The organism is Pseudomonas sp. rhizo25, assembly GCF_031931935.1.
Lineage (GTDB): Bacteria > Pseudomonadota > Gammaproteobacteria > Pseudomonadales > Pseudomonadaceae > Aquipseudomonas > Aquipseudomonas synxantha.
This window is the reverse complement of sequence record NZ_JAUJXA010000002.1, coordinates 56,354-112,439: the sequence shown is the minus strand read 5'-3', so window position 1 is coordinate 112,439 and position 56,086 is coordinate 56,354. Positions and strand designations below refer to the sequence as shown.

The 56,086-nt window shown below is 59.9% G+C and carries 55 protein-coding genes (2 of these 55 cut by a window edge); 32 read left to right on the top strand and 23 right to left on the bottom strand.

Annotation, left to right across the window (positions count from 1 at the left end; genetic code table 11):
- Positions 1-636, top strand: the 3' portion of a protein-coding gene (gene gyrB, locus QZR30_RS04155) for a DNA topoisomerase (ATP-hydrolyzing) subunit B (RefSeq protein ID WP_046070218.1). The gene continues 1,782 nt to the left of window position 1, outside the view; the window shows 636 of its 2,418 coding nt (coding positions 1,783-2,418); its start codon lies off the left edge, out of view; the stop codon is at positions 634-636.
- Positions 637-732: 96 nt separating this feature from the next.
- Here the strand turns inward: gyrB and QZR30_RS04150 are convergent, their stop codons facing one another.
- Positions 733-1,455 (bottom strand): response regulator transcription factor, encoded by a 723-nt coding sequence (locus QZR30_RS04150; RefSeq protein WP_311902960.1) that lies wholly within the window; start codon positions 1,453-1,455, stop codon positions 733-735.
- Between the two features lie 391 nt (positions 1,456-1,846).
- Between QZR30_RS04150 and QZR30_RS04145 the strand changes: the two genes are divergently transcribed.
- Positions 1,847-4,126, top strand: a complete 2,280-nt coding sequence (locus QZR30_RS04145) for a CHASE2 domain-containing protein (protein ID WP_311902959.1) — start codon at positions 1,847-1,849, stop codon at positions 4,124-4,126.
- Positions 4,127-4,306: 180 nt separating this feature from the next.
- On the opposite strand, the gene QZR30_RS04140 is transcribed toward QZR30_RS04145, so the two are convergent.
- The 4 genes from QZR30_RS04140 to glyQ form a co-directional block, all read right to left on the bottom strand.
- Positions 4,307-5,077, bottom strand: a complete 771-nt coding sequence (locus tag QZR30_RS04140; RefSeq protein ID WP_046070221.1) for a lysophospholipid acyltransferase family protein — start codon at positions 5,075-5,077, stop codon at positions 4,307-4,309.
- An 82-nt stretch (positions 5,078-5,159) separates the two neighbouring features.
- A complete protein-coding gene (gene gmhB, locus QZR30_RS04135) occupies positions 5,160-5,699 on the bottom strand; it encodes a D-glycero-beta-D-manno-heptose 1,7-bisphosphate 7-phosphatase (protein ID WP_162252760.1) in 540 nt (179 codons plus the stop codon).
- Positions 5,699-7,753 carry a glycine--tRNA ligase subunit beta gene (glyS, locus tag QZR30_RS04130; protein ID WP_046070222.1) on the bottom strand — a complete coding sequence of 685 codons (2,055 nt, stop codon included), beginning with the start codon at positions 7,751-7,753 and terminating at the stop codon, positions 5,699-5,701. The genes gmhB and glyS overlap by 1 nt, the downstream gene beginning before the upstream one ends.
- Complete coding sequence (gene glyQ / locus QZR30_RS04125) at positions 7,750-8,703, bottom strand: glycine--tRNA ligase subunit alpha (protein ID WP_003187265.1); 954 nt, start codon at positions 8,701-8,703, stop codon at positions 7,750-7,752. Before glyQ ends, glyS begins: the two co-directional genes overlap by 4 nt.
- An 81-nt stretch (positions 8,704-8,784) precedes the next feature.
- Here glyQ and QZR30_RS04120 point away from each other — a divergent pair, with 81 nt between their 5' ends.
- Together QZR30_RS04120 and QZR30_RS04115 are read left to right on the top strand one after the other, a co-directional pair.
- The gene (locus QZR30_RS04120; protein WP_043048256.1) at positions 8,785-9,342 is read left to right on the top strand and encodes a DNA-3-methyladenine glycosylase I; all 558 of its coding nucleotides are present in this window, start codon (positions 8,785-8,787) and stop codon (positions 9,340-9,342) included.
- A gap of 40 nt (positions 9,343-9,382) precedes the next feature.
- Positions 9,383-10,270 (top strand): lysophospholipid acyltransferase, encoded by an 888-nt coding sequence (locus QZR30_RS04115; protein WP_014716285.1) that lies wholly within the window; start codon positions 9,383-9,385, stop codon positions 10,268-10,270.
- Between the two features lie 134 nt (positions 10,271-10,404).
- Here QZR30_RS04115 and QZR30_RS04110 read toward each other — a convergent pair whose 3' ends face one another.
- The 5 genes from QZR30_RS04110 to def all read right to left on the bottom strand — a co-directional run bounded on the left by QZR30_RS04110 (position 10,405) and on the right by def (position 14,967).
- Positions 10,405-10,716, bottom strand: a complete 312-nt coding sequence (locus tag QZR30_RS04110) for a hypothetical protein (RefSeq protein WP_046070223.1) — start codon at positions 10,714-10,716, stop codon at positions 10,405-10,407.
- Between the two features lie 18 nt (positions 10,717-10,734).
- Complete coding sequence (trkA, locus tag QZR30_RS04105) at positions 10,735-12,108, bottom strand: Trk system potassium transporter TrkA (protein WP_005783380.1); 1,374 nt, start codon at positions 12,106-12,108, stop codon at positions 10,735-10,737.
- Between the two features lie 22 nt (positions 12,109-12,130).
- On the bottom strand, positions 12,131-13,441 hold the full coding sequence (rsmB, locus tag QZR30_RS04100; protein ID WP_311902957.1) for a 16S rRNA (cytosine(967)-C(5))-methyltransferase RsmB: 1,311 nt from the start codon (positions 13,439-13,441) through the stop codon (positions 12,131-12,133).
- On the bottom strand, positions 13,438-14,391 hold the full coding sequence (fmt, locus tag QZR30_RS04095; protein WP_046070225.1) for a methionyl-tRNA formyltransferase: 954 nt from the start codon (positions 14,389-14,391) through the stop codon (positions 13,438-13,440). The genes rsmB and fmt overlap by 4 nt, the downstream gene beginning before the upstream one ends.
- 69 nt (positions 14,392-14,460) lie before the next feature.
- A complete protein-coding gene (gene def / locus QZR30_RS04090; RefSeq protein WP_046070226.1) occupies positions 14,461-14,967 on the bottom strand; it encodes a peptide deformylase in 507 nt (168 codons plus the stop codon).
- Between the two features lie 135 nt (positions 14,968-15,102).
- Between def and QZR30_RS04085 the strand changes: the two genes are divergently transcribed.
- From QZR30_RS04085 to QZR30_RS04075, 3 genes are all read left to right on the top strand, one after another.
- Positions 15,103-15,879: a hypothetical protein gene (locus QZR30_RS04085; protein WP_046070227.1), complete on the top strand. Its 777-nt coding sequence runs from the start codon at positions 15,103-15,105 to the stop codon at positions 15,877-15,879.
- 63 nt (positions 15,880-15,942) lie between these two features.
- Entirely contained in the window at positions 15,943-17,046 is a 1,104-nt protein-coding gene (dprA, locus tag QZR30_RS04080; RefSeq protein WP_311902956.1) for a DNA-processing protein DprA, read from the top strand.
- A gap of 75 nt (positions 17,047-17,121) precedes the next feature.
- Positions 17,122-17,679: an L-threonylcarbamoyladenylate synthase gene (locus QZR30_RS04075; protein ID WP_043048265.1), complete on the top strand. Its 558-nt coding sequence runs from the start codon at positions 17,122-17,124 to the stop codon at positions 17,677-17,679.
- A gap of 105 nt (positions 17,680-17,784) precedes the next feature.
- Here QZR30_RS04075 and QZR30_RS04070 read toward each other — a convergent pair whose 3' ends face one another.
- Positions 17,785-18,762: an NADPH:quinone reductase gene (locus QZR30_RS04070; RefSeq protein ID WP_311902955.1), complete on the bottom strand. Its 978-nt coding sequence runs from the start codon at positions 18,760-18,762 to the stop codon at positions 17,785-17,787.
- Positions 18,763-18,922: 160 nt separating this feature from the next.
- Here QZR30_RS04070 and hemF point away from each other — a divergent pair, with 160 nt between their 5' ends.
- The gene (hemF, locus tag QZR30_RS04065; protein WP_056847525.1) at positions 18,923-19,855 is read left to right on the top strand and encodes an oxygen-dependent coproporphyrinogen oxidase; all 933 of its coding nucleotides are present in this window, start codon (positions 18,923-18,925) and stop codon (positions 19,853-19,855) included.
- Entirely contained in the window at positions 19,855-20,673 is an 819-nt protein-coding gene (gene aroE, locus QZR30_RS04060) for a shikimate dehydrogenase (protein WP_311902954.1), read from the top strand. Before hemF ends, aroE begins: the two co-directional genes overlap by 1 nt.
- 114 nt (positions 20,674-20,787) lie before the next feature.
- Here aroE and QZR30_RS04055 read toward each other — a convergent pair whose 3' ends face one another.
- The 3 genes from QZR30_RS04055 to betC form a co-directional block, all read right to left on the bottom strand.
- Entirely contained in the window at positions 20,788-22,356 is a 1,569-nt protein-coding gene (locus QZR30_RS04055) for a SulP family inorganic anion transporter (RefSeq protein WP_311902953.1), read from the bottom strand.
- Positions 22,357-22,514: 158 nt separating this feature from the next.
- Positions 22,515-23,429: a choline ABC transporter substrate-binding protein gene (gene choX / locus QZR30_RS04050; RefSeq protein WP_046070232.1), complete on the bottom strand. Its 915-nt coding sequence runs from the start codon at positions 23,427-23,429 to the stop codon at positions 22,515-22,517.
- An 18-nt stretch (positions 23,430-23,447) separates the two neighbouring features.
- Entirely contained in the window at positions 23,448-24,962 is a 1,515-nt protein-coding gene (gene betC, locus QZR30_RS04045; RefSeq protein ID WP_311902952.1) for a choline-sulfatase, read from the bottom strand.
- A 103-nt stretch (positions 24,963-25,065) separates the two neighbouring features.
- On the opposite strand from betC, the gene QZR30_RS04040 reads away from it, so the two are divergent.
- The 6 genes from QZR30_RS04040 to QZR30_RS04015 all read left to right on the top strand — a co-directional run bounded on the left by QZR30_RS04040 (position 25,066) and on the right by QZR30_RS04015 (position 30,830).
- Positions 25,066-26,016: a choline sulfate utilization transcriptional regulator gene (locus tag QZR30_RS04040; RefSeq protein ID WP_046070234.1), complete on the top strand. Its 951-nt coding sequence runs from the start codon at positions 25,066-25,068 to the stop codon at positions 26,014-26,016.
- A 30-nt stretch (positions 26,017-26,046) separates the two neighbouring features.
- Complete coding sequence (locus QZR30_RS04035) at positions 26,047-26,373, top strand: DOPA 4,5-dioxygenase family protein (RefSeq protein ID WP_043048273.1); 327 nt, start codon at positions 26,047-26,049, stop codon at positions 26,371-26,373.
- Positions 26,374-26,549: 176 nt separating this feature from the next.
- A complete protein-coding gene (locus QZR30_RS04030; RefSeq protein ID WP_056847529.1) occupies positions 26,550-27,509 on the top strand; it encodes a 2-dehydro-3-deoxygalactonokinase in 960 nt (319 codons plus the stop codon).
- 1 nt (position 27,510) lies between these two features.
- Positions 27,511-28,131, top strand: coding sequence for a 2-dehydro-3-deoxy-6-phosphogalactonate aldolase (locus tag QZR30_RS04025; RefSeq protein WP_056847530.1), 621 nt, complete (start codon positions 27,511-27,513; stop codon positions 28,129-28,131).
- Between the two features lie 48 nt (positions 28,132-28,179).
- Positions 28,180-29,328, top strand: coding sequence for a galactonate dehydratase (gene dgoD, locus QZR30_RS04020; RefSeq protein WP_046070237.1), 1,149 nt, complete (start codon positions 28,180-28,182; stop codon positions 29,326-29,328).
- 197 nt (positions 29,329-29,525) lie between these two features.
- A complete protein-coding gene (locus QZR30_RS04015) occupies positions 29,526-30,830 on the top strand; it encodes an MFS transporter (RefSeq protein ID WP_046070238.1) in 1,305 nt (434 codons plus the stop codon).
- A gap of 33 nt (positions 30,831-30,863) precedes the next feature.
- On the opposite strand, the gene QZR30_RS04010 is transcribed toward QZR30_RS04015, so the two are convergent.
- The 3 genes from QZR30_RS04010 to trpB all read right to left on the bottom strand — a co-directional run bounded on the left by QZR30_RS04010 (position 30,864) and on the right by trpB (position 34,751).
- Positions 30,864-32,522: an FAD-dependent oxidoreductase gene (locus QZR30_RS04010; protein WP_059396769.1), complete on the bottom strand. Its 1,659-nt coding sequence runs from the start codon at positions 32,520-32,522 to the stop codon at positions 30,864-30,866.
- Between the two features lie 192 nt (positions 32,523-32,714).
- Positions 32,715-33,524 (bottom strand): tryptophan synthase subunit alpha, encoded by an 810-nt coding sequence (gene trpA, locus QZR30_RS04005; RefSeq protein ID WP_046070240.1) that lies wholly within the window; start codon positions 33,522-33,524, stop codon positions 32,715-32,717.
- Positions 33,525-34,751: a tryptophan synthase subunit beta gene (gene trpB, locus QZR30_RS04000; protein ID WP_046070241.1), complete on the bottom strand. Its 1,227-nt coding sequence runs from the start codon at positions 34,749-34,751 to the stop codon at positions 33,525-33,527.
- 110 nt (positions 34,752-34,861) lie between these two features.
- Between trpB and QZR30_RS03995 the strand changes: the two genes are divergently transcribed.
- Positions 34,862-35,758 carry a LysR family transcriptional regulator gene (locus QZR30_RS03995; RefSeq protein WP_068965866.1) on the top strand — a complete coding sequence of 299 codons (897 nt, stop codon included), beginning with the start codon at positions 34,862-34,864 and terminating at the stop codon, positions 35,756-35,758.
- Between the two features lie 8 nt (positions 35,759-35,766).
- On the opposite strand, the gene QZR30_RS03990 is transcribed toward QZR30_RS03995, so the two are convergent.
- A complete protein-coding gene (locus QZR30_RS03990; RefSeq protein ID WP_003170746.1) occupies positions 35,767-36,093 on the bottom strand; it encodes a DUF883 family protein in 327 nt (108 codons plus the stop codon).
- A 157-nt stretch (positions 36,094-36,250) separates the two neighbouring features.
- Between QZR30_RS03990 and QZR30_RS03985 the strand changes: the two genes are divergently transcribed.
- Together QZR30_RS03985 and QZR30_RS03980 are read left to right on the top strand one after the other, a co-directional pair.
- Positions 36,251-36,466, top strand: coding sequence for a dodecin (locus tag QZR30_RS03985; protein ID WP_005783406.1), 216 nt, complete (start codon positions 36,251-36,253; stop codon positions 36,464-36,466).
- A 115-nt stretch (positions 36,467-36,581) separates the two neighbouring features.
- The gene (locus QZR30_RS03980) at positions 36,582-36,806 is read left to right on the top strand and encodes a DUF1161 domain-containing protein (protein WP_043048282.1); all 225 of its coding nucleotides are present in this window, start codon (positions 36,582-36,584) and stop codon (positions 36,804-36,806) included.
- A 58-nt stretch (positions 36,807-36,864) separates the two neighbouring features.
- Here QZR30_RS03980 and QZR30_RS03975 read toward each other — a convergent pair whose 3' ends face one another.
- The gene (locus QZR30_RS03975; RefSeq protein ID WP_046070243.1) at positions 36,865-37,866 is read right to left on the bottom strand and encodes an LLM class flavin-dependent oxidoreductase; all 1,002 of its coding nucleotides are present in this window, start codon (positions 37,864-37,866) and stop codon (positions 36,865-36,867) included.
- A 218-nt stretch (positions 37,867-38,084) separates the two neighbouring features.
- Between QZR30_RS03975 and QZR30_RS03970 the strand changes: the two genes are divergently transcribed.
- On the top strand, positions 38,085-38,516 hold the full coding sequence (locus QZR30_RS03970) for an OsmC family protein (protein ID WP_043048284.1): 432 nt from the start codon (positions 38,085-38,087) through the stop codon (positions 38,514-38,516).
- Between the two features lie 206 nt (positions 38,517-38,722).
- On the top strand, positions 38,723-38,962 hold the full coding sequence (locus QZR30_RS03965; protein ID WP_046070244.1) for a DUF1161 domain-containing protein: 240 nt from the start codon (positions 38,723-38,725) through the stop codon (positions 38,960-38,962).
- Here the strand turns inward: QZR30_RS03965 and QZR30_RS03960 are convergent, their stop codons facing one another.
- Positions 38,963-39,385, bottom strand: coding sequence for a PA0061/PA0062 family lipoprotein (locus QZR30_RS03960; protein WP_046070245.1), 423 nt, complete (start codon positions 39,383-39,385; stop codon positions 38,963-38,965).
- 110 nt (positions 39,386-39,495) lie between these two features.
- Between QZR30_RS03960 and QZR30_RS03955 the strand changes: the two genes are divergently transcribed.
- Positions 39,496-40,539 (top strand): aminopeptidase, encoded by a 1,044-nt coding sequence (locus tag QZR30_RS03955; protein ID WP_068965868.1) that lies wholly within the window; start codon positions 39,496-39,498, stop codon positions 40,537-40,539.
- A 33-nt stretch (positions 40,540-40,572) separates the two neighbouring features.
- Here QZR30_RS03955 and QZR30_RS03950 read toward each other — a convergent pair whose 3' ends face one another.
- On the bottom strand, positions 40,573-41,232 hold the full coding sequence (locus tag QZR30_RS03950) for an HAD family hydrolase (RefSeq protein ID WP_068965870.1): 660 nt from the start codon (positions 41,230-41,232) through the stop codon (positions 40,573-40,575).
- Positions 41,229-41,771 (bottom strand): gamma carbonic anhydrase family protein, encoded by a 543-nt coding sequence (locus QZR30_RS03945; protein WP_068965872.1) that lies wholly within the window; start codon positions 41,769-41,771, stop codon positions 41,229-41,231. Before QZR30_RS03945 ends, QZR30_RS03950 begins: the two co-directional genes overlap by 4 nt.
- 102 nt (positions 41,772-41,873) lie before the next feature.
- Here QZR30_RS03945 and prlC point away from each other — a divergent pair, with 102 nt between their 5' ends.
- From prlC to QZR30_RS03905, 8 genes are all read left to right on the top strand, one after another.
- Positions 41,874-43,925 (top strand): oligopeptidase A, encoded by a 2,052-nt coding sequence (gene prlC / locus QZR30_RS03940; RefSeq protein WP_068965874.1) that lies wholly within the window; start codon positions 41,874-41,876, stop codon positions 43,923-43,925.
- Positions 43,922-44,197 (top strand): YheV family putative zinc ribbon protein, encoded by a 276-nt coding sequence (locus tag QZR30_RS03935; RefSeq protein ID WP_017528719.1) that lies wholly within the window; start codon positions 43,922-43,924, stop codon positions 44,195-44,197. The genes prlC and QZR30_RS03935 overlap by 4 nt, the downstream gene beginning before the upstream one ends.
- 227 nt (positions 44,198-44,424) lie before the next feature.
- Positions 44,425-45,177: a gluconate 2-dehydrogenase subunit 3 family protein gene (locus QZR30_RS03930; RefSeq protein ID WP_046070251.1), complete on the top strand. Its 753-nt coding sequence runs from the start codon at positions 44,425-44,427 to the stop codon at positions 45,175-45,177.
- A gap of 2 nt (positions 45,178-45,179) precedes the next feature.
- Positions 45,180-46,964, top strand: coding sequence for a GMC family oxidoreductase (locus QZR30_RS03925; RefSeq protein WP_068965877.1), 1,785 nt, complete (start codon positions 45,180-45,182; stop codon positions 46,962-46,964).
- 12 nt (positions 46,965-46,976) lie between these two features.
- Entirely contained in the window at positions 46,977-48,275 is a 1,299-nt protein-coding gene (locus tag QZR30_RS03920) for a cytochrome c (protein ID WP_046070253.1), read from the top strand.
- An 81-nt stretch (positions 48,276-48,356) separates the two neighbouring features.
- On the top strand, positions 48,357-49,415 hold the full coding sequence (locus QZR30_RS03915) for a PA0069 family radical SAM protein (protein ID WP_056847536.1): 1,059 nt from the start codon (positions 48,357-48,359) through the stop codon (positions 49,413-49,415).
- 226 nt (positions 49,416-49,641) lie between these two features.
- Positions 49,642-50,370 carry a carbonic anhydrase gene (locus QZR30_RS03910; protein WP_043048302.1) on the top strand — a complete coding sequence of 243 codons (729 nt, stop codon included), beginning with the start codon at positions 49,642-49,644 and terminating at the stop codon, positions 50,368-50,370.
- 85 nt (positions 50,371-50,455) lie between these two features.
- Positions 50,456-52,003, top strand: a complete 1,548-nt coding sequence (locus tag QZR30_RS03905) for a SulP family inorganic anion transporter (RefSeq protein ID WP_059396776.1) — start codon at positions 50,456-50,458, stop codon at positions 52,001-52,003.
- A 68-nt stretch (positions 52,004-52,071) separates the two neighbouring features.
- On the opposite strand, the gene QZR30_RS03900 is transcribed toward QZR30_RS03905, so the two are convergent.
- Complete coding sequence (locus tag QZR30_RS03900) at positions 52,072-52,719, bottom strand: hypothetical protein (protein WP_046070261.1); 648 nt, start codon at positions 52,717-52,719, stop codon at positions 52,072-52,074.
- A gap of 369 nt (positions 52,720-53,088) precedes the next feature.
- Here QZR30_RS03900 and coxB point away from each other — a divergent pair, with 369 nt between their 5' ends.
- The 3 genes in view from coxB to QZR30_RS03885 are tightly spaced (at most 58 nt apart) and all read left to right on the top strand, a layout consistent with a single transcriptional unit that may run on beyond the window.
- Complete coding sequence (coxB, locus tag QZR30_RS03895) at positions 53,089-54,216, top strand: cytochrome c oxidase subunit II (protein WP_311902950.1); 1,128 nt, start codon at positions 53,089-53,091, stop codon at positions 54,214-54,216.
- 58 nt (positions 54,217-54,274) lie between these two features.
- A complete protein-coding gene (gene ctaD, locus QZR30_RS03890; protein WP_043048306.1) occupies positions 54,275-55,858 on the top strand; it encodes a cytochrome c oxidase subunit I in 1,584 nt (527 codons plus the stop codon).
- Between the two features lie 45 nt (positions 55,859-55,903).
- On the top strand, positions 55,904-56,086 hold the start of the coding sequence (locus QZR30_RS03885; RefSeq protein ID WP_046070263.1) for a cytochrome c oxidase assembly protein. It continues 369 nt past the right edge of the window; the window shows 183 of its 552 coding nt (coding positions 1-183); its start codon is at positions 55,904-55,906; its stop codon lies beyond the right edge, outside the window.

Sequence of the window (56,086 nt, the reverse complement as noted above, 5' to 3'; positions counted from 1 at the left end):
CTCAAGCGTTTGTCGCGCCTGTACCCTCAGGAGTTGACCGAGCACTTCATCTACCTGCCTTCCGTGAGCCTGGAACAGTTGGGTGACCATGCACACATGCAGGATTGGCTGGCCCAGTACGAAGTGCGCCTGCGTACCGTCGAGAAGTCTGGCCTGGTGTACAAAGCCAGTCTGCGCGAAGACCGTGAACGTAACGTCTGGCTGCCAGAGGTCGAACTGATCTCCCACGGCTTATCGAACTACGTCACCTTCAACCGCGACTTCTTCGGTAGCAACGATTACAAGACGGTAGTTACCCTCGGTGCGCAACTGAGCACGCTGCTGGACGACGGTGCTTATATTCAACGTGGTGAGCGTAAGAAGGCAGTCAAGGAGTTCAAGGAAGCATTGGACTGGTTGATGGCTGAAAGCACCAAGCGCCATACCATTCAGCGATACAAAGGTCTGGGCGAGATGAACCCGGACCAGCTGTGGGAAACCACCATGGACCCAGCTCAGCGTCGCATGCTGCGCGTGACCATCGAAGACGCCATTGGCGCAGACCAGATCTTCAACACCCTGATGGGTGATGCGGTCGAGCCTCGCCGTGACTTCATCGAGAGCAATGCTTTGGCGGTGTCTAACCTGGACTTCTGATCAGGCAAATCGGCTAAAACCAAAAAGGCCAACGCTAGCGTTGGCCTTTTTTATTGGGTGCATTCTGAAAATGCTCCACGTGGAACATCACGAAATTTAACTTTGGGAGTTCGTTGCCACACTCTCCAACCGATACCCGTATCCATAAATCGTCAACAGCTGCCATCCGCGATCCGCCGTCAGCCCCAGCTTATTGCGCAGACGGTAGATGTGCGTATCCAAAGGCCGCGAAGAAACCATTTCTTCGTGGCTCCAGAATCGCTCATACAGGTACTCGCGAGACAGCGGTCGGGCCAAATTGGCGAACAGGCAACTGGCAAGGCGGTATTCCCGTTCCGTCAGGTTGATAGGTTTGCCTGCGCGGGTGACGGTCAATTCAGCGTCGTCGAATGTCAGATCGTTGAAGCTCTGCACTTCCTGAGTAGCCGACTTCTGCAGGCCATGGCGCCGCAAGACAGCACTGACTCGGGCTTTGAGTTCATTAGGTCGAAAGGGCTTGCTGACGTAATCGTCCGCGCCGCTATTTAACGCTGTGACGATATCGCTCTCCGCATCACGACTGGTGAGCATGATGACAGCGGGAGGGGATTCCATATGTTCGCGGGTCCAGCGTAACAGTGCGATCCCCGAGATATCCGGCAGTTGCCAATCGAGTATCAGCAGGTCAAAGGTTTCCCGGCGCAGTTGGCGCAACATGTCCTCACCGCGCTCGAAGAAATGCAGGGACCAGGGCTGTTCCGCTTGGCTGGGGATCTGTCGCAGTGTCTGTTCCACCCGTCTCAATTCGGCGGGCTCGTCATCCAATATTGCGACACGCATGGGTGGGTCCTTCCTACAAAAATACAAGCGCTTGAATGGGAGGCACTGCTGTGCAAATGCCGGCCTCTGAATCTGAATAATTATGGACGGATTCTACGCTTCGGGAATCTCTCGATACGCTGATATCAAAGGGCTGTTAACTTGACGCACTCTTGATGCTCAATGGAAAGATACCGGCTCCTGTGTATAAGGAAAAGCCGCGATGCCGATAGCCTCCCTGGTACGTCTGTTTGGCGGGCCTATACAAAGCCCTCCGATGAGACCGAAATAAGCTTCACTGGTTTCAGAGCATTGTATGCGCTTCATCGTAACCACCTGAGAGGGAGCCTGGGCCTATGGCAGCTTTACCTGCAAACCATCTTCGCTTTTGTATAAGTGCGGCGGTAGCCCTGTGAAACTATGGCGCAAAGCCGAGAAACGCCAACCTACCCGAGCACAACTGTTGTTCCATGGGCTGGTGCGGGAATGGCTGCTGATCGGCTTGGTACTGCTGCCCTTCACCGTGTACTTGTCCTTGAGCCCAGGCCTGGCCCTCAATAACCGGCTCTACGATAGCTTGCGTCGGCTGGCGCCTTTGCCGGTAGATCCACGGATCCTGCTGGTGACCATTGACGCCCACAGCCTTGAAGCACTCGGCCCATGGCCTTGGCCGCGCAACGTGCATGCCGACCTGATTGGACGCCTGAGTGCCGCCCAGCCTGCAGCCATTTTGTTTGATGTCATTTTCAGTGAGTCCGGCGAGGACGCCGATGGCCGGCGATTGGCTGATGCCGTGTGTAAAGCCGGAAATGTATTGCTGCCTATCATCGGTGATAGCAGCGGGAGCCCGAGCTCGCCGCAAGAGCCGTTATCGCCATTGCTCAAATGCGCCAAAGGTGTCGGGCATATCAACGTCGAGGCGGATAACGACGGCGTGGTGCGCAGTGTGTATCTGCGTGAAGGCCCCCCCGGAAGTACGCTTGAGCAATTGGCCTGGCTGGCATTCACGCTGAGTGGGCAAGCCCCGACCATGCCTGGATTGTCTCAAGCGCCCAGCAATGTGCGATGGCACCAGGAGCATGAGATTCGTGTTCCGTTCACCTCCGAGGCCGAGCACTTTCCCAGTGTCTCCTATGTCAGCGTATTACGCGGTGAAGTACCTCCAGAGTCGCTGCGTGGCCGCTTGATTCTGATAGGTGCCACAGCCTACGGAATGGCCGATCGTTTCGTGACGCCGCTCTCCTCCACCGTTGGTACTACGGCGGGTGTGGAGATCCAAGCCGACGTGCTCAATGGCTTATTGCAGGGCCGCAGCATTGTCGACTTGCCCGGATGGCAGGCAGCGCTGTTGGCAACATCATTGGTAACGCTGCTGTTGGGTCTTTTGCTTTATCGCCCACGTTACGCCCTATGGATGACCTTGGCAGGCATGGCCGCCGCGTTGCTGGGGTCTTGGGCGTTGTTGCGCTTGGGACATTGGTGGTCCCCAGCGGCCTGCCTGATTGGTTTGTTGCTCAGTTATCTGATCTGGAACTGGCGACGCTTGAGCGTGATCCTCGCCTACTTTGGCTGGGAATTGGCCCGCCTGGATAACGAACCGAAGGTGCTTCCTGAGCGTCGCCGTGCGCCTGCCAGTAAGGGCGATGTACTGCAGGGACGGATCTTTGCCCTTGAGCAAGCCGTCAGCCGCACGCGAGATACACGGCGCTTTATGGCTGACGGACTCGAATGTCTGCCGGTCGCGACGCTGATCACCGACCCCCAGGGTAATATTCTGTTGGCCAACCGTGTGGCCCGTGACGTATTCGGCAATGACCTGGTGGGCGAAAACCTCGTCGAACAACTCGCCGAATTGGGTTATCCCCCGTTGCATAACGGCGTACGCCCTGCCCTGTCAGCACTGGAACTGGTGGAGTTCCGCGACATCCACCAACGCAGTCTGCGCATGGAGCTTGCTCCTTTGCTTCCTGCCGAAGGTGATTTTGCCCTCGGCTGGTTGCTCAGCCTGACTGATCTGAGCAAAGAGCGCGAAGCCCAGCAGCACCGCGAGACCATGTTGCGTTTCCTTTCCCATGATTTGCGCGCACCGCATTCGGCGATCCTTGCCTTGCTGGATGTGCATAACGGCGAATCGCCGGTTTTTGCCCAGATCGAGCAGCAGGTCCGCCGGGCCTTGAGCCTTACCGAATCCTTTGTGCAATTGGCCAAGGCCGAGGCTGACGGGTATCAGTTCCAACCGACCCTGTTCGCCATGCTGGTGATGGATGCCTTTGATCAGGTAGCGGTGATTGCGCAGCTCAAGGGCATTCATCTGGTCCACGATCTGGATGAGGCCGATGAGGCCATGGTCTACGCCGACCAATCACTGCTCACGCGGGCGTTGTTCAATGTGCTGGAGAACGCGATCAAATATTCCCCATCCGGTACTACCGTCAGACTGAGGCATGCCAGCGCACAAGGTTGGTTGGAATGCCGTATCAGCGACCAGGGGCCGGGGATTGCACCTAAGGATTTACCGGAGCTGTTCAGTCAATACCGGCGTTTCGATTCCGCCCAGGGCAGTGACGGTCTTGGGCTTGGCCTGAGCATGGTCAAAGCCGTGGTAGAACGGCATGGCGGGCGCATCGTTTGTGAAAGTGAACAAGGCAAAGGCTCCACGTTCATCCTGCAACTGCCGCAGTTGGACGATTGAAAAACGGAATTTCCTGCAGTGCATAAAAAACCGGTCACAAGGACCGTTTTTTTATGAAGAAAAAACTTATGCACGTTTTTCCTGATTTTATGAGATCAAGAAATATGTAGTCAAATCAGCATGTTATGCATCAAAAAAGCTAATTCGCCAACAAAGCGTACACAGGTTATCCACAGATGCTCAAACGACGGGCGTCTCTACAACTACGGGTTCCGGAGGCAAGGAGCCCATGGCCTGCTGTTGCGCTTGGTTCCACGCCGCAGCGCGGTCATTCAGCGCGGCAATGGCACGCGGCCCTTCGCCTTCTGCGTACATGGGTTCGCCGATTACCACGGTGATGGTGCCTGCGCGTTTAGCCCAGCCGGTCTTGGGCCAGAACTTGCCGGCGTTATGTGCAATAGGCAAAACAGGCAAGTTGGCGTTGACCGCCAGTGCGGTGCCGCCACGTGAGAATTTGCCCACCGTACCGTAGGGCACCCGCGTGCCCTCCGGGAAGATCAGTACCCATACGCCATCCTTGAGCAGCTCATCACCCTTCTTGGCGACATGCTTGAGCGCTGCCTTGGGGTTGTCGCGGTCGATTGCGATCGGCCGGAGCATAGCCATGGCCCACCCGAAGAACGGCACATACAGCAGTTCGCGCTTGAGCACTTGGCTCAACGGCGAGAAATAGGCCGAGAGGAAGAACGTTTCCCAGGTGCTCTGGTGGTTCGACAGAATCACACAGGGCTGCTCCGGGACGTTTTCAGCGCCCTTGATCTCGAAACGGATATTGAGGAATACCTTGCTCAGCCACAACGCGCAGCGGCACCAATAAACGTTGATGAAACGATAGCGCGCCTTGAAAGGCAGGAACGGTGCGATAAAAAAGCTCAGGGTGCACCAGAGAAACGAACTGGTGCCCAGCAGCAGGTAAAAGAAAAAGGTTCTGATGGCCTGCAAGATCGACATGGCGGCATTTACCGTTGCGGGACACGGCCCGCCTGTTAAAAGCGCACTCCCGAACAATCCTTGGTCAGGAAGTCGAGGGCGGCTAGTTGTTGATAAGTTCTGCGGCAACGGCCGCCAGATCGTCAAAAATCAAAGTGCCAACCGGCAAGGCTTTCGCCTGGGTCTTTTCGCCTTTTCCGGTCTTAACCAAAACTGGCTGAGAGTCGACGGCCTTGGCCGCCTCCAGGTCACCGAGGCTGTCCCCGACGAACCATATCCCAGCTAACGGCACCTTGTAATGTTCTGCAATGATTTTCAACATGCCAGGCTTGGGCTTGCGGCAATCGCAGCCCTCATCCGGCCCGTGGGGGCAGTAGACCACCAACCCCACCTCACCGCCCTGCTCGGCTACCAACGCGCGCAGGCGCGCGTGCATGGCGTCCAGGGTGGCGATGTCGTAATAACCCCGGGCGATGCCGGACTGGTTGGTGGCAATGGCCACCGTCCAGCCGGCTTTGCTCAACTGCGCGATGGCCTCGATCGAGCCAGGCAGTGGGATCCACTCATCCACCGATTTGATGTAAGCGTCGGAGTCGTAATTGATCACCCCGTCCCGATCAAGAATCAGCAGTTTCAACATCATCAGCCCAGTACGGAAATGTCAGCGATATTGATGAACAGACCACGCAGGCGCGCGAGCATGGCGTAGCGGTTTTTCCGCACGCCGGCATCGTCGGCATTGATCATCACTGCTTCGAAGAACGCATCCACCGGCTCACGCAACGACGCCAGGCGGGCCAACGCTTCAGCGTAGTTACGCTCTGCGATCAGCGGCTTCACGGCGTTTTCGGCCTTGGCAATGGCCGAGTTCAGCGAGAACTCCTTGGCATCGGCAAACAGGCCTGGGTCGACTTCGGCGTTGCCGAGGTTGTCGGCCTTGCTCAGCAGGTTCGACACGCGCTTGTTCACGGCGGCCAGGGCATCAGCTTCCGGTAGCTTGCGGAATGCCTGTACGGCTTGTACACGCTGGTCGAAGTCCAAGGCAGAACCCGGTTGCAGGGCACGCACCGACAGGTAGACCGAAACGTCCACGCCTTCGTCTTCATAACGCGCACGCAGGCGGTCGAACACGAACTCCAGCACTTGCTCGGCCAGGCCGGCTTGCTTGACCTTGGCGCCGAACTGGCCGACGGCGAACACCACGGCCTGGGTCAGGTCGAGGTCCAGCTTCTTGTCGATCAAGATGCGCAACACGCCCAAGGCCGCACGACGTAGGGCATAGGGGTCTTTACTGCCGGTGGGCAGCATGCCGATGCCGAAGATGCCAACCAACGTATCCAGCTTGTCGGCGATGGCCACTGCCGCACCGGTCAGGGTGGTCGGCAGCTCTGCACCGGCACCGCGCGGCATGTACTGCTCGTTCAGGGCCAGGGCGACTTCTTGCGGCTCACCGTCGTTGAGGGCGTAGTAATAACCGGCAACGCCTTGCATCTCGGGGAACTCGCCGACCATCTCGGTGGCCAGGTCGCACTTGGACAGCAAGCCGGCACGTGCGGCCCAAGCTGCGTCGCCACCAATACGCGGGGCGATGTAGGCCGCCAGCTTGGAAACCCGTGCGGCCTTGTCATAGACACTGCCGAGTTTTTCCTGGAACACCACGTTTTGCAGGCGCAGGTTGAAGTCTTCGAGCTTCTGCTTCTTGTCTTGTTTGAAGAAGAACTCGGCGTCGGTCAGGCGCGGGCGAACGACTTTTTCGTTACCGGCGATGATCTGCTGCGGGTCCTTGCTTTCGATGTTGGCCACGGTGATAAAACGCGGCAGCAACTTGCCGTCCGCGTCGAGCAGGCAGAAGTACTTCTGGTTGTCCTGCATGGTGGTGATCAACGCTTCTTGCGGCACCTCAAGGAAACGCTCTTCGAACGAGCACACCAACGGCACCGGCCATTCCACCAGGGCGGTCACTTCGTCCAGCAGGCTTTGCGGGACGATGGCGGTGCCCTCCTGCAGGCGCGCCAGCTCTTCGGTGCGCTTGCTGATCAGCTCGCGACGCTCATTGGCATCGGCGAGCACATAAGCAGCGCGCAGGTCGTTGAGGTAGTTGGCCGGCGAGGTGATACGCACGCTTTCTGGATGGTGGAAGCGGTGCCCACGGGAATCACGACCGGCCTTCTGGGCGAGGATGGTGCAGTCGATGACCTGATCGCCGAGCAGCATCACCAGCCATTGGGTCGGACGCACGAACTCTTCCTTGCGTGCACCCCAGCGCATGCGCTTGGGGATCGGCAGGTCGTTCAGGGAATCTTCGACGATGGTCGGCAGCAGGCTGGCGGTCGGCTTGCCGGTGATGACCTGGCTGAAACGCAGTTTCGGACCGCTCTGGTCGATCTCGCTCAGCTCTACGCCACATTTCTTGGCAAAGCCAAGGGCGGCCTGGGTCGGGTTGCCTTCGGCATCGAAAGCCGCCTGGCGCGGCGGGCCGTCGAGGTTGATGCTGCGGTCCGGCTGCTGGGTTTCCAGCGCGGTCAGCAACACGGCCAGGCGACGTGGCGCGGCGTAGACTTTTTTCGCTTCGAACTTCAGGCCAGCGCTGTGCAGGCCTTTTTCGATACCGGCCAGGAACGCATCGGCCAGGGTATTGAGTGCCTTGGGTGGCAACTCTTCGGTGCCCAGTTCAACCAGGAAATCTTGAGCACTCATTGTGCAGCCTCCAGCTTAGCCAACACTTCATCACGCAAATCCGGGGTTGCCATCGGGAAGCCCAGCTTGGCGCGAGCCAGCAGGTAGGCTTGGGCGACGGAACGCGCCAGGGTGCGTACACGCAGGATGTATTGCTGACGCGCAGTTACCGAGATGGCACGGCGCGCGTCCAGCAGGTTGAAGGTATGGGACGCCTTCAACACCATTTCATAGCTTGGCAACGGCAGCGGCTGGTCGAGTTCGATCAGCCGCTTGGCTTCGCTTTCATAGAAGTCGAACAGTTCGAACAGCTTGTCGACGTTGGCGTGCTCGAAGTTATAAGTGGACTGCTCCACTTCGTTCTGGTGGAACACATCGCCGTAGGTGACTTTGCCGAACGGGCCGTCAGCCCACACCAGGTCGTAGACCGAGTCCACGCCTTGCAGGTACATGGCCAGGCGCTCCAGACCGTAGGTGATCTCGCCGGTCACCGGGTAGCACTCGATGCCGCCGGCTTGCTGGAAGTAGGTGAATTGCGTCACTTCCATGCCATTGAGCCAGACTTCCCAGCCCAGGCCCCAGGCGCCCAGGGTTGGCGATTCCCAGTTGTCTTCGACAAAACGGATGTCGTGCACCAGTGGGTCGAGGCCGACGTGTTTCAGCGAGCCCAGGTACAGCTCCTGGAAATTATCCGGGTTGGGCTTCAATACCACCTGGAACTGGTAGTAGTGCTGCAGACGGTTCGGGTTTTCGCCGTAGCGGCCGTCAGTCGGGCGACGACTGGGCTGCACATAAGCGGCGTTCCAGGTTTCCGGGCCGATGGCCCGCAGGAATGTAGCGGTGTGGAAAGTGCCGGCGCCTACTTCCATATCGTAGGGCTGAAGTACCACACAACCTTGCTCGGCCCAGTATTGCTGGAGGGCGAGGATCAAGTCTTGGAAGGTACGCACGGCTGGCGTAGGCTGGCTCACGAAATTCACCTGTTACTTGGGCTGCGATTTAAAGAGCGGGAGTATACCCGATTCGGCCCTGCCACCACCCCCTGGAGCCTTATGCCACGCTGCTTTTGGTGTTCTGAAGATCCGCTGTACATGGCTTATCACGATCAGGAGTGGGGAACGCCGCTGCGCGATGCGCAGGGTTTGTTCGAGTTGCTTTTGCTCGAAGGGTTCCAGGCAGGCCTGTCCTGGATCACCGTTTTACGCAAACGCGAGCATTATCGAAAGGTGTTGTTTGGCTTTGATGCGCAGCGTCTGGCGCAACTGAGCGATGACGAGATCGAGGTGTTGATGCAGGATCCAGGCATCGTGCGCAATCGCTTGAAGCTCAACGCTACTCGGCGCAATGCCGCGGCCTGGCTGGCGTTGGAGGATCCGGTGGGTCTGCTCTGGTCGTTTGTCGGCGGCAAACCCAAGGTCAATCACTTCAAGGATCGCAGCGAAGTCCCGGCGATTACCGCCGAGGCCGAAGCCATGAGCCGCGCCTTGAAAAAAGCCGGCTTCACTTTCGTCGGCCCGACCATCTGCTACGCCTTCATGCAGGCCTCGGGCATGGTCATGGACCACACCCAAGACTGCGACCGCTACGCGGACTTGGCCAACGCCGGTTAGAATGCCGGCTTTGCGCACCACACACGATCAGGAGTGACCTGTGGAAAAGTTTAAAGGCGCCTTGCTGGTAGGCGCTCTCCGGTTGTTTGCCCTGCTGCCCTGGCGCGCCGTACAGGCCGTCGGCACGGGCATCGGCTGGATCATGTGGAAAACGCCCAATCGTTCCCGCGACACGGTGCGGATCAACCTCTCCAAATGCTTCCCGGACATGGACCCGGCCGAGCGTGAGCGCCTGGTGGGCCGCAGCCTGATGGACATCGGCAAATCCCTGACCGAAAGCGCCTGTGCGTGGATCTGGCCGGCGCAGCGTTCCATCGACCTGGTACGCGAAGTCGAGGGCCTTGAAGTGCTGCACGAAGCCCTGGCCTCCGGCAAAGGCGTGGTGGGGATCACCAGCCACCTGGGCAACTGGGAAGTGTTGAACCACTTCTATTGCAGCCAGTGCAAGCCGATCATTTTCTATCGCCCGCCGAAGCTCAAGGCAGTGGACGAATTGTTGCGCAAACAGCGTGTGCAACTGGGTAACCGCGTGGCAGCGTCGACCAAGGAAGGTATCCTCAGCGTGATCAAGGAAGTGCGCAAAGGCGGCCAGGTGGGCATTCCTGCCGACCCGGAGCCGGCTGAGTCGGCCGGCATCTTCGTGCCATTCTTTGCCACCCAGGCACTCACCAGCAAATTCGTGCCGAACATGCTCGCCGGCCACAAGGCGGTGGGCGTATTCCTGCATGCCCTGCGCCTGCCGGACGGCTCGGGCTACAAGGTGATCCTGGAAGCGGCGCCGGAAGACATGTACAGCACCGACACCGCCACCTCCTGCGCGGCGATGAGCAAGGTGGTGGAGCGCTATGTCGGCGCCTACCCGAGCCAGTACATGTGGAGCATGAAGCGCTTCAAGAAGCGCCCGCCGGGTGAGGCGCGGTGGTACTGATTTACACCTGACTCAAGACCGATATAGAAACAATGTGGGAGGGGGCTTGCTCCCGGTAGCGGTGGTTCAGTCAAATATGCATTGGCTGACACACTGCCATCGGGAGCAAGCCCCCTCCCACATTTAGTCCTGTATCAAGCCTGGCGGTCGAGTTTTTTCAGGAACACGGTCATCTCTTTTTCGGCTTGTTTGTCGCCATGGGCCTGGGCCGCTTCGATGCCCCTCTCCCAAGCCAGTCGTGCTGCGGCGTTATCACCCAACCCTTGCTGCGCCTTGCCCAACAGCTTCCACGCTGCCGAATACTTCGGATCGAACTCGACGCATTTGCCTAGATGCTCCGCCGCTTTGACATTGTCCTTCAAGTCCAGATAACCCTTGCCCAATCCAAAGCGCAGCAGCGAATTATCCACACCCTTGGCGAGCATTTTTTCCAGGGATTCGAGCATGTCGGTCACTCCGTCTGATCAGAAAAAGCTCAGGCCCACGTGGAACAGTTTCTCCACGTCGCGGATATGTTTTTTATCCACAAGGAACAGAATCACATGATCACCGGTGGCGATCACCGTGTCGTCGTGGGCAATGATCACTTCTTCATCACGAATAATTGCGCCAATAGTGGTGCCCGGCGGCAGGCCAATATCGCGGATGGCCTTGCCGATCACCTTGCTCGACTTCGAGTCACCGTGGGCGATCGCCTCGATGGCTTCCGCCGCGCCCCGGCGCAATGAGTGCACGCTGACGATATCGCCACGGCGCACGTGGGCGAGCAAGGTGCCGATGGTGGCCAGCTGCGGGCTGATGGCGATATCGATATCGCCGCCCTGGATCAGGTCGACGTAGGCCGGGTTGTTGATGATGGTCATCACCTTTTTCGCCCCCAGCCGCTTGGCCAGCAGCGACGACATGATGTTGGCTTCGTCATCGTTGGTCAGGGCCAGGAAGATGTCGGCGTCGGCGATGTTCTCTTCCATCAGCAGGTCGCGGTCCGAGGCGCTGCCTTGCAGTACGACGGTGCTGTCGAGGGTGTCGGACAAATGCCGGCAACGCGCCGGACTCATCTCGATGATCTTCACCTGGTAGCGGCTTTCGATGGCTTCGGCCAGACGTTCGCCAATCTGCCCACCGCCAGCGATGACAATGCGTTTGTAGCTTTCATCGAGCCTGCGCATTTCGCTCATGACGGCGCGAATATTCGCTTTGGCGGCGATGAAAAACACTTCGTCGTCGGCTTCAATCACCGTATCGCCCTGGGGCAGGATCGGCCGGTCTCGACGGAAAATTGCCGCTACGCGGGTTTCTACATTCGGCATGTGTTCGCGCAGCTGGCGCAGTTGCTGGCCCACCAACGGCCCACCGTAGTAAGCCTTCACCGCCACCAATTGCGCCTTGCCTTCGGCGAAGTCGATCACCTGCAAGGCGCCCGGAATCTCGATCAGGCGCTTGATGTAGTGGGTCACTACCTGTTCCGGGCTGATCAGTACGTCGACGGGAATGGCATCGTTATCGAACAAGCCGGCGCGGGTCAGGTAGGCCGCCTCGCGCACACGGGCGATCTTGGTCGGGGTATGGAACAAGGTATGGGCCACCTGGCAGGCGACCATGTTGGTTTCGTCGCTGTTGGTCACCGCGACCAGCATGTCGGCATCGTCGGCACCCGCCTGACGCAGCACCGTCGGAAACGATGCGCGGCCTTGCACCGTACGGATATCCAGGCGGTCGCCCAGGTTACGCAGGCGCTCGGCATCAGTGTCGACCACGGTAATGTCGTTGGCTTCGCCGGCCAGATGTTCGGCCAGTGTGCCACCAACCTGCCCTGCCCCAAGGATGATGATTTTCATCCGGTCACTCCCTTAAAACCATTCAGCCGCGCGCGGCGGCGATCTTGATCAGTTTGGCGTAGTAGAAACCATCGTGCCCGCCTTCCTGCGCGAGCAGTTGGCGGCCGTGGGGCTGCTTGATGCCTGCGGTAGTCGCGAGGTCAAGCTCACGCGCGCCGCTGGTGCGGGCGAGGAAGGCCTGGATGACCTCGGTATTCTCGGTGGGCAAGGTGGAGCAGGTGGCGTAAAGCAGGATGCCACCGACTTCAAGGGTAGGCCACAGTGCGTCGAGCAGTTCGCCTTGCAGTACGGCCAGGGCGGCGATGTCGTCGGGCTGGCGGGTCAGCTTGATGTCCGGGTGCCGGCGTATGACCCCGGTGGCAGAGCACGGTGCGTCCAGCAGGATGCGCTGGAACGGCTTGCCGTCCCACCAAGTGGCGGTGTCGCGGCCGTCGGCGGCAATCAGTTCGGCGCTCAAGCCCAGGCGTGCGAGGTTTTCCCGTACGCGTACAAGGCGCTTGGCTTCAAGATCCACGGCCACTACATCGGCCAGGTCTTTTTCGACTTCAAGAATGTGGCACGTCTTACCGCCCGGCGCACAACAGGCGTCGAGTACACGCTGGCCGGGCGCCAAGTCGAGCAAGTCCGCGGCCAGTTGCGCGGCCTCGTCCTGCACGCTGATCCAGCCTTCGGCAAAGCCCGGCAGGCCGCGCACATCGGCGGCGGCTTCCAGCATGATGCCGTCCGTGCTGTACACGCACGGGGTGGCGTTGATGGCCGCGTCGGCGAGTAATTGCAGGTACACGTCACGGCTGTGGTGGCGACGGTTGACCCGCAGGATCATCGGCGGGTGCGCGTTGTTGGCCGCGCAGATAGCCTCCCATTGCTCGGGCCAGAAGGCTTTAAGGGACTTTTGCAGCCAGCGCGGGTGGGCGGTGCGCACCACCGGATCATGTTCCAGCTCGGCCAGCAGTGCTTCGCTTTCACGCTGGGCGCGGCGCAACACGGCATTGAGCAGGGCCTTGGCCCAGGGCTTTTTAAGTTTGTCGGCGCACCCGACGGTTTCACCGATGGCTGCGTGGGCTGGTACCCGGGTGTAGAGCAATTGATAAAGGCCCACCAGCAACAGCGCCTCGACATCAGCGTCTGCCGCTTTGAACGGCTTTTGCAGCAGCTTGGCCGCCAGCGCAGACAACCGAGGCTGCCAACGGGCGGTGCCAAAGGCCAGGTCCTGGGTGAAGCCGCGGTCGCGGTCTTCGACTTTGTCCAGTTGCGTCGGCAATGAGCTGTTCAGCGAAGCCTTGCCGTTGAGGACAGCAGCGAGAGCCTTGGCGGCGGCCAGACGCGGGTTCATTGAGCGGCCACCCCAAGGATGGTGCCCAGGGCAAATTTCTCACGACGACTGTTGAACAAATCGCTGAAGTTCAACGCTTTGCCGCCGGGCAATTGCAGGCGAGTCAGGCACAGCGCCTGTTCACCACAGGCCACCAGCAGGCCATCTTTGCTGGCGCCGATGATTTCGCCGGGAGTGCCTTTGCCGTCGGCCAAGGATGCGGCGAGTACTTTCAAGGCTTCGCCGTTGAGGCTGCTGTGGCAGATCGGCCACGGGTTGAACGCACGCACCAGGCGCTCCAACTCCACGGCGGGGCGGCTCCAGTCGATGCGCGCTTCGTCCTTGTTCAGCTTGTGGGCGTAGGTGGCCAGGCTGTCGTCCTGTACTTCGCCTTCAAGGGTGCCCGACGCGAGGCCGGCGATGGCCTGGATCACGGCGGACGGCCCCAACTCAGCCAGGCGGTCATGCAGGCTGCCGCCGGTGTCTTGGGCGGTGATGGGCGTGGTGACCTTGAGCAGCATCGGGCCGGTGTCCAAACCCGCCTCCATGCGCATCACGGTCACACCGCTTTCCCCGTCGCCCGCTTCAACGGCGCGCTGGATAGGCGCCGCACCGCGCCAGCGAGGCAGCAGCGACGCATGGCTATTAATGCAACCCAGGCGCGGGATATCCAGCACCGCCTGGGGCAGGATCAAGCCGTAGGCCACCACCACCAGCAAGTCCGGCTTCAGCGCAGCCATTTCGGCCTGGGCCTCGGCATTACGCAGGGTCGGTGGCTGCAGCACCGGGATATTGTGCTCCAGTGCCAATTGCTTGACCGGGCTCGGCATCAGTTTTTGCCCGCGACCGGCCGGGCGATCCGGCTGGGTGTACACCGCGACGATGTCATAAGGGCTGGCAAGCAGCGCCTTGAGGTGTTCGGCGGCGAATTCAGGGGTGCCGGCAAAAACAATGCGCAATGGCTCGGTCATGGGCGTTCTCGGTTAAAAGCAGTCACAAAAGAAAAAGGCTTGCCGCAGCAAGCCTTTGGAAGAAGGGTATCAAGCTTGCTGGCGATGCTTTTTTTCCAGCTTCTTCTTGATCCGGTCACGCTTGAGCGTGGACAGGTAATCGACAAACAGCTTGCCGTTGAGGTGGTCGCATTCATGCTGGATGCATACCGCCAACAGGCCTTCGGCAACCATTTCGAACGGCTTGCCATCACGGTCCAAGGCCTTGATCTTCACGCGCAGCGGGCGTTCGACGTTCTCGTAGAACTCCGGCACCGACAGGCAGCCTTCCTGGTATTCACCCATCTCGTCGGTCAGCGGTTCGAACTCGGGATTGATGTATACCCGGGGTTCGCTGCGATCTTCAGACAGGTCCATGACCACGACGCGCAGGTGCACGTTGACCTGGGTGGCGGCGAGACCGATCCCCGGGGCTTCATACATTGTTTCAAACATGTCATCGACCAACTGACGAACCTTGTCGTCCACTACGGCCACCGGCTTGGCGATCGTGCGCAGGCGCGAGTCGGGAAATTCGAGGATGTTCAAAATAGCCATAAGCGTAATTGCTGCACATGTGAAGTAGAGACCAATCGGCGGTGGGATGGACCCACACGGCCGGTGTGAAACGCTCGGAAGCCGCGAAGGCCATGACATTTCACGCGAACGCACATAATAAAGGAGATTGACCCCATGAGGAAATCGCTACTCGTCTTGCTGCTATGGGCCCCACTTGCCACGGCACTGATTGCGCAGCCCACCGAGCGCCTGGGCCAGGCGCCGCAACAGGCCATCCAGCACTTCCTGCTGCATAACCGTATTCTCGATTCACCCCAGGACCTGGATAACGCACCTTACATTGTCGCAGTACAAGGCGGTCGTGTGCTGGGCGCCAACGGCGAGCGTATACATGCTCGCGGTAGCTTGGACCCGGCCCAGCCCAGCTACGGGATCTTTCGTCGGGGCAAGGCTTACATCGACCCTGATACCCAGGAACTACTGGGAATCAACGCCAATGACATCGGCACCGCGCGCTTTTTGCTCGCCGACAACCTCACTACCTTGGCTGTGCAGAGGGTTACCCAGGAAATCCGCCCGGGCGACCGTTTGCTCCGTGCCGAACCGCCTGTCGAGTTGGCCAACCTGCAAGCAGCCAAATCAGCACCCTTCATCGAAGGGCACATTATTGATATTCCCAGGGGCATCACTCAGTTCGGCGTGCTGGATGCCGTGACCCTGAATAAGGGGCGCCGCGATGGCCTGGTAGAAGGTCAGTTGCTCACGGTGATCAAGGCTGGCGCCACTGTGCGAGACGCCCTTACCGACATGCCGAGCCAGCTTCCCGATGAGCGGGCCGGCACCCTGCAGGTCTTTCGCACCTATGAAAAGCTCAGTTACGCCTTGGTGCTCAGCGCTTCACGCGCCTTGGCAGTGCAGGATCGTTTTGAGACAGCTCAACAAGCGCAATAAATAGCCTGCTAAATAAGTTACCAACAGAGTTATCCACAGCTTGTTCCGGTCAAGGATGATCAAATGAATCCGATAAACAGCAGTGAAATTTCTCCGGCAGAGCTGGAAGCCCGACTACGCTTGCACAGGCTGCCGGAACTGGGCCCCAAGCGTTTTCATACGTTGATTGAAGCCTTCGGCAGCGCCTCCAAGGCCATCAGTGCCCCCGCCAGTGCCTGGCGTTCCCTCGGCTTGCCCGCCATCAGTGCCGATGCCCGACGTAGCCCGCAAATCCGTGATGGTGCCAGTGAGGCGTTGGCGTGGCTGGGCCACCCGGCCCAGCATTTGCTGATGTGGGACCAGCCTGACTACCCTGCACTGCTCGCCCAGATCGATGACGCGCCGCCGCTGTTATTTGTCGCGGGCAATCCAGGCATTCTGGAAAAACCCCAGTTGGCCATGGTCGGTAGTCGGCGGGCGTCGCGCCCGGGAGTGGACACGGCCGCTGCGTTTTCCCGCAGCCTGGCGAGCGCCGGTTTTGTCATCACCAGCGGTCTCGCACTGGGCATTGACGGCGCGGCGCATCAGGCGGCACTGGAGGTGGGCGGTCATACAATCGGCGTGCTCGGCACTGGCCTGGAAAATTTTTATCCACAGCGCCATAGCAAGCTCGCGGCGACGATGATTGCCCAGGGCAGCGCGGTGGTTTCCGAGTTTCCGCTGGATGCGCCGCCCCAGGCCGGCAATTTCCCACGGCGCAATCGGATCATCAGCGGGCTCTCGCTGGGCGTCCTGGTGGTGGAAGCCAGCATGGCGAGCGGTTCGCTGATCACTGCACGGCTGGCGGCGGAACAAGGGCGTGAGGTGTATGCGATCCCGGGTTCCATCCATCATCCCGGAGCCAAGGGCTGTCATCAGCTGATTCGCGATGGCGCAGTGCTGGTGGAAACCATCGAACACATTCTTGAAGGCTTGCGCGGTTGGCAAGCGTTGTCGTGCCCCGCTCCGCTGCCGGTTATTCACCCATTGGTGGCGCTGCTGCATGCAGCGCCGCATAGCAGCGAAGCCCTGGCGATTGCCAGCGGCCGGCCGTTGTCTCAGGTGCTGGCAACCCTTACGGAACTGGAGCTGGAAGGCCAGGTGACCTGCGAAAGCGGACGCTGGCTTGCGCGTTGCCAGCTTTTGTAGCTGCCAGTTCTTTGGAGCTGGGTTTTGTAACGAAGATCGGTAAACTGCCCAGAGCTTTAGTTCGGAGAGTAAACAATGGTCAACAGGTGGCGTGTGCTGGAAGCCGCACGGGAAATTCGCGCAGGCGCGGTGATTGCCTATCCGACCGAAGCGGTCTGGGGCCTGGGCTGCGACCCGTGGAATGAAGAAGCGGTGGATCGGCTGCTGGCGATCAAGAACCGGTCAGTGGACAAGGGCCTGATCCTGGTGGCGGACAATATCCGTCAGTTCGACTTTCTGTTTGAAGACTTCCCGGACACTTGGATCGAACGCATGGCCAGCACCTGGCCTGGGCCTAACACCTGGCTGGTGCCCCATCAGGACTTGCTGCCGGAATGGGTCACAGGCATGCATGACACCGTGGCCTTGCGGGTCACGGACCACCCGTTGGTGCGGGACTTGTGCGCACAGGTCGGGCCGCTGATTTCCACGTCGGCCAATCCTCAGGGGCGTCCGGCGGCGCGCACGCGGATTCGCGTGGAGCAGTATTTCCGCGGGCAACTGGACCTGGTGTTGGGTGGTGCCCTGGGTGGGCGCAAGAACCCGAGCCTGATTCGGGACCTGGTAACGGGGGATGTGGTGCGGCCCTCCTAAGACCGAGGTGCGGCCATCGCGGGCAAGCCCCCTCCCACATGTTGACCGCGTTGTCATGACGGACACAGATCAAATGTGGGAGTGGGCTTGCCCGCGATGACTCGCTTAAGGCAACAGGATTGTTGAGCCGGTTGTACGGCGCCCCGACAACTCTGTCTGCGCCTTGGCTGCATCCGCCAACGAAAACCGCTGGTTGATATCAATGCGCACCTTGCCGCTCTTGATCATCGAAAACAGGTCATCGGCCATCGCCTGCAAGGCCTGCGGGTTGCTGGCATAGGTCGCCAGCGTCGGCCGCGTCACGTACAGCGAGCCCTTGGCCGACAAGATGCCCAGGTTCACGCCATCTACCGCGCCTGACGCGTTGCCGAAGCTGACGACCAAACCCCTTGGCGCCGTGCTGTCCAGGGAGGTCAGCCAGGTGTCCTTGCCGACGCCGTCGTACACCACTGGGCACTTCTTGCCGTCAGTTAATTCCAGCACGCGTTGTGCGACATTTTCCTTGCTGTAGTCGATGGTCTCCCAGGCGCCGAGGGATTTGGCCAGGGCGGCCTTTTCCGGGGAGCTGACCGTACCAATCAACTTCACACCCAGGGCCTTGGCCCACTGACAGGCCAGGGAACCGACGCCACCGGCAGCGGCGTGAAACAGGATAGTCTCGCCGCCTTTCAACTCGTAGGTCTGGCGCAGCAGGTACTGCACGGTCAGGCCCTTGAGCATGGCGCCGGCGGCCTGTTCAAAGCTGATGTCCTCCGGCAAGTGCACCAGGTTGGCGGCGGGCAGCACATGCAACTCGCTGTAGGCCCCCAGTGGGCCGCTGCCGTAGGCAACGCGGTCGCCGACCTTGAACTGGGTGACTTCACTGCCAACGGCATCCACCACCCCGGCGCCTTCCGCGCCCAGGCCAGATGGCAGGACGGGCGGTGCGTAGAGGCCACTGCGGAAATAGGTATCGATGAAGTTCAGGCCGATCGCCTCGTTACGCACGCGAACCTGCTGCGGGCCAGGCTCTGCCGGCGTGTAGTCCACATATTCGAGAACTTCGGGGCCGCCATGGGCGCTGAACTGGATACGTTTGGCCATCTGCACTTCTCCTGAGGTTGCATTCGCGTAGCCCCCTATCCCACTCCTAAGCTTGATCTTCGTCAACTGCGACGCAACGGAATGCAGTGGTATCCTGTGCGCCCATTTGCCGCCGACGCCCAGTGGCCTCGCGTAGCTTTGCCCGATTCAAGGTGATGCCATGACTACCCGCACCGAGGCTGTTAAAGCCTACCTGCTTGACCTGCAAGATCGTATTTGCAGCGCCCTGGAAACCTTCGAGACGGACACTCGCTTTATCGAAGACGCCTGGACCCGGCCTGCCGGCGGCGGCGGTCGCACCCGTGTGATCGAGAACGGTGCGGTGATCGAAAAGGGCGGCGTCAACTTTTCCCACGTGTTTGGCAGTGGCCTGCCACCGTCGGCCAGCGCCCATCGCCCTGAACTGGCCGGTCGCGGCTTCGAGGCTCTGGGCGTGTCGTTGGTGATCCATCCGCACAACCCGCATGTACCGACTTCCCACGCCAATGTGCGCTTTTTCATCGCAGAAAAAGACGGCGAAGAACCGGTGTGGTGGTTTGGTGGCGGCTTTGACCTCACCCCGTACTACGGCAATGAAGAAGATTGCGTCCACTGGCACCGCGTGGCCGAGCAGGCCTGTGCGCCGTTTGGCCCGGACGTCTATTCGCGCTACAAAGCCTGGTGCGACACCTACTTTCACATCAAGCATCGCAATGAGCCCCGTGGCATCGGTGGCCTGTTCTTCGATGACTTGAACGAGTGGGGCTTCGACACCTGCTTTGCCTTCATTCGCGCCATCGGCGATGCCTATATCGACGCTTACCTGCCGATTGTGCAGCGCCGCAAGGCCATGGCCTATACCGAGCAGCAGCGCCAGTTCCAGGAGTTCCGCCGCGGCCGCTACGTTGAGTTCAACCTGGTCTATGACCGTGGCACCTTGTTTGGCCTGCAATCGGGTGGGCGCACTGAGTCGATCCTGATGTCGCTGCCTCCCCAGGTACGTTGGAGCTATGACTGGAAAGCCGAGGTCGGCAGCGAAGAAGCGCGCCTTACCGACTACTTTTTGCAAGACCGCGACTGGCTCGGCGTTGTCGCGCCCAAGGCGGCGGTGTGATGGATCGGTATGTCGTGTTCGGCAATCCCATCGGCCACAGCAAATCGCCGCTGATTCACCGTATGTTCGCCGAGCAGACTGGCGAACAACTGGACTACAGCACCTTGCTTGCGCCGCTGGAGGATTTCACCAATTGCGCCCGTGAGTTTTTCCAACAGGGCCGTGGCGCCAACGTCACCGTACCCTTCAAGGAAGAAGCCTACCGTCTGGCCAACACCTTGACCGAGCGTGCCCAGCGCGCCGGGGCGGTGAACACCCTGAGCAAATTGGCTGACGGCACATTGCTGGGCGAGAACACCGACGGCGCCGGCCTGGTGCGCGACCTGACGGTGAACGCCGGGCTTAACCTGCACGGCAAACGCATCCTGTTGCTGGGTGCCGGCGGTGCGGTGCGCGGTGCGCTGGAGCCGTTGCTGGCGCAGCAACCCTCATCGTTGATCATTGCCAACCGCACTGTGGAAAAGGCCGAGCTGCTCGCTGAGCTGTTCGACGACCTGGGCCCGGTGTCTGCCAGTGGTTTCGACTGGTTGCGTGAGCCGGTGGATGTGATCATCAACGCTACCTCGGCCAGCCTGGCAGGCGATGTACCGCCGATTGCCGGCAGCCTGGTCGAACCGGGCAAGACGTTCTGCTACGACATGATGTACGCCAAGGAACCCACCGCGTTTTGCCGTTGGGCCATGGAACACGGCGCAGCGGTGGTAATGGATGGCTTGGGCATGCTGGTGGAGCAGGCGGCCGAAGCTTTCTTCCTGTGGCGCGGGGTGCGCCCGGATTCTGCGCCGGTACTGGCCGAACTGCGCCGTCAGTTGGCCTGATACAGATACAAAATATGGGAGGGGGCTTGCCCCCAATTGCTGCCTGTCAGCTACCGATATGTTGGCTGACACACCGCTATCGGGGGCAAGCCCCCTCCCACATTTTGATCGTGTTCAGTCTTCGAAATGGATGGGGCAACTGTTGGCCCCTTCCAATTTTCTTAACTCCTCGATTACCTGCGGCCTGGCCCGACGCAATGTCAGGCTGCGTCCCTGCCCCGCCAACCGCCGCGCCTCCTGATGCAGCATCTCCACCCCGGAATAGTCGATAAAGTTGATCTGCTGCGCCTCGATCACCACCCGTTCGCCCTGCAAGCTTTGCAGTCGCACTTGCAGGTAATGGCTAGCACCAAAAAAGATCGAGCCGCCCACTCGCAACACATCCTCCTCACCGTCGCGCCATTGCTGAACCCGTGGTTGCGAGGTGCGCTTGAGATAGAAAAACAGCGACGCCAGCACCCCGGCATAAATGGCCGTTTGCAGTTCCAGCAGCAAGGTGGCGACACACGTCAGGCTCATCACCACGAATTCGGCGCGACTGACTCGGAATAATGCTCGAATGCCCCGGTGGTCTATCAGGCCCCAGCAAATCAGCAGGATGCTCGCCGCCATGCTTGGGATTGGGATATGTGCGATCAACGCCGCGCCAAATAACGCGAATAACGCCACCCACAGTGCCGAAAACACCCCCGCCAACGGCGAGCAGGCGCCCGCCTCGTAGCTGAGGCCCGAGCGGGTGAAGGAGCCCGCCGACAGGTAGCCGGAGAAAAATCCGCCGACGATGTTGGATAAACCCTGGGCGCGCACTTCCTGGTTGGCGTCGAGCAACTGTTGCGAGCGGGCTGACAGCGAACGGGCGATCGACAGGCTGGTCACCAACCCCAGCATCCCCACCGCTACAGCGCTGGGCAGCAAGCGCAAGACCAGGTCCAGGTCCATCGGCAACGGGCTGAACGGCGGCAGCTTGCCGATAAACGCACTGACCAATGCCACATGCCCGAACATTGCCGGCCACAGCCATGCTGCGACGCTGCCCAGGGTCAGGGCGATCAGCAGCGTTGGCCAGCGTGGCATCAGATACTTGAGCAATGCACCAGCCAGTAAAGTGCCAAGCCCCAGGGCGAGGGAAGCGTGGTCCCACTCTGCCCCATGGTCGATCAGCGCCAGCAGGCTATTGATGGCTGTGGCCTGGCTCGGCAAATCCAGCCCCATCAGATTGGGCAACTGCCCCAGGGCGATGACCACGGCCGCGCCCAGGGTGAAACCCAGCACCACCGAATGGGAGACAAAATTCACCAGCGCGCCGAAGCGCAGCAAGCCGAGCAGCCACTGGAAAACCCCGGCGAGGAAGGTCAGTAACAGGATCAGCGTGATGTAGTCCTGGGAGCCCGGCACGGCCAGGGGGCTGATGCTGGCGTAAAGCACAATGGAAATGGCCGCCGTAGGCCCGCAGATCAGGTGCCAGGACGAGCCCCACAGGCATGCGATCAACACCGGGATGATCGCGGCATAGAGCCCGTATTCCGGCGGCAGGCCGGCGATCAGCGCGTAGGCAATCGACTGCGGCAAGGCAAGCACGGCGCCACTGAGGCCGACGATCGCATCCCGGCCGACGCTGGCGCGGGTTTGGCGCGGGAGCCAGCTGAGGAAGGGGAAGAGTGTATGGCGGTTGGGCCGGGGCATCGCAGGCTCGGGTAGGAGGTTTGGCTTAGAGTATCAGTACACACCGGCTCCCTGTGGGAGGGGGCTTGCTCCCGATAGCGGTGTTTGAGCCAATACATTCATAGCTGATAGGCCGTCATCGGGGGCAGTCCCCTACCACATTTGGATCGAGGCGCATCTTAGAGTTGAGCTTTTACCGCGGGCAACGCATCCTGGCCATCCAGGGTTTTCACGCCGTCGAGCCACTTGTCCAACACCGCCGGGTTGGCCTTGACCCACGCCTTGGCTGCCTCGGCATTGCTGACCTTGTTATTGGCCACCTCAGCCATGACGCTGTTCTCCATCTCCTGGGTAAAACTCAGGTTGGTGAGCAGTTTTCCCACATTCGGGCAGGCCTGTGCGTAACCCTTGCGGGTCAAGGTATACACGCTGCCGGTGTCGCCAAAGTACTTTTCGCCGCCCTTGAGGTAACGCATTTTCAACTGCACGTTCATCGGGTGCGGCGTCCAGCCGAGGAAGGTGACAAAACGCTGTCTCTTCACCGCCCGCGAGACTTCGGCGAGCATCGCCTGCTCGCTGGATTCGATCAGTTTCCACTGGCCAAGATCAAAGTCATTTTTCTTGATGATCTCCTGCAGCGAGAGATTCGCTGGCGCGCCAGAGCCGATGCCGTAGATTTTCTTATCGAACTTGTCGGCAAACTTGTTCAGGTCGGAAAACTCATGCACCCCGGCGTCCCATACGTAATCCGGCACGGCGAGGGTGAACTCGGTGCCGTCGAGGTTCTTCGCCAGTTGCACCACATCGCCGTTGACCACGAACTTGTCGTAGAAACCCTGTTGCGCCGGCATCCAGTTGCCGAGGAATACATCTACCTGGCCGTCCTTGAGGCCGCCAAAGATAATCGGCACCGCCAGAGTGTCTACCTTGGGTTTGTAACCCATGCCCGTCAGCAAAAAGCCAGTAATGGCGTTGGTGGCGGCAATGTCGCTCCAGCCTGGATCGGCCATCTTTACCGTGTCACAACTGGCGTCCGCGTATACGTTGGCGCTGGTCAGCGCCAGCATGCCCAGCACAACCGTCAACTTTTGCATGGCCTTCCCTCTGTCTATTTATTGGTTTTGGCAGGGTTGTGGATAACGTGCCTTGCGCTCCAGGTCGTCGAGGTCGATATGGTTGCGCATGTACTGCTGACTGGCGTCCACCAGTGGCTGGTGGTCCCAGCTCTTCAGCTTGCCTTGGGTCAGCGCCTCGAACACCAGGCGGCGACGGCGTTGGCTGGCGAGCACCTGCTGGTGGATCGCCGGGATGTCCCATTTAGCCCGCGCTTCACGCAAAAACGCTTCGAACAACGCCCGGTGTTCCGGTGACTCGCTGAGGTTCTCCCGCTCGTGCGGGTCGTTGTGCACATCGAACAGTAGACAAGGATCGTCTTCGCTGTAGATGAATTTGTAGGCGCCCCGGCGAATCATCATCAACGGGCTGATAGTGCCTTCGGCCATGTATTCGCCAAACACTTCGTCGTGCCCGCCCTGCCCCTGCAAGTGCGGGACCAGCGAACGGCCGTCCAGTGGCAGGCATGGGTCCAGCTCGCCACCGGCCAGTTCTACCAGGGTTGGCAACAGGTCAGCGGTGGACACGGCCTGAGTGACGCGGCCAGCGGCGAACTGCCCCGGCGCACTGATCAGCAGCGGTACGCGGGCGGCCATTTCGAACCAGTGCATTTTGTACCAGAGGCCGCGTTCGCCGAGCATGTCGCCATGGTCGCCGGAGAAGATGATGAGGGTGTCGTCGGCCAGGCCGGTGTCTTCCAGGGTTTGCAGGAGCTTGCCGACATTGCTGTCGATGTAGCTGCACGCCCCGAAGTAGGCGCGGCGCGCATCGCGGATCTTGTCCACAGGCAGCGGTTTGTCCCACAAGTCATAGACCTTGAGTAAACGCTGGGAGTGTGGATCCAAATCTCCTTGCGCCGGCGTTGCAGGCAAAGGGATGTCGGCGTCGTCGTACAGATCCCAGAACGGCTTGGGAATGGTGTAGGGGTCGTGGGGATGGGTCATCGACACGGTCAGGCAGAACGGCTGGTCGCTGTCCTCGCGGATATGATCGAACAGGTACTGCTGGGCCTTGAACACCACCTCTTCGTCGAAATCCAGCTGGTTGGTGCGCACACACGGGCCGGCTTGCAGCACCGAGGACATGTTGTGGTACCAGGTGGGGCGTACGTCCGGTTCATCCCAGTTCACTGCCCAGCCATAGTCGGCCGGGTAGATGTCGCTGGTCAGGCGTTCTTCGTAGCCGTGCAATTGGTCGGGGCCGCAAAAGTGCATCTTGCCCGACAATGCGGTGCGGTAGCCGAGGCGTCGCAGATAGTGGGCATAGGTCGGCACATCGGCGGGGAAATCGGCGGCGTTGTCGTAGGCGCCGATCTTGCTCGGCAACTGGCCGCTGACCAGGGTGAAGCGCGACGGTGCGCACAACGGGCTGTTGCAGTAAGCGGCGTCGAATACCACGCCTTGAGCAGCGAGGCGGCTGAGGTTGGGCAACTTGATCGGGGACGGCCCGTAGAACGGCAGCATTGGCGCGGCCATTTGATCAGCCATGATGAAAAGAATGTTCTTGCGCTTCATGGGTTCTCGGCATTCCATAGGCGGTGTTTATGCGAACGATCATGCAGCCCAAGAAATATTGGGTAAAGCCCATGAAGAGCAATGTCTAGGATAAGTAAAACTTATGTATGAAGCGCTGGGTGACCTTTCCCTCGATCTGCTGCGTGCCTTTGAAGCCGCGGCGCGCCACCGCAGTTTCACCGCCGCCGCGATGGAACTGGGCACCACCCAGCCGGCCGTCAGCCAGCAGATCAAGCGTCTTGAAGAGCAATTGGCAATCCGCCTGTTTGACCGCATTTATCGCGGTATCGAACTGACCGACGCCGGCGCGCTGCTGTTCGAGCATGTGCAAAGCGGCTTGCAGAGCATCAACCAGGGCCTTAGCGCCATTTCCCAGCAAGACCAGCATGAAGTGCTGCAGGTGGCCACCGACTTCGCCTTCGCTGCCTATTGGCTGATGCCGCGCCTGCACCGTTTCCACCAAGCCAACCCGCAGGTGGATGTCAGCCTGGTGACCAGTGAGCGCAACCACGCCACCCTGCGTAGCGATATCGATGTGGCGGTACTGTTTGGCGATGGCCGCTTCAAGCAGGGCGACAGCCTGTGGCTGTTCAACGAGGAAGTGTTCCCGGTGTGCAGTCCGCAATGGCTCAAGGGCCAGGCTGCGCCACTGACGGTGCAGACCTTGCAGGACTACCCGTTGCTGCACCTGCGCCAGGAAAACAACAGTCAGTGGTTCGACTGGAGCGGGGTATTCCGTGAACTGGGCATCACCGCTGCGCCGACTCCTGGCCAACTGCGTTTCGACAACTACACCTTGCTGATCCAGGCCGCGATTGCTGGTCAGGGTGTGGCCATCGGCTGGCGCCACTTGGTGGATAACCTGCTGGAGCAAAACTGGCTGTGTCGACCAATCAGCGACACCGTGACCTCGCGGTTCGGCTATTACGTGGTGCAGCCCCAGCGCAAGCGCCGGGGGCGATTGGTCGAGCGCTTTGTCGAGTGGCTGGTGGCTGAGCAGGCCAGCAGTGCGCAGTCGTTGACCGAGCTGGCCCTGCCATCGATTGCGGTCTAGGATCGGCGCATATTGGATCCGGAGTTCGTCATGCAACGTATCAAGGGCTACCACGCCCACATCTACTTCGATGCCAGCACTATCGAACAGGCCCGTACCCTATGTGAAGACGCGGCCAGGCTGTTTCCCCTGCGCATGGGCCGTGTGCACGAGAAGCCGGTGGGTCCGCACCCGGATTGGAGCTGCCAGCTGGCGTTCGAGCCGGAATACATCGGTGTGGTATTGCCGTGGCTGGCGCTGCATCGAAATGGCTTGGTGGTGTTCCTGCACCCTGAAACAGGCGATGACTTGAAGGATCACACCGACTACGCGGTCTGGATGGGGGCCATGCGCGAATTGAATTTGTCGGTTTTTTAACCTTCCTTATCAGATAAAGCCTTGCGTCTCCGTCGAAAAAATCCGGGAGAGCTGTAGGACTTATCTTGTCTTGTCTCATTATGTGGGATTGATATTTATATATTGAGATATTCCTGGACGTAGGTTTATATTCGCCCATCTGCTTTTTTCAGCACCCACACATTTCAGGTGAAGCGATGCAGGCGCAATTGATCGCGCTCGATTGGGGGACCAGCTCCCTTCGTGCTTACAAACTCGGCCCCGCAGGCGTAGTGCTGGAACAACGCTCGCTGGCCTCGGGCATCATGCATTTGCCCAGCGAACCCCGAAGCATCGCCGGCGTTGACTGCACTAACGGCTTTGAGTTGGCGTTCGATACCGCCTGTGGCGATTGGCTCGACGCCCAACCGGGCTTGCCGGTGATCGCCTGCGGCATGGTCGGCAGCGCCCAGGGTTGGAGCGAAGCGGCTTATCGCAGCACCCCTGTAGATGTCGCCGGCCTCGGCCAAGCGTTGCACTGCGTACGCAGCTTGCGCGCAGTGGATGTGCATATCGTGCCGGGGGTGATTGAACAGGTTGGCCTGCCCAATGTGATGCGTGGCGAAGAAACCCAGGTGCTCGGCGTGTTGCAAGGCCTTGGTGCCCAGGTGTTGATTGGGCTGCCCGGCAGCCATTCCAAATGGGTCGAGGTGGTCGAAGGTCGCATTACTCATTTCGACACCTTCATGACAGGTGAACTGTTTGCGATATTGAGCAAGCACAGCATCCTGGGTCGCACCCAACAGCCGTGCGAGCAGTTCCAGGCCGAGGCTTTCGATCGCGGTGTGCAGGTGGCGCTTTCAAAAGACGGCGAGCGTGGCGTGCTGTCGACGCTGTTCAGTGCCCGTACCCTGGGGCTGACCGCTGAACTGGCGCCCGAGCAGCAGCCCGACTACCTGTCCGGCCTGCTGATTGGCCACGAACTCGCCGGCTTGCCAGACAGCGCCAAACATAAACCCATCATCCTGGTGGGCGCGGCACCCCTCTGCGTCCGCTATCAACGCGCCCTCGCCCTTTGCGGTTTTGCCCACGTGAGCCTGGCGCAGGAAGCCACCGAACGCGGCCTGTGGCAATTGGCCGTGGCGGCTGGGCTCATTCAACCTGTAACGGAGGCCTGACATGCTCAAGCAAGCACTCGCGCAAAACGGTTTGATCGCAATCCTGCGCGGCATACGCCCGGATGAAGCTCAGGCTATCGGTAAGGTGCTGTACGACGCGGGTTTTCGGGTGATCGAAGTCCCGCTCAATTCGCCCGACCCGTACACCAGTATCCGCACCCTGCGCGACAGCCTGCCGGCCGATTGCCTGATCGGCGCCGGCACGGTGTTGACGCCGGAACAGGTCGAGCAGGTCAAGGCTGCGGGTGGTCAGGTGATCGTCATGCCCCATAGCGATGCCAAGGTCTTGCGTGCCGCCAAGGCGGCGGGCCTGTATTTGTCGCCTGGCGTGGCCACTCCCACAGAAGCTTTTGCTGCACTGGCCGAAGGCGCCGATGTATTGAAGCTGTTCCCGGCCGAGCAAATCGGCCCGGCAGTGATCAAGGCATGGCTGGCGGTATTGCCGGCTGGCACCTTGTTGCTACCGGTGGGCGGCGTTACCCCGGACAACATGCAGGTGTTCATCGACGCCGGTGCCAAGGGGTTCGGGTTGGGTTCCGGGCTGTTCAAGCCGGGAATGACAGTGGATCAGGTCGCGAGCCATGCCCAGGCTTATGTCGCCGCCTGGAAAGCCCTGAGCTGATATCAAATTCCGCGCCCACAGGCGCTGCATCTATAAGAGAGACAAGAGATGAAAATCACCAAACTGACGACCTTTATCGTCCCGCCGCGCTGGTGCTTCCTCAAGATTGAAACCGACCAGGGTGTGACTGGCTGGGGTGAGCCTGTGGTCGAAGGCCGCGCTCACACCGTCGCGGCCGCCGTCGAAGAACTGTCCGACTACCTGATCGGCAAAGACCCACGCAATATCGAAGACATCTGGACCGTGCTCTATCGCGGCGGCTTCTACCGTGGCGGAGCCGTGCACATGAGCGCCCTCGCCGGCATCGACCAGGCCCTGTGGGATATCAAGGGCAAGGCCCTCGGCGTGTCGGTCAGCGATCTGCTGGGCGGCCAGGTGCGCGACAAGATCCGCGTGTACTCGTGGATCGGCGGTGACCGCCCCGCCGACACCGCCCGCGCCGCCAAAGAGGCCGTGGCCCGTGGTTTCACTGCGGTAAAAATGAACGGTACCGAAGAATTGCAGTTCGTCGACAGCTTCGAAAAAGTCGACCTGGCCCTGGCCAACGTCGCGGCCGTGCGTGATGCGGTCGGCCCTAACGTGGGTATCGGTGTCGACTTCCATGGCCGTGTGCACAAGCCCATGGCCAAGGTGCTGATGAAAGAGCTCGACCCCTACAAGCTGATGTTCATCGAAGAGCCGGTGCTCAGCGAAAACTACGAAGCGTTGAAAGAATTGGCACCGCTCACCAGTACGCCGATTGCCCTGGGCGAGCGCCTGTTCTCGCGTTGGGATTTCAAGCGCGTACTCAGCGAAGGTTATGTCGACATCATCCAGCCGGACGCTTCTCACGCGGGCGGTATTACCGAAACCCGCAAGATCGCCAACATGGCCGAGGCCTACGACGTGGCCTTGGCCCTGCATTGCCCGCTCGGCCCAATCGCGCTGGCGGCGTGCCTGCAGTTGGATGCAGTTTGCTACAACGCGTTTATCCAGGAGCAGAGCCTGGGTATTCACTACAACGAGAGCAATGACCTGCTCGACTATGTGCGTGACCCTGGGGTATTTGACTATGACCAGGGCTTTGTGAAGATTCCGAACGGGCCGGGCCTTGGCATCGAGATCAACGAGGAATATGTGGTTGAGCGCGCGGCTATCGGCCATCGCTGGCGTAACCCGATCTGGCGTCATGCCGATGGCAGTTTTGCCGAGTGGTGATTTCTGACTGACGCAACTGAGGTTCAAAAATGTGGGAGGGGGCTTGCTCCCGATATCGGTAAATCTGCCACCGACGATGTCGACTGACACTCAGCCATCGGGTGCAAGTCGAATCGTCGCACCGCCCCTCCCACATTTCTAACCGCGTTTATTCAGTTAGACCTATCCTCAATAAACATAAGAAGAGGCACCCCCCCATGCATCCTGAATCCCTCCCCGGGCAGGCTTCTTTAGTCACGCCCAGCCGAAAGCGTTTCTTCATCATGGTGCTGCTGTTTATCACCGTGGTTATCAACTACCTCGACCGCAGCAACCTGTCGATTGCCGCCCCGGCGCTGACCAGCGACCTGGGTATCGACCCGGTGCAGGTCGGGCTGATTTTCTCGGCGTTCGGCTGGACTTACGCGGCCATGCAAATCCCCGGCGGCTGGCTGGTAGACCGCGTGCCGCCGCGTATTCTGTATACGGTCGCCCTGCTGCTGTGGTCGATTGCCACCGTCATGCTCGGTTTCGCCGCCAGCTTCATCGCGCTGTTCGTGTTGCGCATGGCGGTGGGCGCATTGGAAGCACCGGCCTATCCGATCAACAGTCGTGTGGTCACCACTTGGTTTCCTGAGCGCGAGCGCGCGACCGCGATTGGCGTCTACACCTCCGGGCAATTCGTTGGCCTGGCGTTCCTCACGCCGGTCCTGGCCTGGCTGCAACACCAATACGGTTGGCACATGGTGTTTGTCGTCACTGGGGGTGTCGGCATCCTGTGGGCCGCGATCTGGTACGCGGTGTATCGCGAGCCGAAGGATTTCAAGGGCGCCAATGCGGCTGAAATCCAATTGATCCGTGACGGCGGTGGCCTGGTAGACATGCAGGCACAAACCGCCAAAGCGCCTTTCAGTTGGGTCGACCTGGGGATCGTGCTGAGCAAGCGCAAACTCTGGGGCATCTACCTGGGCCAGTTCTGCCTGAACTCCACGCTGTGGTTCTTCCTGACCTGGTTCCCGACGTACCTGGTGAAGTATCGCGGCATGGACTTCATCCAGTCAGGCTTGCTGGCATCATTGCCGTTCCTCGCCGCGTTTGTGGGCGTGCTGTGTTCTGGAGTGTTTTCCGATTGGCTGATTCGCCGTGGAGCCTCGGTGGGCTTTGCGCGCAAGCTGCCGATCATCAGCGGCCTGCTGATTTCTACGGCGATCATCGGCGCCAACTACGTAGACTCCATGGCGTGGGTCATCGCGTTCCTGGCGGTGGCGTTTTTCGGCAATGGCCTGGCATCGATCACCTGGTCATTGGTGTCGACCCTGGCGCCTGCGCGGTTGCTGGGGCTGACCGGGGGCGTGTTCAACTTCATCGGTAACCTGGCAGCGATTGCCACGCCTATCGTGATTGGCTTTCTAGCCAGCGGCGATTCGTTTGCGCCGGCGATTACCTATATTGCGGTACTGGCATTGCTTGGTGCGCTTTCCTACATATTGCTCGTAGGCAAAGTCGAGCGGATCGAGCTGTAAAAGCGGGCGACCTTAGGGTCGCCCTTTTTCGAGCTACGGCACCGACATCTCGTTACGAAAAATATGGCGTGGGTCCCAGCGCTGCTTGGTACGCCGTAATCGGCTTTCGATGATCAGGTCGGGGAAGAAGGTTTGGTACCACTGAGGGTTTTTACCGTTGGCCGGGTTGCCTCCCACGTAGGTCATATCGAGGTCGGGGTAGTTGATGTAGCAACCTTCGAACTCATTGTTGATCGGTACGCCCTGGTCAGTGGCAAACGCGTTGAAATACAGCCCTTGGATCCAGTCGGCATGAGCTTGATCCGAGGCGGCGCTGTCATCGCGCCAGTAACATTGTGGCTGCCACTTGAGGTAGGAGGAGCGCTGTGCTGCTGAGGATTCCCTGCGCACAGGCCCGCTGGCGGCATTGATCTGGCCACCGAAAGACTGAATCTGGACAAGGCTTTGTGTCAGGTGCTTGTCTGGGTCTGGCCAGTTCAATGTGGACCAGATGGCGTCCAGTACCTGAGGGGTGAATGGGCCCTTTTGGTAAGCCGACTTATAGCGCCCGCGCTGGTTGTCCCCTGAGCCATTCAACGTCTGTTGGCACACCAGCCAATCCAGGCGCTGCTCGGCTGCCTTCGCGGTCGAGACTGAGTCGATGGTGCGACCAGTGGCGGTGCCGGGCGGCAGATGGATGACATGAAACGGCACCAGCGATTCGGTGGCGGGCAGGCCAATGGCGGTGAGCATCCTGCTCACAAAGTCATTGAAGGGTGCCCGGTCGTTCAGTTCCCCATCCTTGTCCACATAGTGAATGCCCAAGGTCATGTTGCCCGTGTGCCGGTGGCGCATCTCCAATTTGGTCGCCAGCCCCCAGGTGTCCGGGTTGGCTTGATTACTGGCGAACCATGACTGATAGGCCACCAGCAGGTTATCGAGTGCAGGCTTGGTCAGTACGGACCAGTCCCATTCCAGCACCAGCCACAGCACCTCCTTCGGTGCCGGTGGCAGGTCTTTGAAGTAGTAGCTGGTGATGATGCCGAACTGCCCGCCGCCCGCACCACAGCACGCAGCGAACAGGTCCAGTTCATCCTGGCTGGCGCTGTCCCTGGAAACGTGACGCGCTTCCAGGCCTATGCCTTGGCTGTCAGGCACCAGGATGTCCACACCGCTCAGCCAGTCACACACCAGACCATATTTGCGCGACAGCAGCCCATAGCCGCCCCCGCAAATGTGCCCGCCCAGGCCCACCGAATAACACGATCCCCCTGGCAGGGTCTTGTTGGCCAGTTTGTATAACGCCACGTAGACATCCCAGTTTTGGGCACCGGCTTCCAGGCGAAAGCTATAGCGTTCAGTTGCTGCGGGGTCCAGATCGGAACCGATTTGCCCGTCAGCGTCGTAGACCACTTGGTTCAGCGCACTGATGTCCAGGATCGACAGCACCTCATGGGGGCTGTCGGGCATCTTGTTGGCGACAAAACCTTCGTAGCAATGGCCCCCGCTGCGCACGGTAATGCGCCCGTCGGGTTGGGCCAATGCCTGTGCGGCGGCGTCAATGATGTCTTGCGGACTGTGACAGAGGTAGATCAGGTTGGCGCCGTTGGGCGAGGACTGGCCCTGCACGTTGCCGAGCGGCCAGCGCAGGTTGAAACCTTTTTGCAACGTTGAATGACGGCGGTCTGAAGGGGTGATGAGATCAAATGCCATGATGTACTCCTGAAGAGACAAAGATGACTTCTGATGCGGCTAACTTAACGACCGGGGGCAAGGACTGCGTGGCCTGCGAGGGTGGTTAGACGACAAAGGGCACGAAGCGCGTTAAAAGAAGGCGGGCAACATGCCCGCCTCCGTTGAAGCCTAGCTGATTAGCCGAAAGGCGCTCGGATGGAGGAATTACATTTACGTGCGGGCGTTACGCACACCTTCCGACAGCGCCGCGCACAGGCTCAATACGCCATCAATGGCTTGCTGGTCATTTTCGGCGTTGGCGATGTGATCAATCAGCGCCGACCCCACCACTACACCGTCGGCCAGGCGCGCAATGGCCGCTGCCTGGTCCGGCGTGCGTATGCCAAAGCCGATGCTGATCGGCAGGTCGGTATGACGACGCAGGCGCGTCACGGCTTCTTCGACGTGCTCCAGTGTGGCGGCACCGGCACCGGTCACACCGGCCACCGACACGTAATATACAAAGCCGGAGCTGCCGTTGAGCACTGTGGGCAGGCGTATGTCATCGGTGGTCGGGGTGGTCAGGCGGATAAAATCGATGCCCGCGGCCTGGGCCGGGTCGCACAGTTCGCCGTTATGCTCAGGCGGCATGTCGACCACGATCAGGCCGTCGACGCCGGCTGCCTTGGCATCGGCAATGAACTGCGGCACTCCGTATTTGTGGATCGGGTTGAAATAGCCCATCAACACCAGTGGGGTGTCGTTGTTGTCCTGGCGAAATTCGCGGACCATTTGCAGGGTTTTCACCAGGTTCTGCTTGGCGGTCAGCGCACGGATATTGGCCAGTTGAATAGCCGGGCCGTCAGCCATCGGGTCAGTGAAGGGCATGCCCAGCTCGATCACATCGGCGCCGGCGGCCGGCAGGCCCTTGAGGATCGCCAGCGAGGTGTCATAACCCGGGTCGCCGGCGGTGACGAAGGTCACCAGGGCGGCGCGGTTTTGTTCCTTGAGTTGCGCGAAGCGGGTTTGCAGGCGGCTCATTTAGTGTTTCTCCTGCTGAGACTGTTCCATGTGGTGCATCACGGTCTGCATGTCTTTGTCGCCACGGCCGGACAGGTTGACCACCATCAGGTGATCCTTCGGCAAGGTCGGTGCGCGCTTGAATACTTCTGCCAGGGCGTGGGCGCTTTCCAGCGCAGGGATAATCCCTTCCAGGCGGCAGCACTTGTGGAAGGCGTCCAAGGCTTCGTCGTCGGTTACCGAGGTGTACTGGACGCGGCCGATATCATGCAACCAGGCGTGTTCAGGGCCTATGCCTGGGTAGTCGAGGCCAGCGGAAATTGAGTGGGCGTCGATGATCTGGCCGTCGTCGTCCTGCAGCAGGAAGGTGCGGTTGCCGTGCAGCACGCCCGGTACGCCGCCATTGAGGCTGGCGGCGTGCTTGCCGGTTTCGATGCCATGGCCGGCCGCTTCAACACCGATGATCTCGACGCTGGTGTCATCCAGGAACGGGTGGAACAGGCCCATGGCGTTGGAGCCGCCGCCGATGCATGCCACCAGGCTATCCGGCAGGCGGCCTTCCTGGGCTTGCAGCTGGGTACGGGTTTCCTTGCCGATCACGGCCTGGAAGTCGCGCACCATCGCCGGGTAAGGGTGTGGGCCGGCCACGGTGCCGATCAGGTAGAAGGTGCTGTCGACGTTGGTTACCCAATCACGCAGGGCTTCGTTCATCGCATCTTTCAGAGTACCGGTGCCGGCGACCACCGGAATCACTTCGGCGCCCAGCAACTTCATGCGGAACACGTTGGCCTGCTGGCGCTCGATGTCAGTGGTGCCCATGTAGATTACACATTGCAGGCCAAAGCGTGCGGCGACAGTGGCAGTGGCCACGCCGTGCATGCCGGCGCCGGTCTCGGCGATGATGCGTTTCTTGCCCATGCGCCGCGCCAGCAGGATCTGGCCGATGCAATTGTTGATCTTGTGCGCGCCGGTGTGGTTGAGCTCTTCGCGCTTGAGGTAGATCTTGGCGCCGCCACAGAACTCGGTCAGGCGTTCGGCGAAGTACAGCGGGCTGGGGCGTCCGACGTAGTCGCGCTGGAAGTAGGCCAGTTCTTCATTGAACGCCGGATCCACCTTGGCAGCTTCGTATTCACGGGCCAGGTCGAGAATCAACGGCATCAAGGTTTCAGCGACGTAGCGGCCACCGAACCCACCAAACAGGCCGTTGGCGTCAGGGCCGTTGCGTAGATCGGTCTGGGACTGAGTCATGGGACGCTCCAGGGAAGAATGTGTTTAAGAGGCAATGACGGCCACTCTACCCCTGACGCTGTAGCCTGAAAACCGATAAGATCGCCTCAACCTGTCAGGAAAACTCACAGATGAGCCGCGACCTTCCACCCCTCAACGCCTTGCGCGCATTTGAAGCCACCGCCCGCCTCAACAGCGTCAGCCAGGCCGCCGAGCAATTGCACGTGACACATGGTGCGGTGAGCCGCCAGTTAAAAGTGCTTGAAGAACACTTGGGGGTAAGCCTGTTCGTCAAGGAAGGACGAGGCCTCAAACTCACAGATGCGGGCGTGAGGCTGCGAGATGCCAGCGCCGAGGCGTTCGAGCGTTTGCGGGACGTGTGCGCTGAGCTCACCCAGAGCAGCGCCGATGCGCCTTTCGTGCTCGGTTGTTCGGGCAGTTTGCTGGCGCGTTGGTTTATTCCGCGCCTGGGGCGATTGAATGCGGATTTGCCGGACTTGCGCTTGCACCTGTCTGCCGGCGAAGGTGACCTTGACCCTCGTCGCCCTGGGTTGGACGCGCTGCTGGTATTTGCCGAGCCGCCGTGGCCGGCGGATATGCAGGTGTATGAACTGGCCAGCGAACGCATCGGTCCGGTCATGAGCCCGCGTTTTGACGGTTATGAACAGTTGCGCCTGGCACCGGCATCGGCCTTGGCTGATGAAGCGCTGTTGCACACCACGTCGCGGCCCCAAGCCTGGCCCAGTTGGGCGCGTCAACACGATATCGAGCCCGGCGCGTTGAAATTCGGCCAGGGATTCGAGCATTTGTATTATTTGCTCGAAGCGGCAGTTGCAGGATTGGGAGTGGCGATTGCGCCAGAGCCGCTGGTGGCAGAGGACCTGCGTGCGGGTCGCCTGGTGGCGCCGTGGGGTTTCAGCGAAACCCCGGCGCACCTGGCGTTGTGGCTACCCAAGCGCGCCGCGGATGGGCGCGCCGGGCAGTTGGCGCAATGGCTCAAGGCCGAGCTGATGCGCCAACCGCTATAGCCGGTAAATCAGTCGCCGCGCTTGCACAGCAGGTAAGCCGCCAGCAGACCCAGCGCGCCAACGGCGACGCCGGCGGTGGTCCATGGATGCTCTTGTGCGTAGTCCCGGGTGGCAACACCGGTTTCGCGGATTTTGACTTTGCTTTCTTCATAGGCATCGCTGATCAGATGACGAGAGTGCTTGAGGGCGTTCTCGGCATTGCTTTTCAGGGCCTTCAGCGTTTTGCGCGACTCATCGGATGCATCATCCTTGAGGCTCTCAAGGGACTTGAGCAGGCTCGAGATCTCGGCTTCCATGCTTTCCAGCGACGCTTTGCGTAAAGAAGTGTTGGCCATGTGAACATCTCCTGAAGTGATTGAGTGGCGTGTGTAGATACCGACTGCGGCGGTTTCAGAAAGTGCAGTAATTCTGAACTTTCACCTCTCAACGGTCGCCAGAAGCAGTACGAGTATTCACTGCTAGTCTTGATTAACGACCCCTAGGAGAAACGCCATGAGTGATCATCACACCTACAAGAAAGTCGAACTGGTGGGTTCTTCCACCACCAGCATTGAAGATGCGATCAACAATGCCCTGGCCGAGGCCAATAAAAGCATCAAGCACCTGGAGTGGTTTGAGGTGACCGAAACCCGTGGTCACATCAAGGATGGCAAGGCCGCGCACTTTCAGGTCACGCTTAAGGTGGGATTCCGAATTGCCAGTAGTTAATCGGCTGAGTTGAACTTTGACCGCTGGCCGATTGCCATAACCTGCGCTACAAACAACGGGTGCCGACGCGATGAGCGTCGGCACGCTCTTTCGATCAGCGCAAGGAAAGTAACGGATGAAGAAGTTTCTGTTGGCGGTAGGTTTGTTGAGCATTGCGGGCACGGCCCTGGCGGCGGGCAAGCCTTGTGAAGAGCTGAAAAGCGAAATTGCAGCGAAAATCGACGCCAAGGGCGCGTCGGGTTATTCGCTGGAAGTGGTGGATAAAGGCGCTTCGACCGACGCTGAAGTGGTCGGCACCTGCGAAGGTGGCACCAAGGAAATCGTCTACAAACGCGGTTAATCCCGTGTTGCAGACATAAAAAACCGACGCAGGTGCGTCGGTTTTTTTTCGTCTGGGTTCAGCCTTTCATAACCTGTGCCAGCAACTCGTAGGAATGAATCCGGTCGGCGTGCTCGTACAGGTCACTGGTGAAGATCAGCTCATCGGCGCCGGTCTGCTCGATCAACACCTCCAGCTTGGCGCGGATCTTCGCCGGGCTGCCGACCATGGCCAGGCCGAGGAAGCTTGCGACCGCGTCTTTTTCATGGGGCAACCACAGGCCATCCATGGTTTTTACCGGTGGGCGCTGTACCAGGCTCTGGCCGCGCATCAGCGCGAGGATACGCTGATACACCGAGGTGGCCAGGTAATCGGCCTGTTCATCGGTATCCGCCGCCACCAGAGGAATGCCGAGCATCACGTAGGGCTTGTCCAACACTGCCGACGGCTTGAAGTGATTGCGGTACACGCGAATCGCCTCATGCATCAAGCGCGGTGCGAAATGGGAGGCGAAGGCGTAGGGCAAACCCCGCTCACCGGCCAATTGCGCGCTGAACAGGCTTGAACCCAGCAGCCACACCGGCACGTTGGTGCCGGTACCCGGTACGGCGATCACCCGTTGATCGGGCGTACGTGGGCCCAGGTAGGCCATCAATTCGGCCACATCCTCGGGGAAATCATCGGCACTGCCTGAGCGTTCACGGCGCAGGGCGCGGGCAGTCATCTGGTCGGAGCCGGGCGCACGGCCCAGGCCCAGGTCAATACGGCCGGGGTAGAGGCTTTCCAGGGTGCCGAACTGCTCGGCGATCACCAGCGGTGCGTGGTTAGGCAGCATGACCCCGCCGGAACCCACGCGGATGGTCGAAGTGCCGCCGGCCAGGTAGCCGAGCAGTACCGAGGTGGCCGAACTGGCGATGCCGTCCATATTGTGGTGCTCAGCTACCCAGAAACGGTGGAAGCCGAATTTTTCCACGTGCTGGGCCAGGTCCAGGGAATTGCGCAGCGACTGCGCTGGGTTGCCGTCGGCGCGCACGGGCACCAGGTCGAGGGTCGAAAATTTTACGTCGGACAGCGATTTCATAAGCCTGCTTCTCCAAAGGGGCGCACAGGCTTTTTTTATCGAGCCAAAACCTGCCGCGGCATGTGCATGCCCTATGCAATGAGGGCATATACCCGAGATTCAATAGTACGCGAGAAATTTCCTACTTAATCACTAGGTTTTTCTTACGAGTGAACTTTGCCGTGGCGTCTATCCTCAGAACCCTTACTGACACAAAACCACCGTTCGAGGAGAAAGCTATGAGCATCGTTAAAAAGGCATCCGCGCATTGGGAAGGTGATCTGAAGACTGGCCTGGGTTCCATTTCCACGGAAACCGGCGTACTGCGCGAAGCGCCCTACGGCTTCAAGGCCCGTTTCGAGGGCGGCAAGGGTACCAACCCTGAAGAACTGATCGGCGCGGCTCACGCCGGCTGTTTCTCCATGGCGTTTTCCATGATTCTCGGCGATGCAGGGCTCAAAGCCGACAGCATCGACACCCAGGCTGACGTAACCCTGGACCAGGTCGATGGCGGCTTTGCGATTACTGCAGTGCATCTGACCCTGAAAGCCAAGATCCCAGGCGCCAGCCAGGCACAGTTCGATGAACTGAGCAAAAAGGCCAAGGAAGGGTGCCCGGTTTCCAAGGTGCTGAATGCGACAATCACCCTGGATGGCACGCTGGTTAACTAACTCAGCACTGCCTGTGTGGGAGGGGGCTTGCCCCCGATAGTGGTGGGTCAGCCAATAGTTGGATGGCGGATACACCTTTATCGGGCACAAGCCCCCTCCTCATTTAGTTCTGCGTTAAATCAGAACTCGTGTTTCCCCTATGTGGTCCTATAGCCTATGCAGCCTTAGGCGCACACTCGTGCGCATGCATTCAGGGAGCTACACACATGAAACGTTTTGCCTTGGCGATCATCTGCGGTGTATTGGCCACTTCGGCCGTGGCCGCTCCAAAAGATTGTGAAGAGCTCAGGAAGGAAATTGAAGTACAACTCCAGGCCAAGGCGATTCCGTCCTATACCTTGGAAATCATCACTGCCGAAGAAGCCAAGAACCATGACGAAGCCATGATTGTCGGTTCGTGCGAAAACGGCACCAAGCGCATCATCTATCAGAAGAACAACGACTGATCAGATGCAGTTAACGCTGCGTTCTTCGGCCAGCAACTGCCGTGCTGAGTCATACAGCCGGATATTGGGCGTGAACGCCAGCGAGCGGCCTTCGAGCACATAGCGCTGGCCGGCCTGGAAATGGTCGTACTGCAAGGTCATGAAGCAGGTTCGATACATCATCTGGCTGAGGCCCCCCAAACCACCGCCGGCGGGCACTTCAAAATCAAAGCGCACCATCAGCTCGTGAGGGCCGGGGGGCATCTGGAAAAAGCGCCCGTCGTCGAGGTTCTTCCCATCCAGGCGCTGGGCCATGACCAACTTGGAGCCCGGGGTCGGCGTAGTGAAGTCGACCCAGGCCTGCTGCGGATCAACGGGTGGGATGGGCGTCGAAACGCAGGCGCTGAGCACCAGGGTGGCGACCGGCAACACAAACTGACGCATGGCAAGTACTCAACGCGAGGAGAGGCTTGAGTATAAACATGCAGCGCCGTGGAAAAATCCCCTTCAAGCGCGATAGTCTCGCGCATCAATCACCCAGGAGCAGTCGGGGCATGATCAGGCGTTTTCTTCCAGGGCTGATGGTTGTGCTACTCAGCGGTTGTTCCAGCGTCAGTTATTACAGCCAGTTGGCGAGCGGCCAGTGGCAGTTGTTACGCGCCAGGGAGCCGGTTGCCGAGGTCATTGCCGACCCCTCTCGCCCGCCATTGCTGCGCGAGCATCTGATTCAATCGCAGAAAGCCAGAGCCTTTGCCAGTGAGCACCTGCATCTGCCCGACAACCAAAGTTACCGGCTATATGCCGATATCGGTCGGCCCTATGTGGTGTGGAATGTCTTTGCCACGCAGGAGTTTTCTCTGTCTGCTGAAAACCACTGCTTTCCCATTGCCGGATGCGTCGCCTATCGCGGCTACTACAGCCAAAGTGCGGCGCGTGGCGAAGCGGCGTTGTTGCGGCAACGGGGCATGGACGTATCGATCGGTGGCGTCGAGGCTTATTCCACCTTGGGTTGGTTCAACGACCCGATCATGAGTTCGATGATGAGCTGGGGCGACGAGCGCCTGGCCACGCTTATTTTTCATGAACTGGCCCACCAGCGTTTTTACGTGAAAGACGACACCGAGTTCAATGAGTCCTATGCCAGCTTCGTCGAGCAGGAAGGCACTCGTCAATGGCGGGCGGTACGAGGCCTGGCGCCTGTCAGCGATTCGGCGTTGAAGCAACGTGATCAGTTTATCCGGCTGATTCTCGATACCCGCAAACGCCTGGAAGCGTTGTATGCGCAGCCGTTGGCAGCGGATGTGATGCGGCAGGCCAAAGCGGCGCAGTTCGAGCGCTTGCGCAGTGAATACCGGCAGATGCGTGATAGCCAATGGGGCGGCGACAAGCGTTATGACGCCTGGATCAACCAGCCGATGAATAACGCACGGCTGTTGCCGTTCGGGCTGTATGACCAGTGGGTGCCGGCGTTTGCGGCGTTGTTTGCCCAGGAAGGTGGGGATTGGGTGAAGTTTTATGCGGCTGTGGAAAGGCTGGGTGGGTTGCCAGTGGCGCAGCGTAAAGCGGAGTTGAGGCAGTTGGAGGGTGCTGGCCGTTAGGGCCTAATCGGGGGCTTGCCCCCGATAGCGGTTTCAAGCGCGCTGCAAAAACGCCTGATGCATCTGCGCCAACGTCTCGAAATGCCAGGTCGGCGCCTCGGCATTGAGCTCTTCAAAACTGCCAAACCCATACCCCACCGCCGCCGAATCCAGCTCGTTGCTGCGTGCGCCGATCAGGTCATGCTTGCGATCACCAATCATCAAGGTGGTGGCCGGGTCCAGCCCTTCCTCACGCATCAAGTGGGCGATCAACTCGATCTTGTTGGTGCGCGTGCCGTCCAGCTCGCTGCCGTAGATCACCTTGAAGTGCTTGGCGAAGTCGAAATGCCGCGCAATCTCACGGGCAAATTCCCACGGCTTAGAGGTGGCTACGTATAGCTGGCGGCCCTGGCTGTTCAGCTCTTCCAGCAATGGCATGACGCCGTCGAATACGCGGTTTTCATACAGCCCGGTGACCTTGAAGCGTTCGCGATAGAAATTCACCGCTTCCCAGGCCTTGGCCTCGTCGAAGCCGTAGAACTGCATGAACGCCTGCAGCAGGGGCGGACCGATGAAGTGTTCGAGCTTGGTCAGATCGGGCTCCTCGATGCCCAATTTGCCGAGGGCATACTGGATCGACCGGGTAATGCCCTCACGTGGGTCGGTCAGGGTGCCGTCCAGGTCGAACAGGACGGTGGAGTGGTTTAGATTCATTGATCGAAGCCTTCAGCCAGGTGCAGGTCCTTGAGCTTCACGTAGTTCGCGGCGCTGTAGGTGAAAAAGGCACGCTCCTTGTCAGTCAGGGCGCGGACCTGTTTAACCGGGCTGCCCACGTACAAGAAGCCGCTGTCGAGTTTCTTGCCTGGCGGCACCAGGCTGCCGGCGCCGATGATCACGTCGTCTTCGACCACGGCACCGTCCATCACGATGCTGCCCATGCCGATCAGGATGCGGTTACCCACGGTGCAGCCATGCAGCATGACCTTGTGGGCGATGGTCACGTCGTCACCGACCAGCAGCGGGAAACCGTCAGGATTGAACGGCCCTGCATGGGTAATGTGCAGCACGCAGCCGTCCTGCACGCTGGTACGTGCACCGATGCGGATGCGGTGCATGTCGCCGCGTATCACTGTCAGCGGCCATACCGAGCTGTCGGCGCCGATTTCGACATCGCCGATCACCACCGCCGAAATATCGACAAAAGCCCCGGCGCCCAGGGATGGCGTGTGGTTCTGATAGGTGCGAAGGGTCACGATAGTGTCTCTCTCTTCTGCTGATAGCTGCGGTGGGTGTTGATTGTAATTAAGATGGCCCCATCTTTGTTCTTACATGTTTCTTCAGCCAAGGTGCCAACCGTGAGCGCGAACAACCCTCTTTTGCAGTCCTACGACCTGCCGCCGTTCTCGGCGATCCGTGCCGAGCACGTCCAGCCGGCCATCGAACAGATCCTCGCCGACAACCGTGTGGCTATCGCAGACATCCTGCAAAGCCAGGGTAAAAATCCGACATGGGCCGGTCTGGTCCTTGCCATGGATGAACTCAATGATCGTCTTGGCGCTGCCTGGAGCCCGGTCAGCCACCTCAATGCCGTGTGCAACAGCGCCGAGCTGCGCGAAGCCTATGAGGCCTGCTTGCCGGCATTGAGCGCCTACTCCACCGAAATGGGCCAGAACCGCGAACTGTTCCAAGCCTTCGAAGCCTTGGCCAACAGCCCAGAGGCCGCCGGTTTCGACGTGGCGCAGAAAACCATCCTGGAACACGCCCTGCGCGATTTCCGCCTGTCGGGCATCGACCTGCCGCCGGAGCAGCAAAAGCGCTACGCCGAAGTGCAGAGCAAGCTTTCCGAGCTGGGCAGCAAATTCTCCAACCAGCTGCTGGACGCCACCCAGGCCTGGACCAAGCACGTCACCGATGAAACCACCCTCGCTGGGCTGACTGACTCGGCCAAGGCGCAGATGGCTGCTGCGGCCCAGGCCAAGGGCCTTGATGGCTGGCTGATCACCCTGGAATTCCCCAGCTACTACGCGGTAATGACCTACGCCCAGGACCGCGCCTTGCGTGAAGAGGTGTACGCCGCTTACTGCACCCGTGCATCGGACCAAGGTCCGAACGCCGGCCAGAACGATAACGGCCCGGTGATGGAGCAGATCCTCGACCTGCGTCAGGAACTGGCCCAGTTGTTGGGTTTTGCATCCTTCTCCGAGCTGAGCCTCGCGACCAAGATGGCCGAGTCCAGTGACCAGGTGCTGAGCTTCCTGCGCGACCTGGCCAAGCGCAGCAAACCGTTTGCCGCCCAGGATCTGCAACAGCTCAAGGCCTACGCCGCGGAACAAGGCTGCGCCGACCTGCAGAGCTGGGACAGCGGTTTCTACGGCGAAAAACTGCGCGAGCAGCGCTACAGCGTGTCCCAGGAAGCCCTGCGCGCCTACTTCCCCATCGACAAGGTGCTGGGTGGGCTGTTTGCCATCGTTCAGCGCCTGTATGGCATTGAGATCGCCGAGCTCAAAGGCTTCGACACCTGGCACCCGGATGTCCGTCTGTTTGAGATCAGGGAAAACGGCGAGCACGTCGGGCGCTTCTTCTTCGACCTGTATGCTCGCGCCAACAAGCGCGGCGGCGCCTGGATGGACGGAGCCCGTGACCGCCGCCGCACCGTCGATGGCGTGCTGCAAAGCCCCGTGGCCAACCTGGTGTGCAACTTCACTCCGGCCGACAGCGGCAAGCCGGCCCTGCTGACTCACGATGAAGTCACCACGCTGTTTCACGAATTCGGCCACGGCCTGCATCACCTGCTGACCCGCGTCGAACATGCCGGCGTATCCGGTATCAACGGCGTGGCGTGGGATGCGGTGGAGTTGCCGAGCCAATTCATGGAGAACTGGTGCTGGGAGCCCGAGGGCCTGGAACTGATCTCCGGCCACTATGAAACCGGCGAGCCGCTGCCCCAGGACCTGCTGGAAAAAATGCTCGCCGCGAAAAACTTCCAGTCCGGCCTGATGATGGTGCGCCAGCTGGAGTTCTCGCTATTTGACTTCGAACTGCACGCCACCCATGGCGATGGCCGCAGCGTGGCGCAGGTGCTCGAAGGCGTGCGTGACGAAGTCTCGGTGATGCGTCCACCGGCCTACAACCGCTTCCCTAACAGCTTCGCGCACATCTTTGCCGGTGGTTATGCGGCGGGCTACTACAGCTACAAGTGGGCGGAAGTGCTGTCCGCGGACGCATTTTCCAAGTTTGAAGAAGACGGCGTGCTCAACGCCCAGACCGGTCGTGCGTTCCGTGAAGCAATCCTGGCCCGTGGCGGCTCCCAGGCACCGATGGTGCTGTTCGTCGACTTCCGCGGACGAGCGCCGTCGATTGACGCACTCTTGCGCCACAGCGGCCTGAGTGAGGACGCGGCAGCATGAGTGAAGGGCCTGTGATTACCAAAAAGCAATTTATCGCCGGGGCAGTCTGCCCGGCGTGCAGCGAGCCGGACAAGTTGAAGATGTGGACCGAAGACAGCGTGCCGCACCGTGAGTGCGTGGCCTGCGGCTATACCGATACGTTGAATGATCAAGGCTTGTCTGTGCCCAAGGAATTGGGCACGCGGGTCAATACGTCGGCGTTGAAAGCGCCTGCGGATCCAAAAGTGCAAGCTGTGCAGTTCTTTCCCAACCCCAAGTTGAAAAAAGACTAACAACCTGTACGCATACCGAAATGTGGGAGGGGCTTGGCCCCCCACTTTCTATGCGACTTAGGTCGCTGAATCTCTCCTCTACATCCTTAGCCTGCTATCATTTGTAACTATTGATTGCGGCTGCGCTCTATTTCATTGGATCGTTTGGATCCAATGTGCCGCTAAAAAAAGACAAACCGTTCTCAGAAGCGGCTGCCAAACCCGTGCCCACATGATGAGGTGTACCCATGTCTGATCAAGATCAAGACAACCCCCGGCGTGACTTTCTACGCAAATCCTTGACCTTGATCCCGGTGGTCACGGTTGCCAGCACCGGCCTGGGCGGTTCGATGCTGATGGCCACGCCGGAGCCTGCCCAGGCCGCACCGGTCAAGCCGGCCCCAAACGAAAAGACCTATGAGCCAAGCTATTTCACGGCTGAGGAATGGGCCTTTATCAACGCCGCCGTGGAGCGCTTGATTCCCGCTGACGCACAGGGCCCTGGCGCCTTGGAAGCTGGTGCGCCGGAATACATCGACCGTCAGATGAATACGCCATATGCCAGTGGCGCGCTGTGGTACATGCAGGGACCGTTCAATGCCGATGCGGCGCCGGAGATGGGCTGGCAGAGCAAATTAGTGCCCAAGGACATCTACCGCCTGGGTATTGCTGCGACGGATGCATGGTCGAAGGCGTTCAACGGTAAAGTTTTTGCTGCGCAAGACAGCGCTACCCGAGACGATATGCTGCGGCGCCTGGAGGCTGGCGGCAGTGAAGTCGCAGCGCATTTCGAGGCGGTGCCAGCGAAGATATTCTTCAACCTGTTGCTGCAAAACACTAAGGAGGGTTTCTTCTGCGATCCCATCCACGGCGGCAATAAAGGGATGGTCGGCTGGACCATGATCGGCTTCCCCGGCGCCCGCGCCGACTTTATGGATTGGGTGGAACGCAACGAGCAATACCCCTTCCCGGCTGTTTCCATTCGCGGCGAGAGGGCATAAACGTGGCGACCATCATGAAGAAAGTGGATGCGGTGATTGTTGGCTTCGGCTGGACCGGCGCGATCATGGCCAAGGAGCTGACGGAAGCGGGCCTCAACGTGGTAGCGCTGGAGCGCGGCCCGATGCAGGACACTTATCCGGACGGCAACTATCCCCAGGTCATCGACGAACTGACCTACAGCGTGCGTAAAAAGCTGTTCCAGGATATCTCCAAAGAAACGGTGACCATTCGCCACAGCGTGAATGATGTTGCCCTGCCCAATCGTCAGCTCGGTGCGTTTTTGCCGGGTAACGGCGTAGGGGGCGCGGGCCTGCATTGGTCAGGTGTGCATTTTCGTGTCGACCCCATCGAACTGCGCATGCGTAGCCATTACGAAGAGCGCTATGGGAAGAACTTTATTCCCAAGGACATGACCATCCAGGATTTCGGTGTCAGCTACGAAGAGCTGGAGCCATTTTTCGACTATGCGGAAAAAGTCTTCGGCACCTCCGGTCAGGCGTGGACCGTCAAGGGGCAGTTGGTAGGCGAAGGTCGTGGGGGCAACCCGTATGCGCCGGATCGCTCCAACCCGTTCCCGTTGGAGGCGCAGAAAAATACGGTCTCCGCACAGCTGTTTCAGAAAGCCGCGGCTGAAGTGGGATACAAACCCTACAACCTGCCGTCGGCCAATACTTCGGGGCCCTACACCAACCCTTATGGCGCGCAGATGGGCCCGTGCAATTTCTGCGGTTTTTGCAGTGGTTACGTGTGCTACATGTATTCCAAGGCGTCACCGAACGTGAACATCCTGCCGGCCCTTCGCCAAGTGCCGAACTTCGAGCTGCGACCGAACTCCCACGTGCTCAAGGTCAACCTCGACAGCACCCAGAAAAAAGCCACCGGCGTGACCTATATCGACGCCCAGGGCCGCGAATGCGAGCAGCCGGCAGACCTGGTGATTCTTGGCGCGTTCCAGTTCCACAATGTGCGCCTGATGCTGCTGTCGGGCATCGGCAAACCCTACGACCCGATCACCAATGAGGGCGTGGTGGGCCGCAACTTCGCCTACCAGAACATGGGCACCATCAAGGCGTTCTTCGACAAGGACACTCACACCAACAACTTCATCGGCGCGGGCGGCAATGGCGTGGCCATCGACGACTTCAACGCCGACAACTTCGACCACGGCCCCCATGGCTTCGTGGGTGGCTCACCGATGTGGGTCAACCAGGCGGGCAGCCGGCCGATTGCCGGTACCTCCAACCCGCCGGGCACGCCGGCCTGGGGCAGCGCCTGGAAGCGCGCCACTGCCGATTACTACACCCATCAGGTGTCGATGGATGCCCACGGCGCCCATCAGTCCTACCGCAGTAACTACCTGGACCTGGATCCGGTTTACCGCGATGCCTACGGCCTGCCGCTGCTGCGCATGACCTTCGACTGGCAAGAAAACGACATCAAGATGAACCGCTTCATGATCGAGAAAATGGGCAAGGTTGCCCAGGCTATGAACCCCAAGGCTATCGCGGTGTTGGGTAAAAAAGTCGGTGACCACTTCAATACCGCCTCATACCAGACCACCCACCTTAACGGTGGCGCGATCATGGGCACCGATCCAAAAACCAGTGCGTTGAACCGCTACCTGCAGTGCTGGGATGTACACAACGTGTTTGTCCCAGGTGCCTCTGCCTTCCCACAAGGGTTGGGTTACAACCCTACGGGCCTGGTGGCAGCGTTGACCTATTGGTCTGCGCGGGCGATCCGCGAGCAGTACCTGAAAAACCCCGGCCCACTGGTTCAGGCATAAGGAGCGATGACCATGAAAGCATTCGTTATCGCCTCCCTGGCGCTCTTCAGCAGTTGCTCGGTCAGCGCTGCCGAAGCCGACTTGATCAAGCAGGGTGAATACCTGGCGCGTGCCGGTGACTGCGTGGCTTGCCATACCGCCAAGGGTGGCAAACCCTTCGCTGGCGGCTTGCCTATGGAAACCCCCATCGGCGTGATCTATTCCACCAACATCACTCCGGACAAGACTGGCCTGGGTGACTACAGCTTCGAAGACTTCGACAAGGCCGTGCGCCATGGCATCGCCAAGAACGGTAGTACGCTTTACCCGGCGATGCCCTATCCGTCTTACGCGCGTGTCAGCGACAGCGATATGCAGGCGTTGTATGCGTATTTCATGAAGGGCGTTGAGCCGGTTGCTCAAGAGAACAAGGACAGCGATATTCCTTGGCCCTTGAGCATGCGCTGGCCTTTGGCGGCTTGGCGCTGGATGTTCGCGCCAGCGGTCGAGGAGCATCAGGCGCAAACCGCTGCTGATCCGGTGATCAATCGTGGTGCTTATCTGGTTGAAGGCCTCGGCCACTGCGGCGCCTGCCATACGCCTCGTGCCCTTACCATGCAGGAAAAAGCCCTGAGTGCCGCTGATGGCAACGCCTTCCTGTCCGGCAGTGCACCGTTGGAAGGTTGGATCGCGAAAAGCCTGCGCGGTGACCACAAGGATGGCCTCGGCAGCTGGAGCGAGGAGCAATTGGTGCAGTTCCTCAAGACCGGTCGCAGTGACCGCAGCGCGGTGTTCGGTGGCATGAGCGATGTTGTCGTCCATAGCATGCAGTACATGTCGCAAGACGACCTGACCGCTATTGCCCGTTACCTCAAGAGCCTGCCGGCGGTCGACCCCAAGGACCAGCCACACCAGTACGACAAGCAGGTAGCCCAAGCGCTCTGGAAAGGCGATGACAGCAAGCCAGGCGCGTCGGTGTATATCGACAACTGCGCGGCCTGCCATCGTACCGATGGCCATGGCTATACGCGTGTGTTCCCAGCGCTGGCGGGTAACCCGGTATTGCAGACGGCGGATGCCACATCGTTGATTAACATTGTGTTGAACGGCGGTACTTTGCCTGCGACCCATACGGCGCCATCGACCTTCACCATGCCGGCGTTCGCCTGGCGCCTGTCGGACCAGGAAGTGGCGGACGTGGTCAGTTTCATCCGTGGCAGCTGGGGCAATAAAGGGACGCCAGTTAATGCCAGTGACGTGGCGGACCTGCGCAAAAGCAATATGCGCACGACCTCGGGGGATGACTTGGGGCAGGTGACGCAAAAGCACTGATCTCTCCCTCGCCGCCCAATGGCACTGGTCAGAAACCTCACGCCTCGGTACTGTATATAAAAACAGTATCGAGGCGTTTTCATGTCTACTGCGTTGCCGCCCCGTGGCCGGGGCACGGCCACCAACCTGCACAACCGGTTTGCACCTACTGTCAGCGTGACTGAGGACGACGGCTGGTATCAGGAGGTGCCCGAGACCCAAGGCACCGAGGTGCGTATTGAAACGGCCAAGTCCATCATCACGCGCAATAACTCGCCGGACTTGCCCTTTGATCGTTCCATCAACCCTTATCGCGGCTGCGAGCATGGTTGCATCTACTGCTATGCGCGGCCCAGTCATGCCTATTGGGACATGTCCCCGGGGCTGGACTTCGAAACCAGGTTGATCGCCAAGACCAACGCAGCTGATGTGCTGGAGCAGCAGCTGTCGAAGCCTGGCTATGTGTGTGCGCCGATCAACCTGGGCTCCAATACCGATCCGTACCAGCCTATCGAGCGTGAATACAAGATCACTCGGCAAACCCTGGAAGTGCTGCTGCGCTACCGGCACCCGGTGACTATCATCACCAAGGGGTCGTTAATATTGCGCGATCTCGACCTGCTGACCGAGCTGGCCCGCCAACGGCTGGTGGCGGTGATGATCAGCCTCACCAGCCTGGACGATGAACTCAAGCGCATCCTGGAGCCACGCACAGCGGCGCCCAAGGCGCGGCTGAGGGCGATTCGGGTGATGCGCGAGGCGGGTATCCCGGTGGGCGTGTTGTGCTCGCCGATGATTCCGATGATCAACGACAGCGAATTGGAGAGCCTGCTCGCCGAGGCTCACGCGGCCGGGGCACAAAGCGCGGCGTATATGATGCTGCGCTTGCCGCTGGAGGTTGCGCCGCTGTTCGAGGAATGGCTGGCGGCCCATTATCCTCAGCGTGCCGCCCATGTCATGAGCCTGGTGCGCCAGGTGCGCGGTGGTCAGGTGTATGACAGCCGCTTCGGTGTGCGAATGCGTGGTGAAGGGCCATTTGCGGACCTGCTGGCGCAACGCTTCAGCAAGGCGATCAAGCGCCTGGGGCTGAATCGTCGTGAAGGTTTCAATCTCGATTGTGCGGCGTTCTGCCCGCCGGGCAGGCAAATGGCATTGTTGTAGACTGATGAGTAAGACGGCACCATTACTGTATGAGTGGTCGCGTTTTGATATCACTGAAAGCCCCGAGCTAGAGCGGTTCATTCAGTTTGAGTTAAGTTTCGACGGTTACCTTGTTCAGCGAGTGACTCATAAGTCGCCGCCGTGGGTTGTGGGGGTCTCAACTATTCCACTCGCCCGGCGTCGAATGGTGGTGAACACTCCCCTGCATTAATCAAGAGGATGAATCATGAGTGACAAGGATAAACAGCCGTTGGCTGCGTCGGCTTCAGCCCCTGGGGCGGAGTCCGCCGATGCAGCGTTGCAACATATCGTTGACGGCTTTTTGCATTTCCATCACGACGTCTTCCCCCAGCAGGAAGAACTCTTCAAGAAACTCGCCACGGCGCAGAGCCCGCGGGCGATGTTCATTACCTGTGCCGATTCGCGCATCGTACCTGAGCTGATTACCCAAAGCTCCCCCGGCGACCTGTTCGTAACCCGTAACGTTGGTAACGTGGTGCCTCCCTACGGCCAGATGAACGGTGGCGTGTCCACGGCCATCGAGTACGCGGTGCTCGCCCTTGGCGTACAGCACATCATCGTGTGCGGGCACTCCGACTGCGGCGCCATGCGCGCGGTACTCAACCCCGACAGCCTGGAAAAGATGCCGACTGTCAGGGCCTGGTTGCGTCACGCCGAGGTCGCCAAGGCCATGGTCCATGACAACTGCGACTGCGCCAATGAAGGCGAGAGCATGAAGGTGTTGACCGAAGAAAACGTCATCGCGCAGTTGCAGCATTTGCGCACCCACCCCTCGGTGGCTTCGCGCATGGCCAACGGTCATTTGTTTATCCATGGCTGGATCTACAACATCGAGACCAGCGAAATTCGGGCCTACGATGCGGAAAAGGCAGCGTTTCGACCGTTGAACGGCACCGAGCCGATCCCGTCCGCGACGCCTAGAGCGCGCTTCTAAACCACTTCCCCGCCGGGTAAAGCGGTGGCTGCCATGGATGCAGCCAGGCTTTGCCGTGCCCGGCGAATGCCTCGGGAGAGCCATCATGCGTGCTGCTCAATTGAAAGCTGTACTGCCGCGGGAGCTGCTCGCCTCCGTGGTTGTGTTTCTGGTCGCCCTGCCCTTGTGCATGGGGATTGCGATCGCGTCCGGCATGCCGCCGGCCAAAGGGCTGATCACCGGTATCATCGGTGGCCTGGTGGTGGGCTGGTTGGCGGGATCGCCGCTGCAGGTCAGCGGCCCGGCAGCGGGTCTGGCGGTGCTGGTGTTCGAGCTGGTGCGCCAGCACGGCATGCTGATGCTGGGGCCGATCCTGTTGCTGGCGGGCTTCCTGCAACTGATGGCCGGGCGTCTACGCCTGGGCTGCTGGTTCCGCGTCACGGCACCGGCAGTGGTCTACGGCATGTTGGCGGGGATCGGCGTATTGATTGTGTTATCGCAGATCCATGTGATGCTCGATGGGGCGCCCAAGCCGTCTGGGCTGGATAACCTTGCAGGTTTCCCGGCGGCTGTGGCTGAAGCAATTCCGACCTTCGGCGGCGGGCTGGGTTGGCAAGCCGGCCTGCTCGGTCTGTCGACCATGTTGGTGATGTACCTGTGGGATAAACTCCGTCCGCAACGGCTACGTTTCGTACCGGGCGCCTTGCTCGGCGTGGGCCTTGCGACCGTCACCAGCCTGGTGCTGGCGTTGCAGGTCAAGCGTGTGGAAGTCCCGGAAAATCTTGCGGATGCCATCGACTGGCTGCGCCCCAGCGACCTGCTCAACCTGGCTGACCCACAGCTGTTGATCGCGGCATTCGCCGTCGCGTTTATTGCCAGTGCCGAAACCCTGCTGTCTGCCGCCGCGGTCGACCGTATGCACAGCGGCCAGCGCTCCGATTTCGACAAAGAGTTGTCTGCCCAGGGTGTCGGCAACATGCTTTGTGGCCTGGTTGGCGCCTTGCCGATGACCGGCGTGATTGTGCGCAGCTCAGCCAATGTCCAGGCCGGTGCCACCACGCGTTTGTCGGCGATGTTCCACGGCCTGTGGCTGCTGGGCTTTGTACTCTTGCTGTCGAGCGTGCTGCAAAGCATTCCGGTCGCAAGCCTGGCGGGTGTGCTGGTGTATACCGGGATCAAGCTGGTGGACCTCAAGGCGTTCAAGGCATTGGGGCGTTATGGGCGGATGCCGATGTTTACCTATGCGGCCACGGCGCTGGCGATCATCTTCACTGACCTGCTGACCGGCGTATTGGTGGGCTTCGGACTGACTCTGGTCAAGCTGGCATTCAAGGCGTCACGATTGAAAGTCAGCCTGGTCGACCTGCCTCAGGACGGTGAAATGGAGTTGCGTCTGACCGGTGCCGCGACCTTTCTCAAAGTGCCGGCGCTGACTCAGGTGCTGTCGGCGGTGCCTGCGGGGACCACGTTGCACGTGCCGCTGAGTAATTTGAGTTATATCGACCACTCTTGCCTGGAGTTACTTGAGGAGTGGGGCCGGGCCAATGCGGCCAAGGGCTCGACGCTGGTGATTGAGGCGCGTGGGCTCAAGCGCCGGTTGGAAGGCCGGGTACGCACAACGGTGGGGATAGGTTCGGCGCCGTCCGTTACCTGACGAAACCGCATCAAAATGTGGGAGGGGGCAAGCCCCCTCCCACATTTGATCTTTGTAAACCGGACGATTTACGCCGGCTGATCCAGCGTCAGTTCAACCCCAAGCTGGCGCGACAGGCACGGCCAGCGTTTCCATGCCGCTTCGGTGCTCGGGCTCTTCAGTGTCTCGCGGTACGCCTCGACCGACTCCAGCGCAAAGCTGTCTTCGTTAAGCATTTCATCTACCGCGTGGTGTACGGCTTCATCCAACTGGTTGGCGAATGTTTCGCCGATCAATCGGTGAGCAATCACATTGGCCACGGTGGTATCCGCGGGAATCAACGGCTGGCCGAAATGTTTGATATACAGATCGTTGACCTCCTCCACCAGACGATGCGCCAGGTAAGCTTCGTCCAGCAGGCCGTCGAGGCCCTCGTGCCCAACCATGATCGCGGGCGGTTGCAGGAAGAAGTGTTCGGCGATTTTCAGCACCGGCTTGATTTGGCTTTCAATTCCGGCCTCGCGGGCTACGTCATTGGCGGCGTCCAGCAAATCGGGAACCAGATCGATATAAGCGGTGACAAAGCGCGTCATGACAATGTTGCTATCACCGTCAGCCAAGGAAATAGCCGAATGCAGGTGCGGCAATTGTTTTTCCAGCTGTGTGGCAAGCTGGCCAGTGCTGGCTTCGTGTTGATGGGCACGGGAAATCTGCTCGCGCAATGCGGCGGTGTTCATGAAGGCTCCAGTGAAACAGGTGTAGGAAAAGGGAGAGGATAAGGTAGTTCGTTTATACGAGCGCCTAAGACGCATTTGTCATAATTATTTCATGGTTATGCAGGTGTGTTATATCGAAATGCCATCGTTCGTCGGATAAACGTTTGCGCCCCCGGTTTTATTGGGCCCGCTGGTCTGTTTTCGCTCATTTGCCCCTACACATTGCGGGGTTGCCCTGGCTGTCTATACTCGGGTTTGTACGCAATTAGCTGATGACGCCCAACTGCATGACGCAGGCAAGGCTTGGCGGTTGTAAGCAGTATGGAAGCCGCTCCCTTCGCCGCAGGTGCAAACCGGCGGGATAACAAGAAACATAAAGGGGAACCCGCAATGACGCGACATCCACACGTTTGGATGGGCCTACTGTTGTGGTCGGTATTCGGCCAGGCGCACGCCGCCTGGACAACGAATATGGCGCCAGGGGCTACTGAAGTCAGTCACGCCGTGTTTGACCTGCACATGACCATTTTCTGGATCTGTGTGGTGATCGGCATCGTCGTGTTTGGCGCCATGTTCTGGTCGATGATCCTGCACCGCCGGTCCACGGGCCAGGTTGCGGCCAAGTTCCACGAGAGCACTACCGTGGAGATTCTCTGGACCGTGGTGCCCCTGCTGATCCTGGTGGCCATGGCCATTCCGGCGACCAAGACCCTGATCAACATCTACGACAGCAGTGAGTCGGATATCGATATCCAGGTCACCGGCTACCAGTGGAAGTGGCACTACAAGTACCTGGGCCAGGATGTGGAGTTCTTCAGCAACCTAGCCACACCCGCCGAGCAGATCCATAACCAGGCGACCAAAGGCGAACATTACTTGCTGGAAGTCGATCAGCCGCTGGTGTTGCCGGTGGGCGCCAAGGTGCGCTTCCTGGTGACCGCCGCCGATGTGATCCACTCCTGGTGGGTGCCGGCCTTTGCGGTCAAGCGTGACGCCATTCCAGGCTTCGTCAACGAGGCTTGGACCCGCGTCGAGAAACCGGGGATCTACCGTGGCCAGTGCGCCGAACTGTGCGGCAAGGACCACGGCTTCATGCCCATCGTGGTCGAGGTCAAATCCAAGGCCGACTACGACACTTGGCTCGGCGAGCGCAAGGAAGAGGCTGTCAAGCTCAAGGAGCTGACCTCCAAAGAGTGGACGCTCGATGAGCTGGTAGCCCGTGGCGACAAGGTCTACCACACCACCTGCGTGGCTTGTCACCAGGCTGAAGGCCAAGGTTTGCCGCCAATGTTCCCGGCGCTCAAGGGCTCGAAAATCGCCACCGGCCCAGCAGCCGATCACTTGGGCATTGTCTATCACGGCAAGCCCGATACCGCGATGGCAGCCTTCGGCAAACAACTTTCGGAAGTGGATATCGCCGCTGTCGTGACCTACGAGCGTAACGCCTGGGGCAATAACAAAGGCGACATGGTCACGCCCAAAGACGTGCTGGCTCTGAAACAGGCGGAAAGCAAATGACTACTTTCGTTGCGAATGCCCTGAATCGCCCCGCTGACTCGCTTGCAGGAGAACGGCCATGAGCACTGTGATCGACCATGGTCATGCCGACCATGCCCACGGCCCCGCCAAAGGCTTGATGCGTTGGGTGCTGACCACCAATCACAAAGACATCGGCACGATGTACCTGTGGTTCGCCTTCACCATGTTCCTGCTCGGCGGCTCGTTCGCCATGGTGATCCGTGCCGAGCTGTTCCAGCCGGGCCTGCAGATCGTCGAACCGGCGTTCTTCAACCAGATGACCACCATGCATGGCCTGATCATGGTGTTCGGCGCGGTGATGCCGGCCTTCGTTGGCCTGGCCAACTGGATGATCCCGTTGATGATCGGCGCGCCGGACATGGCCCTGCCGCGCATGAACAACTTCAGCTTCTGGCTGCTGCCGGCGGCATTCCTGCTGCTGGTGTCCACCCTGTTCAGCCCCGGTGGCGGGCCGAATTTCGGCTGGACCTTCTATGCGCCGCTCTCCACCACCTACGCACCGGAGAGCGTGACGTTCTTCATCTTCGCCATCCACCTGATGGGCATCAGTTCGATCATGGGCGCGATCAATGTGGTTGCCACCATCCTCAACCTGCGCGCGCCGGGCATGACCCTGATGAAGATGCCGCTGTTCGTGTGGACCTGGCTGATCACCGCGTTCCTGCTGATTGCGGTGATGCCGGTGCTGGCGGGCTGCGTGACCATGATGCTGATGGATATCCACTTCGGCACCAGCTTCTTCAGTGCTGCCGGCGGCGGTGACCCGGTGCTGTTCCAGCACGTGTTCTGGTTCTTCGGCCACCCCGAGGTCTACATCATGATCCTGCCGGCCTTCGGTGCCGTCAGCTCGATCATCCCGACCTTCTCTCGCAAGCCATTATTCGGCTACACCTCGATGGTCTACGCAACCGCCAGCATTGCGTTCCTGTCGTTCATCGTGTGGGCGCACCATATGTTTGTGGTCGGTATCCCGCTGGTGGGTGAGTTGTTCTTCATGTATGCCACGCTGTTGATCGCCGTGCCCACGGGGGTGAAGGTGTTCAACTGGGTCAGCACCATGTGGCAGGGATCACTGACGTTCGAGACGCCGATGCTGTTTGCCGTGGCGTTCGTGATCCTGTTCACCATTGGCGGTTTCTCCGGGCTGATGCTGGCGATTGCCCCGGCGGACTTCCAGTACCACGACACCTACTTCGTGGTGGCGCACTTCCATTACGTGCTGGTGCCTGGGGCGATCTTCGGGATCTTCGCCTCGGCCTACTACTGGCTGCCGAAATGGACCGGCCACATGTACGACGAAACCCTGGGCAAATTGCACTTCTGGCTGTCCTTCGTGGGCATGAACCTGGCGTTCTTCCCTATGCACTTTGTGGGGTTGGCCGGTATGCCGCGCCGGATACCGGACTACAACCTGCAGTTCGCCGACTTCAACATGGTCTCGTCCGTGGGCGCCTTTATGTTCGGTGCTACGCAGATATTCTTCCTGTTCATTGTGATCAAGTGCATCCGTGGCGGCACACCGGCACCCGCCAAGCCGTGGGATGGGGCCGAAGGGCTGGAATGGAGCGTGCCCTCGCCCGCGCCTTATCACACCTTCACCACGCCGCCGGAGGTCAAATGAACAAGCCCCCTCCCACACTTTCCTGGTTCGTCTCGGGTGATCGTCATGTCTGACTCTGTGCCGATCAAACGCCTGGTCACCCGCCTGCTGATCCTGGTGCTGGCGATGTTCGCCTTCGGCTTCGCCCTGGTGCCGATCTACGACGTGATGTGCAAGGCATTCGGCATCAACGGCAAGACCGCCGGGCAGTACGAGGGTGAGCAAATCGTTGACCCGTCGCGCCAGGTG

Coding starts and splice junctions, on each gene's coding strand:
- QZR30_RS04150 (WP_311902960.1), bottom strand. CDS start 1,455: ATGCGTGTCGCAATATTGGATGACGAGCCCGCCGAATTGAGACGGGTG.
- QZR30_RS04140 (WP_046070221.1), bottom strand. CDS start 5,077: ATGTCGATCTTGCAGGCCATCAGAACCTTTTTCTTTTACCTGCTGCTG.
- gmhB (WP_162252760.1), bottom strand. CDS start 5,699: ATGATGTTGAAACTGCTGATTCTTGATCGGGACGGGGTGATCAATTAC.
- glyS (WP_046070222.1), bottom strand. CDS start 7,753: ATGAGTGCTCAAGATTTCCTGGTTGAACTGGGCACCGAAGAGTTGCCA.
- QZR30_RS04120 (WP_043048256.1), top strand. CDS start 8,785: ATGCCACGCTGCTTTTGGTGTTCTGAAGATCCGCTGTACATGGCTTAT.
- QZR30_RS04110 (WP_046070223.1), bottom strand. CDS start 10,716: ATGCTCGAATCCCTGGAAAAAATGCTCGCCAAGGGTGTGGATAATTCG.
- trkA (WP_005783380.1), bottom strand. CDS start 12,108: ATGAAAATCATCATCCTTGGGGCAGGGCAGGTTGGTGGCACACTGGCC.
- rsmB (WP_311902957.1), bottom strand. CDS start 13,441: ATGAACCCGCGTCTGGCCGCCGCCAAGGCTCTCGCTGCTGTCCTCAAC.
- fmt (WP_046070225.1), bottom strand. CDS start 14,391: ATGACCGAGCCATTGCGCATTGTTTTTGCCGGCACCCCTGAATTCGCC.
- def (WP_046070226.1), bottom strand. CDS start 14,967: ATGGCTATTTTGAACATCCTCGAATTTCCCGACTCGCGCCTGCGCACG.
- QZR30_RS04085 (WP_046070227.1), top strand. CDS start 15,103: ATGAGGAAATCGCTACTCGTCTTGCTGCTATGGGCCCCACTTGCCACG.
- dprA (WP_311902956.1), top strand. CDS start 15,943: ATGAATCCGATAAACAGCAGTGAAATTTCTCCGGCAGAGCTGGAAGCC.
- QZR30_RS04075 (WP_043048265.1), top strand. CDS start 17,122: ATGGTCAACAGGTGGCGTGTGCTGGAAGCCGCACGGGAAATTCGCGCA.
- QZR30_RS04070 (WP_311902955.1), bottom strand. CDS start 18,762: ATGGCCAAACGTATCCAGTTCAGCGCCCATGGCGGCCCCGAAGTTCTC.
- hemF (WP_056847525.1), top strand. CDS start 18,923: ATGACTACCCGCACCGAGGCTGTTAAAGCCTACCTGCTTGACCTGCAA.
- aroE (WP_311902954.1), top strand. CDS start 19,855: ATGGATCGGTATGTCGTGTTCGGCAATCCCATCGGCCACAGCAAATCG.
- QZR30_RS04055 (WP_311902953.1), bottom strand. CDS start 22,356: ATGCCCCGGCCCAACCGCCATACACTCTTCCCCTTCCTCAGCTGGCTC.
- choX (WP_046070232.1), bottom strand. CDS start 23,429: ATGCAAAAGTTGACGGTTGTGCTGGGCATGCTGGCGCTGACCAGCGCC.
- betC (WP_311902952.1), bottom strand. CDS start 24,962: ATGAAGCGCAAGAACATTCTTTTCATCATGGCTGATCAAATGGCCGCG.
- QZR30_RS04040 (WP_046070234.1), top strand. CDS start 25,066: ATGTATGAAGCGCTGGGTGACCTTTCCCTCGATCTGCTGCGTGCCTTT.
- QZR30_RS04035 (WP_043048273.1), top strand. CDS start 26,047: ATGCAACGTATCAAGGGCTACCACGCCCACATCTACTTCGATGCCAGC.
- QZR30_RS04030 (WP_056847529.1), top strand. CDS start 26,550: ATGCAGGCGCAATTGATCGCGCTCGATTGGGGGACCAGCTCCCTTCGT.
- QZR30_RS04025 (WP_056847530.1), top strand. CDS start 27,511: ATGCTCAAGCAAGCACTCGCGCAAAACGGTTTGATCGCAATCCTGCGC.
- dgoD (WP_046070237.1), top strand. CDS start 28,180: ATGAAAATCACCAAACTGACGACCTTTATCGTCCCGCCGCGCTGGTGC.
- QZR30_RS04015 (WP_046070238.1), top strand. CDS start 29,526: ATGCATCCTGAATCCCTCCCCGGGCAGGCTTCTTTAGTCACGCCCAGC.
- QZR30_RS04010 (WP_059396769.1), bottom strand. CDS start 32,522: ATGGCATTTGATCTCATCACCCCTTCAGACCGCCGTCATTCAACGTTG.
- trpA (WP_046070240.1), bottom strand. CDS start 33,524: ATGAGCCGCCTGCAAACCCGCTTCGCGCAACTCAAGGAACAAAACCGC.
- trpB (WP_046070241.1), bottom strand. CDS start 34,751: ATGACTCAGTCCCAGACCGATCTACGCAACGGCCCTGACGCCAACGGC.
- QZR30_RS03995 (WP_068965866.1), top strand. CDS start 34,862: ATGAGCCGCGACCTTCCACCCCTCAACGCCTTGCGCGCATTTGAAGCC.
- QZR30_RS03990 (WP_003170746.1), bottom strand. CDS start 36,093: ATGGCCAACACTTCTTTACGCAAAGCGTCGCTGGAAAGCATGGAAGCC.
- QZR30_RS03985 (WP_005783406.1), top strand. CDS start 36,251: ATGAGTGATCATCACACCTACAAGAAAGTCGAACTGGTGGGTTCTTCC.
- QZR30_RS03980 (WP_043048282.1), top strand. CDS start 36,582: ATGAAGAAGTTTCTGTTGGCGGTAGGTTTGTTGAGCATTGCGGGCACG.
- QZR30_RS03975 (WP_046070243.1), bottom strand. CDS start 37,866: ATGAAATCGCTGTCCGACGTAAAATTTTCGACCCTCGACCTGGTGCCC.
- QZR30_RS03970 (WP_043048284.1), top strand. CDS start 38,085: ATGAGCATCGTTAAAAAGGCATCCGCGCATTGGGAAGGTGATCTGAAG.
- QZR30_RS03965 (WP_046070244.1), top strand. CDS start 38,723: ATGAAACGTTTTGCCTTGGCGATCATCTGCGGTGTATTGGCCACTTCG.
- QZR30_RS03960 (WP_046070245.1), bottom strand. CDS start 39,385: ATGCGTCAGTTTGTGTTGCCGGTCGCCACCCTGGTGCTCAGCGCCTGC.
- QZR30_RS03955 (WP_068965868.1), top strand. CDS start 39,496: ATGATCAGGCGTTTTCTTCCAGGGCTGATGGTTGTGCTACTCAGCGGT.
- QZR30_RS03950 (WP_068965870.1), bottom strand. CDS start 41,232: ATGAATCTAAACCACTCCACCGTCCTGTTCGACCTGGACGGCACCCTG.
- QZR30_RS03935 (WP_017528719.1), top strand. CDS start 43,922: ATGAGTGAAGGGCCTGTGATTACCAAAAAGCAATTTATCGCCGGGGCA.
- QZR30_RS03930 (WP_046070251.1), top strand. CDS start 44,425: ATGTCTGATCAAGATCAAGACAACCCCCGGCGTGACTTTCTACGCAAA.
- QZR30_RS03920 (WP_046070253.1), top strand. CDS start 46,977: ATGAAAGCATTCGTTATCGCCTCCCTGGCGCTCTTCAGCAGTTGCTCG.
- QZR30_RS03915 (WP_056847536.1), top strand. CDS start 48,357: ATGTCTACTGCGTTGCCGCCCCGTGGCCGGGGCACGGCCACCAACCTG.
- QZR30_RS03910 (WP_043048302.1), top strand. CDS start 49,642: ATGAGTGACAAGGATAAACAGCCGTTGGCTGCGTCGGCTTCAGCCCCT.
- QZR30_RS03905 (WP_059396776.1), top strand. CDS start 50,456: ATGCGTGCTGCTCAATTGAAAGCTGTACTGCCGCGGGAGCTGCTCGCC.
- QZR30_RS03900 (WP_046070261.1), bottom strand. CDS start 52,719: ATGAACACCGCCGCATTGCGCGAGCAGATTTCCCGTGCCCATCAACAC.
- coxB (WP_311902950.1), top strand. CDS start 53,089: ATGACGCGACATCCACACGTTTGGATGGGCCTACTGTTGTGGTCGGTA.
- ctaD (WP_043048306.1), top strand. CDS start 54,275: ATGAGCACTGTGATCGACCATGGTCATGCCGACCATGCCCACGGCCCC.